This window comes from Pseudomonas sp. TTU2014-080ASC, from assembly GCF_001446935.1.
In the GTDB taxonomy this organism is placed as follows: Bacteria; Pseudomonadota; Gammaproteobacteria; order Pseudomonadales; family Pseudomonadaceae; genus Aquipseudomonas.
Map to the genome: position 1 here is coordinate 230,687 of NZ_LKKK01000011.1, position 55,383 is coordinate 286,069.

59 protein-coding genes and 1 tRNA gene (1 of these 60 running past the window's edge) are annotated in these 55,383 nt (G+C 56.4%); 30 read left to right on the forward strand and 30 right to left on the reverse strand.

From position 1 onward, the window contains the following. The 3 genes from gbpA to AO726_RS11430 all read right to left on the reverse strand — a co-directional run. Window positions 1-1,533, reverse strand: the 5' portion of a protein-coding gene (gene gbpA / locus AO726_RS11420; RefSeq protein ID WP_058068202.1) for an N-acetylglucosamine-binding protein GbpA. It extends 12 nt beyond the left edge of the window; 1,533 of the gene's 1,545 nt are visible here — the first part of the coding sequence; its start codon is at window positions 1,531-1,533; its stop codon lies beyond the left edge, outside the window. Between the two features lie 156 nt (window positions 1,534-1,689). Beyond that, window positions 1,690-5,271 carry an ATP-binding protein gene (locus tag AO726_RS11425; protein ID WP_058068203.1) on the reverse strand — a complete coding sequence of 1,194 codons (3,582 nt, stop codon included), beginning with the start codon at window positions 5,269-5,271 and terminating at the stop codon, window positions 1,690-1,692. Window positions 5,272-5,297: 26 nt separating this feature from the next. After that, window positions 5,298-5,939 (reverse strand): response regulator transcription factor, encoded by a 642-nt coding sequence (locus tag AO726_RS11430; RefSeq protein ID WP_058068204.1) that lies wholly within the window; start codon window positions 5,937-5,939, stop codon window positions 5,298-5,300. An 886-nt stretch (window positions 5,940-6,825) separates the two neighbouring features. On the opposite strand from AO726_RS11430, the gene AO726_RS11435 reads away from it, so the two are divergent. After that, window positions 6,826-7,029, forward strand: coding sequence for a hypothetical protein (locus AO726_RS11435; protein ID WP_058068205.1), 204 nt, complete (start codon window positions 6,826-6,828; stop codon window positions 7,027-7,029). Between the two features lie 218 nt (window positions 7,030-7,247). Then, window positions 7,248-7,703, forward strand: coding sequence for a hypothetical protein (locus AO726_RS11440; RefSeq protein ID WP_058068206.1), 456 nt, complete (start codon window positions 7,248-7,250; stop codon window positions 7,701-7,703). Between the two features lie 64 nt (window positions 7,704-7,767). Here AO726_RS11440 and AO726_RS11445 read toward each other — a convergent pair whose 3' ends face one another. Next, window positions 7,768-8,331, reverse strand: a complete 564-nt coding sequence (locus AO726_RS11445; protein ID WP_058068207.1) for a hypothetical protein — start codon at window positions 8,329-8,331, stop codon at window positions 7,768-7,770. Window positions 8,332-8,364: 33 nt separating this feature from the next. Continuing rightward, window positions 8,365-8,502: a hypothetical protein gene (locus tag AO726_RS21530; RefSeq protein WP_342633121.1), complete on the reverse strand. Its 138-nt coding sequence runs from the start codon at window positions 8,500-8,502 to the stop codon at window positions 8,365-8,367. Window positions 8,503-8,752: 250 nt separating this feature from the next. Here AO726_RS21530 and AO726_RS11455 point away from each other — a divergent pair, with 250 nt between their 5' ends. The 7 genes from AO726_RS11455 to AO726_RS11480 all read left to right on the forward strand — a co-directional run bounded on the left by AO726_RS11455 (window position 8,753) and on the right by AO726_RS11480 (window position 12,479). Then, the gene (locus tag AO726_RS11455) at window positions 8,753-8,971 is read left to right on the forward strand and encodes a hypothetical protein (protein ID WP_058068209.1); all 219 of its coding nucleotides are present in this window, start codon (window positions 8,753-8,755) and stop codon (window positions 8,969-8,971) included. After that, a complete protein-coding gene (locus AO726_RS20965; RefSeq protein ID WP_082629123.1) occupies window positions 8,968-9,144 on the forward strand; it encodes an Arc family DNA-binding protein in 177 nt (58 codons plus the stop codon). The genes AO726_RS11455 and AO726_RS20965 overlap by 4 nt, the downstream gene beginning before the upstream one ends. Beyond that, window positions 9,128-9,343, forward strand: coding sequence for a hypothetical protein (locus AO726_RS11460; protein WP_058068210.1), 216 nt, complete (start codon window positions 9,128-9,130; stop codon window positions 9,341-9,343). The genes AO726_RS20965 and AO726_RS11460 overlap by 17 nt, the downstream gene beginning before the upstream one ends. Continuing rightward, window positions 9,336-9,725 carry a hypothetical protein gene (locus AO726_RS21250; protein WP_058068211.1) on the forward strand — a complete coding sequence of 130 codons (390 nt, stop codon included), beginning with the start codon at window positions 9,336-9,338 and terminating at the stop codon, window positions 9,723-9,725. Before AO726_RS11460 ends, AO726_RS21250 begins: the two co-directional genes overlap by 8 nt. Before the next feature lie 12 nt (window positions 9,726-9,737). Then, complete coding sequence (locus AO726_RS21295) at window positions 9,738-10,109, forward strand: hypothetical protein (RefSeq protein ID WP_058068212.1); 372 nt, start codon at window positions 9,738-9,740, stop codon at window positions 10,107-10,109. Window positions 10,110-10,176: 67 nt separating this feature from the next. Further along, a complete protein-coding gene (locus AO726_RS11475) occupies window positions 10,177-11,466 on the forward strand; it encodes a hypothetical protein (RefSeq protein WP_058068213.1) in 1,290 nt (429 codons plus the stop codon). Then, window positions 11,466-12,479, forward strand: coding sequence for a phage integrase (locus tag AO726_RS11480; protein WP_058068214.1), 1,014 nt, complete (start codon window positions 11,466-11,468; stop codon window positions 12,477-12,479). The genes AO726_RS11475 and AO726_RS11480 overlap by 1 nt, the downstream gene beginning before the upstream one ends. Window positions 12,480-12,526: 47 nt before the next feature. On the opposite strand, the gene AO726_RS11485 is transcribed toward AO726_RS11480, so the two are convergent. From AO726_RS11485 to AO726_RS20980, 3 genes are all read right to left on the reverse strand, one after another. Then, window positions 12,527-12,600, reverse strand: a tRNA-Gly gene (locus AO726_RS11485). Between the two features lie 101 nt (window positions 12,601-12,701). Then, window positions 12,702-13,394, reverse strand: coding sequence for a pseudouridine synthase (locus tag AO726_RS11490; RefSeq protein WP_058068215.1), 693 nt, complete (start codon window positions 13,392-13,394; stop codon window positions 12,702-12,704). 2 nt (window positions 13,395-13,396) lie between these two features. Next, window positions 13,397-13,618, reverse strand: coding sequence for a cysteine-rich CWC family protein (locus tag AO726_RS20980; protein WP_241492100.1), 222 nt, complete (start codon window positions 13,616-13,618; stop codon window positions 13,397-13,399). A 273-nt stretch (window positions 13,619-13,891) separates the two neighbouring features. On the opposite strand from AO726_RS20980, the gene AO726_RS11495 reads away from it, so the two are divergent. Further along, on the forward strand, window positions 13,892-14,296 hold the full coding sequence (locus AO726_RS11495; RefSeq protein WP_058068216.1) for a hypothetical protein: 405 nt from the start codon (window positions 13,892-13,894) through the stop codon (window positions 14,294-14,296). Here AO726_RS11495 and AO726_RS11500 read toward each other — a convergent pair. Continuing rightward, on the reverse strand, window positions 14,271-15,194 hold the full coding sequence (locus AO726_RS11500) for a LysR family transcriptional regulator (RefSeq protein ID WP_058068217.1): 924 nt from the start codon (window positions 15,192-15,194) through the stop codon (window positions 14,271-14,273). The two genes, AO726_RS11495 and AO726_RS11500, sit on opposite strands and share 26 nt — an antisense overlap. A gap of 103 nt (window positions 15,195-15,297) precedes the next feature. Between AO726_RS11500 and AO726_RS11505 the strand changes: the two genes are divergently transcribed. Continuing rightward, window positions 15,298-17,076 carry an alkyl/aryl-sulfatase gene (locus AO726_RS11505; protein ID WP_241492101.1) on the forward strand — a complete coding sequence of 593 codons (1,779 nt, stop codon included), beginning with the start codon at window positions 15,298-15,300 and terminating at the stop codon, window positions 17,074-17,076. Between the two features lie 80 nt (window positions 17,077-17,156). Here AO726_RS11505 and AO726_RS11510 read toward each other — a convergent pair whose 3' ends face one another. From AO726_RS11510 to AO726_RS11540, 7 genes are all read right to left on the reverse strand, one after another. Beyond that, a complete protein-coding gene (locus AO726_RS11510) occupies window positions 17,157-17,483 on the reverse strand; it encodes a hypothetical protein (protein ID WP_058068219.1) in 327 nt (108 codons plus the stop codon). A 190-nt stretch (window positions 17,484-17,673) separates the two neighbouring features. After that, window positions 17,674-18,558 (reverse strand): 3-hydroxyisobutyrate dehydrogenase, encoded by an 885-nt coding sequence (gene mmsB / locus AO726_RS11515; RefSeq protein ID WP_058068220.1) that lies wholly within the window; start codon window positions 18,556-18,558, stop codon window positions 17,674-17,676. Between the two features lie 27 nt (window positions 18,559-18,585). Next, entirely contained in the window at window positions 18,586-19,689 is a 1,104-nt protein-coding gene (locus AO726_RS11520; protein ID WP_058068221.1) for an enoyl-CoA hydratase/isomerase family protein, read from the reverse strand. Window positions 19,690-19,702: 13 nt separating this feature from the next. Further along, window positions 19,703-20,521 (reverse strand): enoyl-CoA hydratase, encoded by an 819-nt coding sequence (locus tag AO726_RS11525; protein WP_058068222.1) that lies wholly within the window; start codon window positions 20,519-20,521, stop codon window positions 19,703-19,705. A 56-nt stretch (window positions 20,522-20,577) separates the two neighbouring features. Further along, window positions 20,578-21,741: an isobutyryl-CoA dehydrogenase gene (locus AO726_RS11530; RefSeq protein ID WP_058068223.1), complete on the reverse strand. Its 1,164-nt coding sequence runs from the start codon at window positions 21,739-21,741 to the stop codon at window positions 20,578-20,580. A gap of 6 nt (window positions 21,742-21,747) precedes the next feature. After that, a complete protein-coding gene (locus AO726_RS11535) occupies window positions 21,748-22,995 on the reverse strand; it encodes an ABC transporter substrate-binding protein (RefSeq protein WP_058068224.1) in 1,248 nt (415 codons plus the stop codon). Window positions 22,996-23,113: 118 nt separating this feature from the next. Further along, a complete protein-coding gene (locus AO726_RS11540) occupies window positions 23,114-24,607 on the reverse strand; it encodes a CoA-acylating methylmalonate-semialdehyde dehydrogenase (protein WP_058068225.1) in 1,494 nt (497 codons plus the stop codon). A gap of 134 nt (window positions 24,608-24,741) precedes the next feature. Here AO726_RS11540 and AO726_RS11545 point away from each other — a divergent pair, with 134 nt between their 5' ends. Further along, on the forward strand, window positions 24,742-25,623 hold the full coding sequence (locus AO726_RS11545; protein ID WP_058068817.1) for an AraC family transcriptional regulator: 882 nt from the start codon (window positions 24,742-24,744) through the stop codon (window positions 25,621-25,623). 56 nt (window positions 25,624-25,679) lie between these two features. After that, window positions 25,680-26,372, forward strand: a complete 693-nt coding sequence (gene ung / locus AO726_RS11550; protein WP_058068226.1) for a uracil-DNA glycosylase — start codon at window positions 25,680-25,682, stop codon at window positions 26,370-26,372. A 115-nt stretch (window positions 26,373-26,487) separates the two neighbouring features. Here ung and AO726_RS11555 read toward each other — a convergent pair whose 3' ends face one another. The 5 genes from AO726_RS11555 to AO726_RS11575 form a co-directional block, all read right to left on the reverse strand. Next, window positions 26,488-27,534 (reverse strand): AbrB family transcriptional regulator, encoded by a 1,047-nt coding sequence (locus tag AO726_RS11555; RefSeq protein ID WP_058068227.1) that lies wholly within the window; start codon window positions 27,532-27,534, stop codon window positions 26,488-26,490. Beyond that, the gene (locus AO726_RS11560) at window positions 27,527-29,041 is read right to left on the reverse strand and encodes a tripartite tricarboxylate transporter permease (protein ID WP_058068228.1); all 1,515 of its coding nucleotides are present in this window, start codon (window positions 29,039-29,041) and stop codon (window positions 27,527-27,529) included. The genes AO726_RS11555 and AO726_RS11560 overlap by 8 nt, the downstream gene beginning before the upstream one ends. A 3-nt stretch (window positions 29,042-29,044) precedes the next feature. Next, entirely contained in the window at window positions 29,045-29,497 is a 453-nt protein-coding gene (locus tag AO726_RS11565; RefSeq protein WP_058068229.1) for a tripartite tricarboxylate transporter TctB family protein, read from the reverse strand. 87 nt (window positions 29,498-29,584) lie between these two features. Then, a complete protein-coding gene (locus AO726_RS11570; RefSeq protein ID WP_058068230.1) occupies window positions 29,585-30,565 on the reverse strand; it encodes a Bug family tripartite tricarboxylate transporter substrate binding protein in 981 nt (326 codons plus the stop codon). Between the two features lie 15 nt (window positions 30,566-30,580). Continuing rightward, window positions 30,581-31,843: an OprD family porin gene (locus tag AO726_RS11575; RefSeq protein WP_058068231.1), complete on the reverse strand. Its 1,263-nt coding sequence runs from the start codon at window positions 31,841-31,843 to the stop codon at window positions 30,581-30,583. Window positions 31,844-32,112: 269 nt separating this feature from the next. On the opposite strand from AO726_RS11575, the gene AO726_RS11580 reads away from it, so the two are divergent. Further along, complete coding sequence (locus AO726_RS11580) at window positions 32,113-32,784, forward strand: response regulator (RefSeq protein ID WP_058068232.1); 672 nt, start codon at window positions 32,113-32,115, stop codon at window positions 32,782-32,784. Further along, complete coding sequence (locus tag AO726_RS11585; RefSeq protein WP_058068233.1) at window positions 32,777-34,168, forward strand: sensor histidine kinase; 1,392 nt, start codon at window positions 32,777-32,779, stop codon at window positions 34,166-34,168. Before AO726_RS11580 ends, AO726_RS11585 begins: the two co-directional genes overlap by 8 nt. A 38-nt stretch (window positions 34,169-34,206) precedes the next feature. Here the strand turns inward: AO726_RS11585 and AO726_RS11590 are convergent, their stop codons facing one another. Continuing rightward, window positions 34,207-35,043, reverse strand: coding sequence for an HDOD domain-containing protein (locus tag AO726_RS11590; protein WP_058068234.1), 837 nt, complete (start codon window positions 35,041-35,043; stop codon window positions 34,207-34,209). 64 nt (window positions 35,044-35,107) lie between these two features. Then, window positions 35,108-36,049 carry a CAF17-like 4Fe-4S cluster assembly/insertion protein YgfZ gene (gene ygfZ / locus AO726_RS11595; RefSeq protein ID WP_058068235.1) on the reverse strand — a complete coding sequence of 314 codons (942 nt, stop codon included), beginning with the start codon at window positions 36,047-36,049 and terminating at the stop codon, window positions 35,108-35,110. Window positions 36,050-36,219: 170 nt separating this feature from the next. Between ygfZ and AO726_RS11600 the strand changes: the two genes are divergently transcribed. Next, window positions 36,220-36,474, forward strand: a complete 255-nt coding sequence (locus tag AO726_RS11600; RefSeq protein ID WP_058068236.1) for an FAD assembly factor SdhE — start codon at window positions 36,220-36,222, stop codon at window positions 36,472-36,474. Beyond that, a complete protein-coding gene (locus AO726_RS11605; protein ID WP_058068237.1) occupies window positions 36,458-36,910 on the forward strand; it encodes a protein YgfX in 453 nt (150 codons plus the stop codon). The genes AO726_RS11600 and AO726_RS11605 overlap by 17 nt, the downstream gene beginning before the upstream one ends. On the opposite strand, the gene nadB is transcribed toward AO726_RS11605, so the two are convergent. After that, window positions 36,879-38,498 (reverse strand): L-aspartate oxidase, encoded by a 1,620-nt coding sequence (gene nadB / locus AO726_RS11610; protein WP_058068238.1) that lies wholly within the window; start codon window positions 38,496-38,498, stop codon window positions 36,879-36,881. The two genes, AO726_RS11605 and nadB, sit on opposite strands and share 32 nt — an antisense overlap. Window positions 38,499-38,866: 368 nt before the next feature. Between nadB and rpoE the strand changes: the two genes are divergently transcribed. The 12 genes from rpoE to pdxJ all read left to right on the forward strand — a co-directional run bounded on the left by rpoE (window position 38,867) and on the right by pdxJ (window position 49,276). Further along, window positions 38,867-39,448 carry an RNA polymerase sigma factor RpoE gene (gene rpoE / locus AO726_RS11615; RefSeq protein ID WP_058068239.1) on the forward strand — a complete coding sequence of 194 codons (582 nt, stop codon included), beginning with the start codon at window positions 38,867-38,869 and terminating at the stop codon, window positions 39,446-39,448. Between the two features lie 31 nt (window positions 39,449-39,479). After that, on the forward strand, window positions 39,480-40,070 hold the full coding sequence (locus tag AO726_RS11620; RefSeq protein ID WP_058068240.1) for a sigma-E factor negative regulatory protein: 591 nt from the start codon (window positions 39,480-39,482) through the stop codon (window positions 40,068-40,070). Between the two features lie 8 nt (window positions 40,071-40,078). Further along, window positions 40,079-41,029: a MucB/RseB C-terminal domain-containing protein gene (locus tag AO726_RS11625; protein ID WP_058068241.1), complete on the forward strand. Its 951-nt coding sequence runs from the start codon at window positions 40,079-40,081 to the stop codon at window positions 41,027-41,029. After that, window positions 41,026-41,481 carry a SoxR reducing system RseC family protein gene (locus tag AO726_RS11630; RefSeq protein WP_058068242.1) on the forward strand — a complete coding sequence of 152 codons (456 nt, stop codon included), beginning with the start codon at window positions 41,026-41,028 and terminating at the stop codon, window positions 41,479-41,481. The genes AO726_RS11625 and AO726_RS11630 overlap by 4 nt, the downstream gene beginning before the upstream one ends. Before the next feature lie 30 nt (window positions 41,482-41,511). Further along, window positions 41,512-42,942: a DegQ family serine endoprotease gene (locus tag AO726_RS11635; RefSeq protein WP_058068243.1), complete on the forward strand. Its 1,431-nt coding sequence runs from the start codon at window positions 41,512-41,514 to the stop codon at window positions 42,940-42,942. Window positions 42,943-43,085: 143 nt separating this feature from the next. Continuing rightward, window positions 43,086-44,885: a translation elongation factor 4 gene (lepA, locus tag AO726_RS11640; RefSeq protein ID WP_058068244.1), complete on the forward strand. Its 1,800-nt coding sequence runs from the start codon at window positions 43,086-43,088 to the stop codon at window positions 44,883-44,885. 5 nt (window positions 44,886-44,890) lie between these two features. Continuing rightward, window positions 44,891-45,745: a signal peptidase I gene (gene lepB, locus AO726_RS11645; RefSeq protein ID WP_058068245.1), complete on the forward strand. Its 855-nt coding sequence runs from the start codon at window positions 44,891-44,893 to the stop codon at window positions 45,743-45,745. Window positions 45,746-45,845: 100 nt separating this feature from the next. Next, on the forward strand, window positions 45,846-46,223 hold the full coding sequence (locus tag AO726_RS11650; RefSeq protein ID WP_058068246.1) for a DUF4845 domain-containing protein: 378 nt from the start codon (window positions 45,846-45,848) through the stop codon (window positions 46,221-46,223). After that, the gene (gene rnc, locus AO726_RS11655; RefSeq protein WP_058068247.1) at window positions 46,220-46,909 is read left to right on the forward strand and encodes a ribonuclease III; all 690 of its coding nucleotides are present in this window, start codon (window positions 46,220-46,222) and stop codon (window positions 46,907-46,909) included. The genes AO726_RS11650 and rnc overlap by 4 nt, the downstream gene beginning before the upstream one ends. After that, window positions 46,902-47,804, forward strand: coding sequence for a GTPase Era (gene era / locus AO726_RS11660; protein WP_058068248.1), 903 nt, complete (start codon window positions 46,902-46,904; stop codon window positions 47,802-47,804). Before rnc ends, era begins: the two co-directional genes overlap by 8 nt. A gap of 40 nt (window positions 47,805-47,844) precedes the next feature. Continuing rightward, window positions 47,845-48,537, forward strand: coding sequence for a DNA repair protein RecO (gene recO, locus AO726_RS11665; protein WP_058068249.1), 693 nt, complete (start codon window positions 47,845-47,847; stop codon window positions 48,535-48,537). After that, window positions 48,530-49,276 carry a pyridoxine 5'-phosphate synthase gene (pdxJ, locus tag AO726_RS11670; RefSeq protein ID WP_058068250.1) on the forward strand — a complete coding sequence of 249 codons (747 nt, stop codon included), beginning with the start codon at window positions 48,530-48,532 and terminating at the stop codon, window positions 49,274-49,276. Before recO ends, pdxJ begins: the two co-directional genes overlap by 8 nt. A gap of 3 nt (window positions 49,277-49,279) precedes the next feature. On the opposite strand, the gene AO726_RS11675 is transcribed toward pdxJ, so the two are convergent. The 5 genes from AO726_RS11675 to AO726_RS11695 form a co-directional block, all read right to left on the reverse strand. Continuing rightward, on the reverse strand, window positions 49,280-50,056 hold the full coding sequence (locus tag AO726_RS11675) for a substrate-binding periplasmic protein (protein ID WP_058068251.1): 777 nt from the start codon (window positions 50,054-50,056) through the stop codon (window positions 49,280-49,282). 139 nt (window positions 50,057-50,195) lie between these two features. Then, window positions 50,196-51,164: a tRNA 5-methoxyuridine(34)/uridine 5-oxyacetic acid(34) synthase CmoB gene (cmoB, locus tag AO726_RS11680; RefSeq protein ID WP_058068252.1), complete on the reverse strand. Its 969-nt coding sequence runs from the start codon at window positions 51,162-51,164 to the stop codon at window positions 50,196-50,198. Continuing rightward, a complete protein-coding gene (cmoA, locus tag AO726_RS11685; RefSeq protein WP_058068253.1) occupies window positions 51,161-51,904 on the reverse strand; it encodes a carboxy-S-adenosyl-L-methionine synthase CmoA in 744 nt (247 codons plus the stop codon). Before cmoA ends, cmoB begins: the two co-directional genes overlap by 4 nt. A gap of 95 nt (window positions 51,905-51,999) precedes the next feature. Further along, on the reverse strand, window positions 52,000-52,650 hold the full coding sequence (locus AO726_RS11690) for a lysoplasmalogenase (protein ID WP_058068254.1): 651 nt from the start codon (window positions 52,648-52,650) through the stop codon (window positions 52,000-52,002). 120 nt (window positions 52,651-52,770) lie between these two features. Continuing rightward, window positions 52,771-53,166 carry a protease inhibitor I42 family protein gene (locus tag AO726_RS11695; protein ID WP_058068255.1) on the reverse strand — a complete coding sequence of 132 codons (396 nt, stop codon included), beginning with the start codon at window positions 53,164-53,166 and terminating at the stop codon, window positions 52,771-52,773. Between the two features lie 175 nt (window positions 53,167-53,341). Here AO726_RS11695 and AO726_RS11700 point away from each other — a divergent pair, with 175 nt between their 5' ends. Next, the gene (locus AO726_RS11700) at window positions 53,342-54,106 is read left to right on the forward strand and encodes a helix-turn-helix transcriptional regulator (RefSeq protein WP_058068256.1); all 765 of its coding nucleotides are present in this window, start codon (window positions 53,342-53,344) and stop codon (window positions 54,104-54,106) included. Window positions 54,107-54,124: 18 nt separating this feature from the next. Here AO726_RS11700 and AO726_RS11705 read toward each other — a convergent pair whose 3' ends face one another. After that, window positions 54,125-54,928 carry an HDOD domain-containing protein gene (locus AO726_RS11705; protein ID WP_241492102.1) on the reverse strand — a complete coding sequence of 268 codons (804 nt, stop codon included), beginning with the start codon at window positions 54,926-54,928 and terminating at the stop codon, window positions 54,125-54,127. Window positions 54,929-55,383: the final 455 nt, after the last annotated feature.

The following is a 55,383-nucleotide window of genomic DNA, read 5'->3' on the forward strand; positions in this document are numbered from 1 at the left end:
CCAGGCCATGTCCCAGGAGTGACCGACGCCGGGCTCGAAGGCGTTGGCGCCTTCTTTCCACTGCACGCAGTAGCCGCTGTATGGGAACGGCTTGCACTGGTAGCGTTGGCCATCTTTGGGCTGCAGAACCACGGTGCCGGCGATGTAACTGCTCAGGCCTTCCGGGAACACATGGTCGTACTCGCTAGTGCTGCCGCCGTTGCCGCCACCCGTGTTACCGCCGGTGTTGGTTTCTTCTTTCAGTTTGAAGCGCTGGCTCTGTTGCAGAACTTCGTCGTTCTTGCCAGTGGCCACGACCGTCAGGTCGAAGTCCCCGGGCTGCTGACCTTTGATGGCCATGGAGAAGTGCGGGGAGTTGCCAGCGGGTGCCTGTTGGTAAGCCACGGCTTCATTGTTCTTGTTAAACACCGTGGCTTTGATGGTGTACTCACCGCCTTTGGCAATGGCGGTGAAGTGAATGTCAGCCTGACCGTTTTTAATCAGGTACTCAGGTTGCAAGCCGCTGATGCTCAGTTCGCCCGGTTTGGCTGCTTGTTGTTTTTCAATGATCACGTTGGTGATGTTGCTGCCTTTTTTCACCACGATGTCGTTAATGCCGTAGTTCGGCACAACCTGATCCTGGCTGTTGACCAGACCCATCAGGTAGCCCTTGTTGGCAGCATTGACCTTCCTGGCCAGCTCAAAGGGCCAGATGTCAGCCTTGGCCAGATCAGCGTTACTGATGTCTAGGGTGATCTGCTTGGTCTGGTCTTCGTTTTTGGCGTTGAATACGCGGGTTTTGACCTTATCGCCGATGCTCAGGGCTTCCGGTTGGACACTGCCGACGTTGGTCCAGGTAGAGGGCGCTACGCTGTCATTTTTGATGTCCAGATCGATCACTTGATAGAAAGTGGCATCGGTGTCGTGGACTTTCCAGGTGGCCAGCAGGACATGGTAGCCGCTGCGATCAGCCGGGATATTCAGTTTGTGGTGTGTTCTCTGGCCGGATTCAACCGGAGCGTTCAGAGACGGCCACGGCTCATCCAGAAGAGGTTTGAGCTCGAAGGAGTCACGGGTCAGCGGCTGGTTCGGGTTCCAGTCTTTCTTGGTGATATAGAACTGCCAGTAGCGTGTGGAGTGTGCGGCGCGATACAGCCAGGTGATGTCCAGTGGGCCTGGTTTGACTACGTTCTTGGCCCAGCGCGTTGCGGTTTGCTCATTCAGGGCGGAGAACTGAGGCAGACCGCCCGCAGGGATGGTGCCATCTGCCGGGCCGCACTTGGTGAAGTCGCCAGTGCAGGCCTGGCTGTTGCTTGGGAAGTGGGACAGTGAGCCATCCGGGCGACCGATGTATTCCACGCTCTGCGGCTCGTACTCGACCGGGCCGCAATTTGTGTTCGCCTGGCCACCTTCAGAGTGGCACATGAATGAGCGGGATTTTGGTGATTCGACAAAACCGTGGGCGCTGGCTTGCTGACAGGTCAGTGCGGCAGCGCTAATGGCCAGAACCATCGGCAGTTTCAGAAATGACTTGGCGTGGGTTGCGTTAAGCATTTAATAGGCCTTGAAGTGTGTTGTTTGAGACACACCCCGAAAGCATTGGGTAGAAGGGATTCGAGCACCTGCCCGATGCTTTCGGGGAACACTGCCAAGGCTACGGATCACATCAGAATCGCCCCATTGGACGAGTACGAGAGTTGGTGCAGGGCATCAACCGAAAAGGCCAGCAAGCTCCTTTTCTGCTTCGGTCAGCAGACGCTGCAACACATCTGTCAGCCTGGCTTGTGCCTGGTCAATCGCCTCAGGTGCCTGTTCCCGGCTTTGCTCAAGGGCATGGCAGGCCGCAGCCAGCTCGAAGGAATCGATCATGCAGGCCAGGCCGGACAGACGATGGCTCACATCCTTGATCGACTTCGGCATGCGGGCCAGGTCCTGAGTCTGTAAGGCCTGCCAGTCTGCGCGAAGATTACTGACCACCTCGCTGAGGACGCGTTGGCGCAGCGCTGGGCAATCGGGCTGTGTTTCAAGAATGTGATCGAGGTTGTAAAGACGCTCTTCAGGCTCATCAGCGGCCAGCCTGTTTAGAGCTTCATGCAGGCGGGCCAGGGTAACGGGCTTGATCATCAGATCGTCCATACCGGCCTCGTGGCACAGCTCCATTTCGTTGCTCAGGGCACTGGCGGTGTAGCCGATGATCAAGCGCGGCTCTGTGCCGGTACTGCGCTCCCGTTCGCGCACGGCGCGGGTCAGGGCATAGCCGTCCATACCGGGCATGTTGCAGTCACTGATCAGCACGTTGTAGTTGTCTTCCTGCAACGCTTGCAGGGCCTGTTGACCGCTGATGACGTGGCGGGAACGGTGGCCCAAACGGGTCAGTTGCAGGCTCAGCACCAAGCCATTGGTAGACACGTCATCCACCACCAGCACATTGAGCGTACGCGTACGCGACAGCTCAGTCGCTGCCTGCGCACAGCCAGGCTCCGTGGTGAGCTGCCAGTTCAGCGGCAGTTCCACATGCACGTTACAGCCTGCGCCGGGAGCACTCTCCAGCCAGATGCGCCCGCCCATAAGCTCTGTCAGTTGTTTGCAGATGGTCAGCCCCAGCCCGGAACCGCCGTAGCAATGCACGGTTTGCGCAGTGGCCTGACGATAAGGCTCGAAAATCTGTGGCTGTAAATCCGGCGGAATACCGATACCGCTATCACAGATGCTCAGGCGCAGCAGGCTGGAGCCTTCGGCGAGCGTGGTTTCCTGCACCTGCAACTGCACAAAGCCGTGCTCGGTAAAACGCAGGGCATTGTTCAGCAGGTTGTGGATGATCTGTTGCAGACGCAGCGCATCGACCCAATAAAAGCGCTGCGTATCGGCTTGGAAATCCAGGCTCAGCTCCAGCTGTTTTTCCAGCGCCTGTGCACTGAAAAGCCCCAGGCTGTTGCGCAGCAGCACCTCAAGGGCGGTGAGCTGTGGGGCGAGCTGCATTTGCCCGCTCTCGATTTTGTCCAGATCAAGAATATTGCCGATCAGATTGATCATCGCGGTTGCGGACTGCTGAGCAATACGCAGGTTGCTCGAAGTGTTTTTGCGGTCACTGGTCTCCAGCTCCAGTAGCCCCACCAGCGCGTTGAGTGGGGTGCGCAGCTCGTGGCTCATTGCAGCCAGGAACTCGCTCTTGGCGGCACTGGCCGCCTGGGCTTCCAGCTTGGCCTCGCGCAGTTCGATCTCCAGCTGTTTACGCTCGGTAATATCCAGCCAACCGCCGAGAGAGCCCTGCAACTTGCCGCGTGCGTTGTAAAAGGGCACCAGCCACAGATACAGATAATGCTCTTCGCCACGAATGGTCAGGCTGGTGTCGAGAAAACGCGGTTGGTGGTCGATCAACAGCTGCTGGTGTTCGCTTTCCAGGGTGTTTGCCATTGCGCTGGGCATGCAGCTTTGCTCGCTGGGCAGAAAGCCCTCGGCGATTTCCTGGGAGATCGAGAAAAACTCCTCGTAAGCCCGGTTGCAGGCGTTCAGGCGGCCATACAGGTCACTGACATACAGCGGCGTGGGCAGGCCGTTGAACAGGGAAAACTGAAAGGCCAGTTTGTCCTGCAACAGGTTCTGCGCAGCGACGCGCTTACGCACCTGAATCTGCAAACGCCAGTTCCACAACATCGACAAGGCAAACACCAGCAGCACCGCAAGGCCAACCTGCCAGGCCTTCTCCGCGATCCACTTCCACAGCGTATTGCCGGGATTTTCGGCGATCACCTGAATATCGCTCTGCGGGTTACGCGACATGGCATCCAGCAGCTTATTGATGATGCTCCGCAGCTCCTTGGACTGGGGCGCGACCACAAAGCGGTGGGGCGTTGGTGAGGCTTTGATCGACAGGCCATATTGCAGGCCGGTCTCCGGTTGCTTATCGCTGGAAGAGGTACTGACCAGCGTGGCATCGACCTGGCGATTGAGGATCAGGTTGACCGAGTGGCGGAAGTTTTCCGTACCGATCAGGCGGATGCCGGGATAGCGCTGGCGCAGTTGCTGATACAACGGATGATCGCGGGACAGCGCCAACCTGCGGCCCTCCATCGCCTCCAGTGAACTGGGTGAGCTATCACCTTCGCGGATCAGAAAGGTCCAGCTGCGAGTGCCGTAGGCCATGGTAAACAGCCCGTCCTTGTCACTGATGCCCTGAGTGCGGCTGATCAGATCGGCTGAGCCGTTGTTCAGGCGTATCAAGTCTTCTTCGGCGGACTGGCTGGCCACAATGTTGATCTTCAGCCCATACATCTTCTCCAGCAGTTCCAGCAACCTGATGCTCAACCCGTCCCAATAAGGCTTGCCCTGAGTGCGGTACAGATAGGCCGGCGTATCCGTCGCCAGCACAGTGATCTGCGGGTGCTGCTGCAACCACTTTTGTTCGGCCGGATTGAGAAAGTACGCATCGGCATACAGGTAGGGATACTGGCCATGGCTGGCCTGGTTATTGATCCGGTTCTTTTCACTGTCTGGCATCCGCCGCAGAGCGTGGTTAATCAGCGCCAGCAGCGTTGTTTCGTTATCGCGCACGGCAAAGGAAAAACCGGTTGCAGGCAACAGCGCAGCGAATTTGTTCTGCAGCATCAGATCGGTGCGTTCATGCAAATACAGATTGGCGCGAAACTGATCGGCGATAAACGCATCCGCTTTGCCGCTTGCCAGCAGCTCAAATGCCAGGGCAGTGTCGCTGACCAAGCTGACTCTGGCCTTGGGATAAGCCGTTTGCACACTCTGCGCAGACAGGTATTCATCCAGCGCCAGAATCTGCATATCGCTGAGGTCCAGCGGCTGCGACTGATCGTCTACACGTCCGATCACAATAGGTCGGGTCGGCAAGTAAGGTTCCGACAGCCTCAGTTGCGGATTCTGTTTTTCAAAGCCGGTGGCGCGGGTCAGCAGGTCGACTTTATTGGCGATCAGCGCATCAACGCCGGCCTGCGGCGAAGCCACCTCAACGAACTCAAGGTTCAGATCAAGGTAGCGGCTGATTTGCTTCAGGTAATCGTCAGAGATGCTATTCAGCACCCGGTTTTCGGCGCGTTCCTGCTCCCGCCCCGAAGGTTGGATACGGGCCACCCGCAGCGTCTGGCTGGGCAGGCTGTTGCGCATGTTCAGCAGATGGTTAAGCGAAGGCAAAGGCGCGGGTACCTGAGACGCCGCATCGGAATTAGCTTGGCTCAGCGGTGCCAGACCGATGAGCAAAAGCAGCGCAAACACCCGCGCAAAGCAGGCCATTCCCCGGCGCATAAACGGGGCTGAGGTACACAGCATCATTGGCTCCGGGAGGAGGATAGCGGTCAGGACAACCCGTGTTCCTGAATGTAGAGAAACAGGCTGGCCGAAGTGTCCAGCCCGAGCTTGCGCATGGCGCTGCTCTTTTGCGTGCTGATAGTCTGCTTACTGCGGCACAGATACTGAGCAATGTTATTTACGCTCATGCCGCTGCCATACAAACGCAGCACCTCAATCTCACGCGGCGTCAACTGCTCCGGCTCCATCAGGGGCTTGCCATGGTTCGCCTGAGTGGTGTTCAGCAGGGTTCGCAGCGACGGCGAAACAAACGGCGAGCGGCTGTTGGCCGTGACGGCCTTCGGCAAGTCATTCAACAGCCCACGCTTACTCACCAAGCCCTGAATCCCTAACTTGAGCACAGTGTTTAGCAGCGCCGGGTTATCCAGCATGGTGATCACCACAATCCCCATCTGCGGATACTGCGTGCGCAAGCGGCGGATCAAACGGATACCGTCCACCTGCTCACTGCCAGGCATCATCAAATCAGTCAGCAACACTTCACACGGCTTCGCCTGCAAATTGGCCAGCAACTCATCCACGCTGAACGCCTTGGCCGCGATCTGAATATCCGGCTGACTATCCAACAGCGTCTGGATTCCGATCAGCGTAAGAGGGTGGTCATCGGCAAGCTGAACATTGATCGGCATGGGCTTTAAATACTCTTTTCGGGCAATAAGAGGCCCCAACACCAGACTTTCACCTAGAGAGAAAGTGAGCGTTGACTACCGGGCAAACGAAATGGGCGGGCAGGATAGCATTACGGAATCAATTCAGAAGATTCGCGCAGAGATTTGGGAATTTTCGTACAGATGTTAGGTGTTTTGGGTTGGGAGGTTGGTGCTCGGCTGAGTATGGGAGCACTAGATTCAGAGCGTTGTTATGCGGTCAGTGGTTTGTGCGCGATGCTAAGTGATCTCTATTTCAACACAACGGCGTACGCCAGAAACAAAAAAGCCCCGACGGCGCTAGCACGGTCGGGGCTTTTTGATTTTGCGATCTGGAGCGGGTGATGGGAATCGAACCCACTTAGCCGATTGGCAATGTCCTGTAATGCCCGGCATTGTCAGCCTTCGGTCGTAGCCTGTGCCGCATTTTTCCGCCATTCCTTGCAGTCTTTTCGACACTTTTTCGACACACCCATTTGTATTCCTTGCATCGTATCAGTGCCTTTGTGTATACCCATACGGTTTGCAATTACTGCGTGAGATGCGAAAAGTAGAAAACTGTGTCATTGCCTATGGTTAACTTTTGAGTGCAGTCGCGGCTATATCTATTACTATGCTTATGCTTACTGAACGGTGGTCGAAGGCCGTAAAAAGATCAAGAAAAATTTATAATAGCTCGTCAGCTTTTATGGGGGTTGATGGAGTATATAGCTGGCTTGATCAGTGGTATAACTCGGGCTGGTTTTTTTGTAAAATTTTATCTTCGTATCAAGTTAGGCATCTAACTAATGATTTGGTCAGTTAGCTTCGGTCGTTGGGATGGATAATGTTGTCACTTGATTAAATTTCATTTTCTAGGAGAGGTTACGTGGATATCAATGAATTTAAGCAGCTCCGTGACGAGTTCAAAAAACCAGTGGATTTTAAAACGTTAGTTGATAATGGAGCGCTCATTCAGAAAGGCCAATCCTACTATATCGGGAAAATGAATCTAATTCCTGAATATGTCACAAAGAAGATAAAGTCGCTTGAGAAAAATAGGTATGGTTTGAAGGTTACCTTTTATAAGTAATTAAGTTTAAGGTCGGTGGGGCTCTGCGTATAAAAGTAGCTCAGTGTTAATAATGCTTAAAAGGTTAAACTCTTGTGAAAATAAATCATCGAAGAATTATTAGTAATGCATTTGTGAAATAAAGCTGAGTCTAGTTGGAGCTTTATACGCCTAGGTGGCTGGCAGAGATTTGCGCGTTATCCGTTTACTGGACTTGCGCTAAGATATAGGATGGCACTATGAAAGGGCATGGCATTAAGATTTTGAAAATGCTTGAAAGACATGGAGAGCTGACGCTTGAGGAAATATCAAAATTCGTTCCAAAGAAATATTGCGATCATCGTGATTTTTATATTTTTGCTTCGCTAGTTTCTAATCGGATGATTGATGATGATCTTCTGAAGAATGAAAATCCAAATCCAAATAAATACAAAGAGCAAATTTTGGCCAGAAAATTCTTTGCTTGTAGCAGCGCTGAACAGCATGCTGAGTACGGTGCATTATCATGGAGTAGCCATGGATGCTCGTTAAAGGATCAAAAATTCTCACTTACGGGCAGTGGAAGTCTCTATCTTTCGGAACTCCGAGCAAAGCGTACTGAGCGAATTTTTGTTCTATTTTCTGGGATTTTTGTGGGTGTAGTGGTCGCTTTTATGAGCACAAATTTTCAGGCCTTTGTTAAGGCTTGTTCCTAACAAATTGCTCAACTATCACTTACTTAAATTAATCAATTGGTAGTGGTTATAATGCGGGGCGCAACTATTTTCTATTCTCGATCCCAATCTCAAACCTGCAGTTTCTTTGCTCAATACTTCCTTCGCGCCACATCCAGGAACATGCTTGGTCTCTAACTTTTGGTTTTTCTTTTATGGTTATGACTTTCAGTCCGCCTGAAGACTTTTCCGTCTGAACCGGCTGCTCGCTTACCTTGAGGCTAAGTACGTTGTCTGCGCCTCTTGGTATGTAGTTCTGATCGTTGAATACGGTTTGTTTGATGACGGTGTTTTCAACGCTGACCGGTGCTTGAGCGGGTTGCCGTTGAAGTTGGGCGTCTAGCCTTGCTTGTTCTTCGACGATTCTGTCCCAGTCTTTAGCGGGTAGTTTTTCTGAGCGGGTGATTTCCGCTATTGGGGCTGGTTTGGCGGGAGAGGGCTTCTCAGCCAAGTTTTGTACGGTGCCTTTCAGGAAGGCTGAGCCTGCTAGGTGAAGCAAGCCCAGGGTGATGCAGGTGCCGACGATGCCGGGGATGATCCACGCTTTGCCTCTTCCTTTGTTAGCGCGAGTCTGGAGGTAGCTTGGGGCGTCGTTCCAATCAGCCTGCATTTATCTGTTCCTTATCTATCTTGTACTGAGCGATTACTCGCTAGCTTTCGGATTAGCTTCGTCGTAGTCCGGGCTAGTCTGGCCAATCTCGGGGGCAATCTGACCTCCTGCTAGCCACATGGTGTACTGCGGAAAGAGCTTCAGTAGTTCCTCGATCTCTTCTGTACTCATCCTGATCGACTTGTAGCGCACGGTTTGCCAGCGCACGAGTCCGATCTGAGTTTCTCTGATAAGCCTTTCAAACCCAGCTTTGTCGATGAGCGTTCTAGCTCTGTCGCGTATTGATTCCATTTTGATCTAAATAATTGCACTGCAATTATTGCAGTGAGCCCAAAGTGAGGGCATAGTGGAATTCAGTTGTTGCACTGCAATAGTTGCAGTGATCAGTTTGCCTAGAAACCGACATAGTGGATTAAAGCTAATGAATACGGAAGACCTGGATCCCCAAGCGCTTAATGGCGCGCCACCACTTATGCCATGGCGCAAGTTTGCCGACTGGATCGGTATGGGCGAAGAGCCAATTGTGGTGCGTACCTGGCTGGATCGCGGCTACCTGCCCGCCAAAAAAGTTGGCAAGCGCACCATGGTTAATGTGGCGCTGCTCCAAGCTCAGCTTATGGAACAGGACTGGACGCTATGAGCCGCACCTATCCGCAATTCAAATTACGCCTGCCCGCTGAGCTGCGTGCCCAGGTCGAGCAGGGCGCTAAAACTTCACGCCGTTCGCTTAATTCGGAAATTGTGTTTCGCCTCGAAAGCAGCTTCACGGCTCAAGCCCAGCACAAGGATGCGTGCCATGAAAATCAGCAATAACAGCCTCGACCTATGCAGCGTAAAAACCTTCGCCGAGCTAAGCGGTGTATCCGTCGAGGAGGTGGTTGATTGGGTGGATAACGGCACGGTGCCGGGCATGAAGCTAGCAGGTATGCGCATGGTCAATCTGGCCCGCCTGTGTGCGGATTTGGACAAGGGTAAACGTAGCTTCAATAAGGGGGATTACAGCCATGTCTAGCGATTTCACTGTCGTGGATGCGTCAGTTGCCATGGACTACGTGGGCAAGACGGTGCTGGTTGAGCAGGTCTGGGCGGGTGATCCTGAGCCGCTTTGGTCCGTAATACAGATTGTGGGGGTGGTGCTGCCTTATCAGGGCACCTATCCGCATGGCCACTTTCTGGTCGCGCCACAAGGCAGAAACGACAAATACCCTGATGAAGTCTTCTTCTCCGATATCCGAACCATTCGGGTGATGCGGCACCGCGACCGGCAGGGTTCCGGCAACGTACTGGACCGCATCGCCCACCCCAATCTGAATGGGTCAAGGGCCGCGCTCCCGGCTCGTCGTAACAGCCTTTTTGTTACGTCGAACGGAAGCACGGGCGCAGCGCACCCTTGAGCCAATCACGCTATGTACAGCCTGAATACGGGAGTGTGGGGCGGCTTTACCGGCCCGCGCTCCCGAGCCCTCGGCGGCAAGAGCGGGATGACAAGGGCAGAGCCCTTGGTGTGTTTCAGCCCGCCCAATACTGATATCGCCGGTATAACGCTGCTGTGTGCCTGCCTTGTGTTGTGGTGTGCGCTGGTCAGCAGCCTGCCGCCTATGTCCCAGCCTTCATTTATGGGTTTCGATCAGGACGATAAAACCTGCTCCAAGCCGTTTGATCCGACCCTGCTTACTGCTACCGCTCAAGCCAATGCGCGGTGCACCTCGGCGCGCCTGATTCACGTGTGGCGGCACGCCGGACGTGAACCCGACGCGGCGAGTGCGCCTACGCGCTGACGTCCCTGTAGCACGTCAGGTAGAGAGACGAAAACGTAAGCAATATTCAGCATTAAAGGAATGAATCATGACTAAGACAGTTAAACCAAAAGACTCCCTGCGGTTGGACATGGAAGCAAACGAAGACCCGAAAGGCCGTTTGTTCTTTGAGCCGGGTTCAGCGCGTGTCGTCGACCTGTCCAAGGTGAACCTTTTGCACTGCGGCGTGGATACGGTGCGCCAGTTGTACCGTGGGCTGATCCGCCCTGAAATCATGGTGCTGTTTGATAAGCCTGGTGTCTTGGTGGATTTTGCCGGGCAGCGCTGGCATGCAGGGCGCGTGGGCAAGGATTCGGGCTACCAGTACAAGCTGCAAAACGCTGATCTGGGCATCATCCTGCTGATCAAGAACTTCAACGCCAAGCTGGAGAACATCGGCCCACATCTGAAAATTGAAGTGTCACCGCACGCGATTGATGCGCTGTCGCCTGCACGCCTGCAAGAACACCTCGATCACTACGCTGCAGCCGTTCTGACCCACGTTGAGCGCAACCAGTGTGCGGTGCATCTGGCGTTAGACCTGCAAGGCTGGACACCACCGGCTGACCTGACGGCTCGTATGCATTGCCGGGCGCGGACAGTGCGGGATATCTCCGGGATCAGTGAGGTGCAGTGGACGATGGAGGCGGCTACCTACGGTAAGGGGCAATCCTTCCTGTTCGGCTCTGCGGGTGGCGTCCAGCTGGCTATCTACAACAAGACGCTACAGGCTCGCGCTACGGACAAGCTGGACTATTGGGAAAGCGTGTGGCGTCGCCGTGACAGCTTCGATGTGAATGACCCGTGCAATTACGATCAGGCCAAGGATGTGTGGCGTATTGAGCTGCGCTATCACCATTGTGTTGTTCAGCAATTCGCCTGCGGTTCAGTTGATCTGCACACCGGCGAGGCAATCGAAACGGACAGCTTTGCCGCCTTTGCTCCACACCTCGACGGCTTGTGGGAATACGGTTTGCGCCAGTTCAAGTACCTGTCGCGCCCAGGCTATTTTGAGCCGATCTGGACGCTGATTCGTCAGGACGCCCGCGTTGATCTGCCGGTTGACTCACTGCTGGAGAAGACGGAGTACAAGCGCCATTACAAAACGTCCCGTGGCTTTACGGGCAAGAATGTGGAGCTGTTCCTGGGCAACTTCGTCAGCTTGATTGCGCGGGAGAGAGTGGGCGCAAAAAAGGCGTTTGAAACCCTTAAGCAGTGGGACTGTTGGCCGGTGATTCGCGAACACTACGCCGCTAAAGAAATGAGTGAGCGTGACCTGTATCTGCATATCAAGAATCTGCTGGAAGAACGGCAGGTCAGGTGGGGCAGGGCCGTTTAATGGCGATTGTTCAGCAGCCCAATGGACGTTGGAAAGCCGATATTGAGCCGATCAAGGGCAAGCGCTTCCGCAAGACCTTCAAAACCAAAGGTGAGGCCCAGCGCTTTGAGGCGTCATGCCGGACAAAGTTGATTGAAACGCCGGATTGGTCGCCTAAGCCTAAAGACCGTCGGCGCCTATCTGAGCTTGCTGAGCTGTATCACGTTTTGCACGGGCACTCGCTGGCTGATTCTGTCCGCCTGAAACAGGTGCTGGCTCAGTTGGTGCGGGATTTGGGCAATCCGGTGGCGGTGGTTTTTACGGCTGATCAGTTCTGCAAACTGCGGGGTGATTATCTGGCTGCGGGTGTGCATGGCAAAACGCTGAATAACCGCCTGGGTTATCTCAAGTCGATGTTCAATGAGCTGAATCGCCTGGGTGCAATCGACTATCCGAACCCGTTGGCTAAGGTCAGACCACTACGGCTCCAGGAGCGCCCGCTGTCGTATTTGACACATGACCAAATTGCAGAGCTGCTGGCGGCTTTTGACAGTTACCCGGACTGTGAGCACTTGGCCCTGATTGCCCGTGTGTGTCTGGCTACTGGTGCGCGTTGGGGAGAGGCTCAGGGGCTTACGCCTGATCGGGTGAAAAACGGTGCGGTGGTGTTTGCTAATACCAAGTCGAAGCGCACGCGCAGTATTCCGATCCATCCAGAATTGGAAAAAGCGTTGCTGGGTTACTTCAAGCGGAATGGCTTGTTCCCAAACTGCATCCGGCATTTCAGCCGTGTACTGAACACCACTTCAATTCGTCTGCCTGCTGGCCAAGCTACCCATGTGTTGCGGCATACCTTTGCCAGTCACTTCGTTATGGCTGGGGGCAATATTCTGGCTTTGCAAAAAGTGCTTGGGCACTCGTCCGTCACTATGACCATGCGTTATGCCCATCTGGCACCTGAGCATTTGAAGGAAGCGCTGCGGCTGAATCCGATTTTCGACACTTTTTCGACACCTACAGGTGCCGGAAACTAAAAAGCCCCGAAAACTTGTTTGTTTTCAGGGCTTTAGAGATTTGATTCTGGAGCGGGTGATGGGAATCGAACCCACGGCTCTAGCTTGGGAAGCTAGGGTATTACCATTATACGACACCCGCAGAGGGTGCCCTTTATACCGGAAGTCGTTGCCAAAAAGAAGCCCCGGCGTTTTTTGTCTGATCGGCGTCACAGTCTTAAGGCGTTGATTTATCAGCTGGTTTTAGCAGCTGGCGATTTCGGCTGCGGTGAGCGGGCGGTATTGGCCGGGGGCGAGGTTTAGGTCTAGCTGGATTGTGCCCATGCTCAGGCGGTGCAGGCCGATGACTTTGTTCTGGAAGTGGCCGAACATGCGTTTGACCTGATGGTAGCGGCCTTCGTGCAGGGTGAGCAGGGCTTGATGGCTGCTAAGGATTTCCAGTTCGGCGGGCAGGGTGGTGAGGTCTTCGTAGGCGAAGTACAGGCCTTGGGCGAAGACTTCTACATATTCCGCTGTGATGGGTTGTTCGGTGTCGACGCGGTAGACCTTGCCCAACCGGCTGCGCGGTTCGGTGAGGCGGCGAGACCATTGGCCGTCGTTGGTGATGATCAGTAAGCCGCTGGTGTTGAGGTCGAGCCGGCCAGCCAAATGCAGGTCGTGTTTATCCGGCTCATCCAGCAAATCCAGAACGGTGCGGTGCTCGGGGTGTTCGGTGGCGCTGACCACGCCGGCCGGTTTGTGCAGCATAAAGTAGCGGGCGGGTTTGCCGGCTTGCAGTACGGCGCCGTCCAACTCAACGCGGTTGAACTGGCTGATGCTGTACAGGCCATCGCTGACGGTTTCACCGTCGACCTGCACGCGCCCTTCGAGCAATAACTGGCGGACTTTTTTGCGATTGAGGTGAGGTTGGCTGCTGAGCAGGCGATCCAGGCGCATGGCTATTGGCTGTCGCTTTCAGCGGCTTTTTGCCCACGTGCGCAGGCGGGGCAGAGGCAGCTTGGTTCTGCGAGGTCGTCGGTCTGCTCGGGTAAGTGTTGTGGGTCGATGATCAGGTCAAAACACCAGCAATGGCTGACAGGAGCATCTACGCCTGCTTGGGCGCATTGGTTGCTTTTGCCGCAGCTCGGGCAGATGGCCGGGTTGTTGGACTGTTTGGACACGATGGCATTCGGATGTTGCTGAGGATGGCGCGGATTGTAGCGTGCCAGGGTTTTTCTAGGAGGGGCTTTAGCCCTGAATTTCGGCGGAGCAGGTTATGTGGTGGGCCTTCAAGGCTGAAGCCGTTCCACGGGGGCGGCCTTAAGCGCCTACCGATCGCTGGAATTTTTGTGTGTTGCGTCGCACTTATTTGTGGAACGTATGTCTTAGTACTTGGGCGTTAGTCCCGGTTCCGACATAAGTCGGTGCCATCTCAGCGGTCTTAGGAGGCCGCCATGCGCTATTACCTGTTTTTGCCGATGTTGCTGGTGGGTTCTTTGACTGGCTGTGCTGTGTATGGCGGTGGCTATGGCCATTCCGGCTATGACTACGATCGTTCGTACCGTTCAGGTTATGAGGTGCGCAAATACCCGGTTTATGCGCTGCCACCACGTCATCAGTCGCGTTATTACGACTCCCGCCATAACGATTATCGCCAGCCGCCACGGCGTTATGCGCCACCGCCGCCGCCCCACAATGCCTATCGTCCACCGGTGCAGCGGGGGTGGGAGACTCCACGTCACCAGAACCCAGCGTGGGGCAACAGGTACGATCAGCGCAATATGCACCGCCCACCACCTCCGCCGCAGCGTCATGACAATCGTCGCGGTGAGATCAGGGGCTGGGAAAGCCGTCGCTAACAGCCTCGAAGAGCTGGTCATCCTGCAGGATTTCTGTGCGGATGGCCTGCGCTGCCGGTGACAGGCTGCGTCCGGCCCGGCTGATCAGGGCATAGGCTGAATAGCCCATCATTACTGCCGGCAACGGCAGGCAGGCGAGGCGGCCGGCCTGAACGTCTGCCGCGACCACATCCCACGGGGCCAAGCTCAGTACATCGCTGCTGGCAACCAGGGTTTTCAGCACCATAAAGTTGTCGCATTGAATGCTCAGGGGCTCTTCACGGACGCTTATCGCTTGCAGGGCTTTGCGCACCTCCTGCGGCAGTTGTGTGCTGGCCATGGGGTATTCGAACAGGTCAGCCAGGCCCGGTTTGGCGACCTGCAGCAAGGGGTGTTCCGGGCGGCAGAAAATCACGCCTTGATAAGGTCGCAGCGGTTCCACTTTCAATTGCGGGTCGTCCAGCAGTTCGCGGCTGTCTGCGACAAACAGTTCCAGCGCGTCGTCCAAAAGCAGGTCGCGCAACTCCAGCCAGTTATTGATTTGTAGCTTGATGCGCACCCTCGGGTAGCGCTTGGCCATGCGCCCTATGGCATTGGGGATCAGCCGCGCTGCCGGGTAAGGCCCGGAGCCCAGACGTAGCTCGCCAGCTTCGAGGTTGTCGAGCTGGCTGACAGCGTTCTTTAACTCGCGGCTGCCTGCGAGCAGGCGCTGAGCATGTTCCAGCACCAGTTCTCCGTGGGTGGTCAGGGCGATGCCCCGGCTGTGCCGGTCCAGCAGGCGACAGTCCAGCTGCGCTTCCAGTGCCTGGATGCTACGGCTCAGGGCGGGTTGGCTGAGGTGCACGGCATCGGCGGCGCGGGCAAAGTTGCCGTGTTCGGCAAGGGCGACAAAGTGGCGAAGCTGGCGAAGATCACTCATGAGTTTTATGCATCACTCTTTGATTTGGAATGCATTGGAATTATTGGTACGGAATGATCAGTCTGCCAAGGTCTAATAAATAGAGTGAGCAGCGATGATTTCCATGAGCCGATTGGCCATTGCCGTATTGAGTTTCAGCTGCGCTTTGGGCGCACACGCCGCTCTGCCAGCTGAGCAGATCAAACCCTCCGTTCACCCTGAACTAGCCGCCCACAGCAAACTGTTTGCCCCGGACGTTTATAAGGTGGCGGATAACGTGTACTCCGCTGTGGGCTGGCAGTTGGGCAACGTGGTGATGATCGAAGCGCCGGAAGGCCTGATCATCGTTGATACCGGCGAGTCGCTCAGCGAGTCGCGCAAGATCATGGCGGAGTTTCGCAAGATCACGGATAAGCCGGTCAAGGCGGTGATCTACACCCACTTTCACCCGGACCATATCAACGGCGTGAAGGCGTTTGTCAGCGAAGAACAGGTGAAGAACGGCGAAGTGGAGATCATCGCCCACGACACGTTGCTGCAGAACGTGGTGGCGCAGGGCGCGCTGGTGGGCCCGATTCTGTCAGTGCGATCCGGTTACAGCTTTGGCGTGGCCTTGCCTGGGCCAGATCATGAGCAGATGAATTCGGGCATCGGCCCGCTGGGCAAGGCCGAGGCGTCGAGTTTTATCGCGCCGACCCGCACCTTCAGCGACCGGCTGGATACCAACATTGCCGGGCTTGATCTGCAGTTTTTGCATGTGCCCAGCGAAGCGCCGGACGAGATCGTCGTGTACCTGCCGGGCAACCGGGTGCTGGTCAGCGCCGAGGTGATTCAGGGGCCGACACTGCCAAACATTCACACTCTGCGCGGCACGCGTTTCCGCGATCCGGTGTTGTGGGTAGAGAGCATCGACAAATTGCGCGACTTCAAAGCGGAGTACATGGTACCGCTGCACGGCCGGCCGGTGTCTGGCGAGGAAAATGTGGAGGAAGTGCTGCGCATGGTGCGCGACGGCATCGCCTATATCCACGACCAGACCGTGCGCTGGATGAACAAGGGCCTGACCCCGGATGAGCTGGTGGAGAAGGTCAAACTGCCGCCGCATCTGGCCGGCTATACGCCGTATCTGCGCGAGTATTACGGCACGGTGAAGCACAGCGTGCGGCAGATTTATAACGGCTATCTGGGCTGGTTCCAGGGCGATCCGGTGGCGCTTGATCCGCTGCCGCCGAAAGATAAAGCCGAGCGCCTGACAGCGCTGATGGGCGGGCGCGAGAAGGTCATGCTGGCGGCCGGGGAGAGCTACCTAAAAGGTGAGTATCAGTGGGCGGCGGAGCTGGCCAGTTACCTGATCCAGATTGATCCGCAGGACAAAATGGCCCGCGATATTAAGGCGCGTAGCTTCCGTAAGCTGGGCTACGCCAACATGAATATCAACTGGCGCAACTGGTACCTGATGAGCGCTATGGAGTTGGAGGGCAAGCTTGAAGGTGATGACGTGAAGAAGATGTCTGCCGATATGCGCAGCGCCTTCCTCTCACCGGACATGCTGCGCAATTTCCCGGCTGAGGTGTTTTTGCAGAATTGGATCACCAGGGTTGATCCGGACAAAGCCAATAAAGTGCATATGAGCCTGGGCTTCAGCTTCCCGGATATCAATGAGGAATGGACGCTGGAAGTACGCCGTGGGGTGGCTCAACTGCATAAGGGCATTACTGATGGCACCACGCTCAGGTTGACCTTGGATAAGGCCTATCTGGATACCGTGATGAGTGGTGAGAACGGTTTGCTCAAAGGCGCGCTGTTGGGGGATGTGAAGATCGGCGGCAACCTGCTGGATTTGAAAACCTTCCTCGGCTGCTTTGATTTCAGTGAAGACGCGATTGCGCTGACGGTGCGCTAATTCACGGTTGAAACCGCTCCTACAGTGAATGGCCTGTGGGAGCGGCTTTAGCCGCGAAGCAGACGACGCTTGAGGTTGGCTTAGATCAGCCCGGCGTCTTCTTCGTTGATCAGGCGGTTCAGGCCGCCGAGTACGTCCCGCGCCTTGCTTCGGCCGATCAGCTTGCTCTGCGCGGCTTCTGGCAGGTCGGTGATGCTGACCACGCCTTTGCGGATCAATACGTCGATCAAGTCTTCCAGTACCCGGATCATATCCAGGTCACTTTGTTTTAGTTGCAGCAGGCTGTGCTGGGCGTACCAGGCTTGTGCTTCCGGGCTGTCGACTGCCAGCTCGCCGTTCATTCCAGCGAAAGGGGCTGTTTCTACCTGTTGGAGTGTGCCTTGTTCGTCGCGCTTTACGTACAGCATTAATCCGCTCCTTTTTATTCTGGACGGCCAGACGGGCTATTAAGCGGCCTTGTTCTGGTACTAAATTGCAGGATTGCGTGAGTGTGTTTGCCCGGAGCGAGAAGCGCAATACACCTGACGGCTAAAAACAGAGGGATTGTGAAGAAAAGCAGCGCCCCGAGTGGCTCAGGACGCTGTGAATTTGCGGGTTTCAGTCAACAAACAATTGCTGCACGACAGAGAAGTCCTGCTTGCCTTTGCCCTGTTTCAGCAGCAGGCGGTACAGCTGCAAGGCGAGTGCGCCCATTGGCGTACTGCTGCCGCTGGCTTGTGCGGCCTCCTGGGCCAGGCCTAAATCTTTGGCCATCAGCTCGGCCATAAAACCGCCGCTGTAATTCTTCGAGGCCGGGGCGTTTTCCATCACGCCGGGCCAAGGGTTGTACTTTTCCAGCGTCCAGTTGCCGCCAGAGCTTTGCCGCATGATCTCGGCCAGCACAGCAGGATCAAGACCGTTGGCAACGCCCATGGCCATGGCTTCGGCAGTAGCGATCATCTGCACGGCAAGCACCTGATTGTTGCAGACCTTGGCGACCTGACCGGCACCTTCTGGGCCTGCGTGGAAGATGTTTTTGCCCATGGCTTCGAACAGCGAGCGGGCTTTTTCCAATGTGCTGGCGGCACCGCCGATCATAAAGGTCAGGGTGCCGGCCGCAGCACCGCCGGTACCGCCGGAAACAGGTGCATCCAGCAGCTCAATGCCGCGCTCGCGAGCGGCGGCATGCACGCGGCGGGCAGCGTCCGGGGCGATGGTGGAGCACTCTAAAACCAGTGTTCCCGCAGGCAGTTTGCTGAGCAGGCCGTGATCGCCGAGATACAGCCCTTCAACATGGCGGCTAGCGGGCAGCATGCTGATCACGGCGCGGGCACCTTGGGCAGCGTCCTCGGCACTGCTGGCAGCGGTTGCGCCTTCAGCGGCCAGTTGCTCGACGGCGTTTTGTTGCAGGTCAAAGGCTTTAACTGCAAAACCAGCCTTGAGCAGGTTACGGGCCATGGGCAGGCCCATGTGGCCGAGGCCGATAAAGGCGATGTGGGTCATTATTATTCTCCTGCCGGTTGCGGTGGTTTACAGGTCCGCCAGTGGATGGGGACCGTCCCAGACGGGTTGGAAGTGCGCTTCGATTACGCCGCTGGCGATGTTGGCGACATCCGGCCAGTGCCAGTGCGGTGTCTGGTCTTTGTCGATCAGGCGGGCACGTACGCCTTCCGGGAACTCCGGGTGGCGGCAGCAGTTCAGGCTCATGGCGTATTCCATGCGGAACACGTCGGCGAGCGACAGGTGCCGGGCGCGTTTGATCTGTTCCCAAACCAGATGTGCTGTCAGCGGTGAGCCGCCTGCAAGGGTTTTGGCGGCGCGTGCGAGCAGGGCGTCTTCGTCGTCTTTCAAGTCTGTCAGCGCCTGCCAGCAGTGGACCAGATCCGGCTGATCGAGCAATGCGTCGATGCGTTCGCGGCGTGGCAGCCACTGGGCGTCCGGCAACGCTGGGCGGGCATCATTTTCAAGGGCTTTGAGCAGGCTGTGCAGCTGCGCTTGCGGGTTATCGCGCCAGTTCAGCTGAGTCAGGCCGTCGATCAGGTCGTCTTGCTGAGTATCGAGCAGCACGCGGTCGGCCAGGTTCAAATCCAGCGCGTCGCGAGCATTGATGGTGCTGGCAGTCAGGCCGAGGAACAGGCCGAGCTTGCCTGGCAGGCGGGCGAGGAACCAGCTGCCGCCCACATCCGGGTACAGGCCGATGTTTACCTCCGGCATGCCGAGGCGGCTGCCCGGCGTGACGATGCGGATGCCCGCGCCTTGCATCAGGCCCATGCCGCCGCCCAGCACGTGACCGTGGGCCCAGCAGATCAGTGGTTTTGGGTAGGTGTGGATGCGGTAGTCGAGGCGGTATTCGTCCTCGAAAAAGCGCCGCGCCAGTGGCGGAACTTCGCCGGGGTGCTCGCGGCACTGCTGCACCAGTTGCACCACGTCGCCGCCTGCGCAGAAGGCCTTGGGGCCGTTGCCACGCAGCAGCACACAGGCGATATTCGGGTCGTTAGCCCACGTGTCGAGCTGCGCGCTCAGTGCCTCAATCATCGGCATCGACAGGGCGTTCAGGCTCTTTTCTGCATCCAGTGTGGCAATGCCGATGGATTGGCCGTGCTGGGCTGAGCAGGTTTCGAATTGCACATTCATAACGGGCTTCCGCTTATTTGTTGTTCCACTTGGCGTCGCGTTTTTCCAGAAACGCGTTTACGCCTTCGCGGGTGTCGGAGTAGTCGAAGAGGTCGACAAAGCGTTCGCGCTCTTCGCTCAGCCAGGTATTCGGGCCGCGCTCGCGGGCACCTTGAATCAGTGGCTTGATGGTGCGCACGGCAACCGGGCTTTGCCGCGCCACTTTGGCCGCCAGCAGTAAGGCGTGGTTGCGTGCTTCGCCGGTCTCGACCACTTGCTCAACCAAGCCAATACGCAGGGCTGTGTTGGCATCGACACGTTCGCCGCAGAGGATCATGCGTTTGGCCCAGCCTTCGCCCACCAGCCACGGCAGGTTCTGGGTGCCGCCCGCGCAGGGCAGTAGGCCGACGGTGGCTTCCGGCAGGGCCATTTGCGCTTGCTCCTCGGCAATGCGGATATCACAGGCCAGCGCGCATTCCAGACCGCCGCCCATGGCGTAGCCGTTGATGGCGGCTATGGACACGCCGCGGAAGTCGCGCAGGGCTTCGAAGGCTTCACCGAAGCGGCGGGCCATTTCCCGGGCGCGGGCTTTGTCGCCATCGGCAAACAGGTTGAGGTCGGCCCCTGCGCTGAAGAACTTGCTGCCCTGGCCGGTGATCACCAGCGCGTAGATATCGTCGTCGCGGTTGAGGTGTTCCATCAGCTGTTTGAGGCCGATCAGTGAGTCACGGTCCCAGGTGTTAGCCGGTGGGTTGTTGATGGTGATCAGCGCGGTGTGGCCGTGTTTTTCTACGGTCAGCTTGTGGGTCAGGTCGAACACGCCGGTTTTATAGGTTTCAAGTGCGGTGGACATGATGATCCTCATCAGTTGTGGCTGAACGCCCGCGTTGTGCGGGCGTGATCAAATTCTTACAGCAGGTTATCGAGCATACCGCCTTGTTCCAGCAGGCGGCGGGCGATGATGACCCGCATGATTTCGTTGGTGCCTTCGAGAATCTGGTGTACGCGGCTGTCGCGCACCCAGCGCTCCAGCGGGTAATCGTTGAGGTAGCCGTAGCCACCGTGCAATTGCAGGGCTTCGTTGCACAGGTTGAAGCAATGATCGGTGGCAAAGCGCTTGGCCATTGCACAGTAGAGGCTGGCTTCGCCGTGCTGGTGATCAAGCTTGTGTGCGGCCAGACGCACCATCTGCCGGCTTGCGGTGAGGTCGGTGAGCATGTCGGCCAGCTTGAATTGCAGAGCCTGGAAATGGCTCAGGTTTTTGCCGAACTGCTTGCGCTCTTCCACATAGCGCAGGGATTGCTCCAGTGCTGCTTGCGCTGCACCAAGGGAGCAACTGGCGATGTTGATGCGGCCGCCATCGAGGCCTTTCATGGCGTAGACGAAGCCCATGCCTTCCGGGCCGATACGGTTGCTGGCCGGGATACGCACGCCTTCAAAGCTGATGGTGCGCGTGGGCTGTGCGCGCCAGCCCATCTTCAGTTCGTTGCGGCCGTATTTCACGCCTTCGGTATTGCCGGGCACGAGGAAGCAGGAAATGCCTTTGGCACCTTCCTCGCCGGTGCGCGCCATGACGATCAGCACATCGGTGCTACCTGCGCCGGAGATAAAGCACTTGCTGCCGTCGATGATGTAGTCGTCACCGTCGCGCTTGGCGCGGGTGCGCAGGTGGGCGGCGTCGGAGCCAGCATCGGGCTCGGTGAGGCAGTACGAGGCCAGCAGTTCACCGCTGACCAGGCGCGGCAGCCAGGCATCTTTCAGGGCTTGATCGCCGAACGACGCAAGCATCCACGAGGCCATGTTGTGGATGGTGAGGAAGGCTGTAGTGGCGATACAGCCTGCGGACAGTTGCTCGAAAATCAGTGATGCGCTCAGTCTGGACAGTCCCAGCCCGCCGTCTTCTTCCTTGATGTACAGGGCCAGGTAGCCCTGTTCGGCGGCACGTTTGATCACATCCACCGGGAAGTGGTGGTCGCGGTCCCAGTCGGCGGCGTGCGGAGCCAGCTCATGGCTGGCAAAGGCGCGGGCGCTTTCGACTAGCAGGCGTTGCTCATCACTGAGTTCGTAGTCCATAAATCCTCACTGTAGGGTCAGGGGTTGCCCAGCGGCTGTTCGCTCTGCCCGCCAGTCTTCAAGGCTGGGCACTGCTTGCGACTGGTCAAGCCGGTCGACGATATTGAAGAAGTCTTGCTTGAAGGGATCAAGCATCACTTCGTTGCGACTTTTGACCTGCACAACGTACACGGTCTGCGCGTTTTGGTGATCAAAGGCACGCCATGTCTGGCGGTCTTTGAGCAGGGTGTAACTGTGGTTTTCCAGTGCTGCAATTAACGCTTCGCTGTCCAGGCTTCGGCTGCGCTGCACGGCATCCGCCCATTGGTAGACGATGCTGTAGGCCGAGGCGGCGGAGCTGGACGGGTACATCTCGTAGCGTTGGGCGAAGTTTTTCACGAAGTCTTTGCCTGCGGCCGAGTCTTCCAGCTCCGGTACGCGCCAGGTCCAGGGCTCGGTGCCGAGTACGCCTTCCATAATGCCGGGGCCTGCCTGTTCAACAACGTGCTGAGTCAGGTTGGGAGCGACGATTTGCATGCGTTTTGTCAGGCCTAGTTTGTCGGCGAGGCGCATGGCGCGTACCAGGTCTTCGCCAAACAGCACAAGGACAAGCACCTGGGCATTGCTGCTGGCAGCTTGCTCCAGTGCCTGTTGGTAGTCCTTTTGCCGGGCGTCCGGGAAGGGCACTTTGACGCCGGGATGTTTGCTGCTGTCGAGACTGCCGGTGTTCTGGCGCAGCGAGCTTTCGGTGGTGTTGCCCCAGGTGTAATCGGCAGTGATGTAGAAGAAGTTCTGTTCAGGCAGATGCTTGTTCAGATAAAGGCCAAGCGCGCGGGCGCTCATCCATGCGTTATTGCATTCGCGGAACATATAGCGATGGCCATCTTTGCCGGTGGTGTCATTGGAGTAGGTGAGGGTGCCGAAGTAGAGCAGGCTGTGTTGCGCCGCTTGCTTACTGGCGGCAATGGCTACCGCGCTGGAGGCACCGCCAAAGAGCATCTTGGCACCGCTGGCAGCCAGCAGATCGACGTTGCGCACGGCTTTTTCCGGGCGTGAGGCTGTGTCTTTAGTGGCAAGTGCCAACGGGCGGCCGAGCACGCCGCCGCGTTGGTTTAACTCATCTATGGCCAGCAAGGCACCGCGCATCTGGGCCAATCCTTCTTCTTTGTAATGACCGGTGCGCGGGTAGTTGAGGCCGAGGATAATCGGTTCAGCGGCCTGCGCTACAGCAGTCATTCCGGCCCACAGGGCCAGGGTGGCAGTGAGTTTCTTCATGATGTCCCCTTATTATTGTTGTGTCAGAGACACTTTGATGCTCTGACATTTCAGGGGGCATTCTCTTTTGGTCTAAGGCTGGGTTAACTGCTTTGGGTCAACCTCGCCTTTGCTTGCTTCACTTGAGTTGGATTGTCAGGTTGGGGCCGTTCAGTTCGTCTTCATCGAACCAGCGGCTGGTGACTGTTTTGGTCTCGGTGAAGAAACGCACGCCCTGTTTGCCGTAGGCGTGCAGGTCTCCGTAGAACGAGCCTTTCCAACCGGTGAAGGAGAAGAACGGTAGCGGCACTGGCACCGGTACGTTGATGCCGACCTGGCCGACTTCCACCGCGTGCTGGTAATGCCGCGCCGCCGCGCCGGAGCGGGTAAAAATAGAGGTTCCATTGCCGTACGGGCTGGCGTTGACCAGTTCGATTGCCTGCTCCAGTGTCTCCACCTCCATGCACACCAGCACAGGGCCGAAGATTTCTTCGCGGTACAGGGCCATGTTTGAGGTCACGCCACGGAACAGGGTGGGGCCAACCCAGTTGCCGTTGGGGAAACCCTCGACCGCGCAATGGCTGCCATCCAGCAGGCACTCGGCGCCTTCGGCTTTGCCTTCTGCAATCAGGCGCAGCACGCGTTGCTTAGCTTGCTGGCTGATCAGCGGGCCATAGGCAGAGTGGCCATCGCGCCAGTAGCCAGGCTGCAAATCTTCCATCTGCTGCTTGAGTTCGCCGATCCATTGGTTGGCGTCGCCGACGAACACCGCCACGCTGATCGCCATGCAGCGCTGCCCGGCAGCACCGCAACTGGCACCTACCAGGTTGCTCAGCACTTGCTGTTTGTTGGCGTCGGGCATGATCACCATATGGTTCTTCGCTCCGGCGAAGGCTTGCACGCGCTTCATGTGGGCGCTGCCGGTGCGGTAAATGTGTTGGCCAACTGGCACCGAGCCGACGAAGGAAATGGCGCGCACATCCGGGTGGGTGAGCAGGCTGTCGACTACTTCGCGGCCGCCGTGCAGCACTTGCAGGATGCCTTTAGGTGCACCGGCTTCGATAAACAGTTCGGCCAGGCGGTTGGGTGTCAGCGGGTCTTGTTCGGAGGGCTTGAGGATAAAGCTGTTACCGGCGGCGATGGCCAGCGGGAACATCCACAGAGGAATCATCGCTGGGAAGTTGAACGGGGTGATGCCGACGCAGACGCCCAGCGGCTGAATCCAGCTGGCGGTGTCGATATTGCGGGCGACGTTCTCCATGGTTTCGCCCATCATCAGGCTGGCGATATTGCAGGCCTGCTCGACCACCTCGATCCCACGCCAGACGTCGCCTTTGGCGTCAGCGAGCGTTTTGCCGGTCTCGCTGGCGAGCAGTTCGGCCAACTCGTCGTGGTGTTCTTTGAGCAGGTGCTGGTAGCGCAGCATCAACCGGGCCCGGTCTGAAACCGGCACTTCACGCCAGCTGACGAAAGCCTCTTTGGCACTGGCGATGGCGGCTTCGATTTCTTCGGCCGTGGCCTTGGGAGCCAAGGCAAGGACTTCCTGAGTTGCCGGGTCGGTCACTTCAATAAATTCCCGGCTGCGGCTTTCGCGCCACTCACCGTCGATCAGTTGCGCAATGACTCTGCTCATCCTTGCCTCCTGCGAATCTCAATGGATTCGGTTGTTGTTTTGTCCGTTTATAGGCGGCTTTGCTGCGTTTGTGGATTGACGATCTTGGGCGCGGGATGGACTATCTTGTTTTTCGTGCTCTGAAGATGCTTGCCATGCTTGATCAGGTCGAAACATCCAACTGGCCACTTCCGGCCAACGGCGTGCGCTTCATCACACCACCCAGATTGCGCCGTTATTTGGCCCGTCACAGCTTGACAAGTGGCTGTTATCCGCAGGCTTTGGGGTTTTACCCGCAGGCGTTGGGGCACCACATGCAGCGCCTCCAGCCGGAGGATCACTTGCTCATATACTGCCGTTCAGGGCAGGGCTGGCTGGATATAGGGGATGGACGATTAGCAGTAAACGGAGGTGACTTGCTGATCCTGCCCAAAGGCGTTGCCCACGCTTATGGTGCGCAAGTGAGCCGCCCATGGACGATTTACTGGGTGCACTTTGACGGTGAACGGGTGGCGGACTATCTCAAGCCGCTCGGGCGTGGGCCGGTTTTGCATGTTGGGGTGCAGCCGCGCCTGCTGGCGGAATTTGATGCGCTATTGGGGCTGCGTAAACAGGGGCTGAGTGTTCCGCACTTTATCCATGCGGCGCATCAGTTACAGGCGCTGCTGACCTGGTTGGCGATTTTGCCTGCGCGCACCACGCTGAAGTCCGGCCGGGTGCTGGATGTGGACGCAGTGCATGCGGTGATGCGCGCCCATCTGCATGATTCGCTGAATCTTGATGAGCTGGCAGCACAGTTCAAGCTGTCGCGCTTCCATTTTGCCAAGACCTACCGTGCCCTCACTGGGCAGGCACCGATTCAGGATTTTATCCAACTGAAAATGGCTCACGCCTGTCGCTTGCTCGACGAAGGCAGCCAAAGCATCCGCCAGGTCGCGGAGCAGTTGGGCTACGAGGATGTGTATTACTTCTCCCGCTTGTTCCGCAAAGTAGTGGGCATGGCACCCAGTCACTACCGAGCCCTGCATCAGGGTTGACTTGGGGCGGGGCGGGCTCTAGGTTGCCGCTTTTGTTTTTACAGGCAGGAGCCGCCATGAGCGCTGCAGATAAAGTCAAACTCGAAGCCGGTTGGAAACAGGCTTTGCAGGAAGAATTCGACAAACCCTACATGCGTGAGCTGGGGGAGTTTCTGCGGGCGGAAAAGGCGGCAGGCAAGGTCATCTATCCGCCGGGACCGCTGATTTTCAATGCACTGAACTCGACGCCGCTGGATCAGGTGAAAGTGGTGATCATCGGTCAGGACCCATACCACGGTCCGGGCCAGGCCCATGGCTTGTGCTTTTCGGTACAGCCGGGAGTAAAGACGCCGCCTTCACTGGTGAATATCTATAAAGAACTCAAGCGTGACCTGAATATCGACATTCCGTCCCACGGCTGTTTGCAACATTGGGCTGATCAGGGCGTGCTGCTGCTCAACACCTCGCTGACGGTGGAGCAAGCCATGGCCGGCTCCCACGCTGCGCGCGGCTGGCAGCCATTTACCGATAAGGTGATTGAAGTGGTCAGCGCTCATCAGCCGCATCTGGTCTTTCTGCTGTGGGGCTCTCATGCCCAAAGCAAGGAGAAGTTGATCGACACCACCAAGCACCTGGCGTTGAAGTCCGTGCACCCGTCGCCACTCTCCGCGCACCGTGGCTTTATCGGCAATGGCCATTTCAGCCGCTGCAATAAATTCCTTGAGCAGAACGGTATGCAGCCGATTGACTGGCGCTTGCCGGAGCTTTGAGTGTGAGTCTGGTGGGTAAGCCTGCGGCCTTACCCACCCACGGAACATGCGCTGTGTAGGGTGAATAAGCCTGCGCAGCCGGTTATCCACCATGGATTATCGGTGCCCGCAGAGCCTAGGGTTTGTCACCCTTACGCAGCCACAGATTGAACACCGGCCTTGCCAGGAACAGCTGCAAAAACAAACGCAAAATCTGCAAGGCTGAGACCATCGCCACTGACAGGTGTAAGGCTTCAGCTGTCAGGCTCAGCTCAGTAATGCCGCCGGGCATCAGGCCCAGCATCAGCGAGACTGACTCAACGCCACTGACCCAGCCCAACCCGAGCCCCAGCAGAGCAGCGCCTGCCATGGCCAGCAAGCTGAACACGAAGATGCGCGTCATAAAGGCCGGAGCCGTGCGGAAGAACTCGCGGCTGAAGTGGCAGCCCAGCGCACAGCCAATCAGCCATTGCCCGACATGCCCGAGCCACGAAGGCAGCCCCAGATGCAGGTTAAACACCACGCTGGCGGTTGCACTGACAATGATGGGGCCAAGCATCCACGGGCTGGGTTGCTGCAACAGACGCCAGACTCTGGCCAGCACAGCACCGGCGAAGAGCAAACCAAGCAGCCACGGCCAATTCACCTCGGCAGGTTGAGGCGGCTGTACTGCGGGCAACGACCAGGTAAACAGTGCCGGAATCAGCAGTACCACCATCAGAAGACGCAGGCTGTGGGCAGCTGCGATGCGGGCGGGATCGGCGTCGTAGCCCCGAGCCATGTTGACCATTTCCGTCGCGCCACCGGGCATGCTGGCGAAGAACGCGGTGGCTTTGTCAACGCCGCTGCGGCGCAGAATGACGATGCCGATCAGGCTTAACGCCAGTGTGCCGAGCGATCCGATAATGATTAGAGGCAGGTGGTCGATCACCTGCTGGAATACTTCGTAAGTAAAATGCAGGCCGATGCTGGTTGAAACCAGCCACTGCCCGGTTTGCCGGCCACCGGGAACTTCGCGGATGGCCGGGCCGAAGCTGCGGAAGAGGATCACGGCCAGCAGCGAGCCGATAATCCAAGGCAACGGCCAGCCAATCAGGCTGGCCAGATAGCCGCCCAGCGCACCCACAACCGGCGTCATCCACCAGTTGCGGATGTGCTTGGGGTTTTCTTGTGCCTCAGGCATTACTCAGGCTGCTTTTCAGTTGGCTGCGTTTACGCCAGTTGCGCCAGAACGGTAATGCAATCATCACTGCAATCAGAGTCCACACGCCCCAGGTAATCGGGCTGGCAAAGAGGATGCCCAGTTCACCGTTGGAGATGGACAGAGCGCGACGCAGATTTTGCTCCATCAGCCCCCCCAGGATAAAGCCCAACAGCACGGCCGAGAGCGGAAAATCCATCTTGCGCAGGATGTACCCGGCAATGCCGATACCGACCATCAGGAACAGGTCGAAGGTGGTGGCATGCACCGCGTAAACGCCAATCGAGGTGATGATCGCAATCGCCGGAACCAGCGCCCAATACGGCACAGCCAGAATCTTGGTGAAGATCTTGATCATCGGGATGTTCATCACGATCAGCATGAGGTTGGCCACGAACAGCGAGGCGATCAGCCCCCAGACGATGTCCGGCTGATTTTGGAACAGCAGCGGGCCGGGCGTGATGTTGTACAGCGTCAGCGCGCCGAGCATCACCGCAGTGGTGCCTGAGCCCGGTACACCCAGGGTCAGCATCGGCACCATGGAGCCGCAGGCCGAAGCGCTGTTGGCGGTTTCCGGGGCGGCCAGACCGCGCAGGTCGCCGTCACCAAATCTGTTGTCTTTAACGGCAAGACGCTTCTCCGACATATAAGCCACAGCGCTGGCCAGGGTTGCACCGGCACCCGGCAGGATGCCGAAGATAAAGCCGAGGCTGCCGCTGCGCAGGTTGGTCAGCAGGACCGATGCACCTTCCTTGAGGTTGAACAGCATGCGCCCTTTGGCTTCGATGGCTTTCTGGCCGTGGTGAGTACGTTCCAGTAGCACCAGAATCTCGCTGACCGAGAACAGGCCGAGCACCAGTACGACGAACTGAATACCGTCAGACAGGCCCAGGCTGCCGAAGGTGAAACGGTACACGCCGCTGTTGGAGTCGATCCCCACACAGGACAGGAACAGGCCGATACAGGCGGCAATCGCCGTCTTCATCGGCTTGTTCCCGGCCATACCTGCCAGACAGACGATGGCAAACACCATCAGCACGAAATACTCAGCCGGGCCGAACGCTACTGCCCATTTTGCCAGCAGAGGGGCAAAGATCACCACGCCGCAGGTGGCAATCAATCCGCCGACAAACGAGCTCCAGGCCGAGATCGACAGGGCGATCCCAGCCTTGCCCTGGCGGGCCAGCGGGTAGCCGTCCAGCGTGGTCATTACGGCAGAAGCTTCGCCGGGGATGTTCAGCAGAATCGAGGAAATTCGCCCACCGTACTCGCAGCCCAGGTATACCGCTGCCAGCAGAATCAGCGCGGTTTCTGGTGGTAGGCCGAGGGCAAAGGCAATCGGGATCAGCAGGGCCACGCCGTTGATCGGGCCCAGGCCGGGCAACAGGCCCACGACGGTGCCGATCAGTGTGCCGCACAGGGCGGTAAGCAGGTTGTACGGGCTCAGGGCTACACCGAAACCCTGGCCGAGATAACTTAAGGTATCCATCTCTTAATTCTCCAGCACTTCAAGCAGGCCAAGAGGCAGCGGTACATCGAGGACTTTGTCGAACAGTAGGTACAGCCCAACTGACAGCAGCAGCCCAGCGATCACGCAGGCTGTCCACCGTCCGCCGTACAGACGCGACATGGCGACACCAAACAGCGCGCTGGAAATCACAAACCCCAAGGTTTCAAAGAGCGCTGCATACAGCACCATGATCAGGATGCAGGTGCCGATCTTGAGCAGAACGTGGCGGGTCAGCGGGCCTTCTTCTCCCTGTTCGAGTCCGCCGCCTTTGATCAGTAGATAGATGGAGCCGAGCCCTGTCAGCGTCAGCAAGAGCAGGGGATAGGCACGTGGACCGACCGGCTCATATGAAAAGGGTGCGTGATAGGCCCAGGCGGTTATACCCAGACCCAGGCAGGCCAGCAGCAGAACCAGTCCGAATATGCGTTGAGACATTGTGAAAGCCCTCTTGCAGGCAGCAGCAGGCCCATTCCCCATGTTGCACGGGGAAGGCCCAGAGCAGGTGTTGGCAGGTCTGCCGGGTTACTGGATCAGGCCGAAATCCTGGGCCAGTCTTTTGTATTCGGCGACTTGGTTTTTCACGTAACTGTCCAGCTCTTCGCCGGTCATGGCGAAGGGGTACAGCTCGCGCTCGGTGCGCAACGTGGCGAAGTCCTCAGAAGCCAGTAGCTGGTCGAAGGAGGTCTTCCACCAGGCATATGCCTCATCACTGACCTTAGGCCCGAGGTAGAAGCCGCGAATAACCGGCCAGACCACATCAAAGCCCTGTTCCTTCGCAGTCGGAATATCGGCCACAACTGCGCCGGGCAGGCGCTCTTCCGACATCACTGCAAGAATGCGCATGTCGCCGCTGGCGATATGCGGGACCGAGTCGGAAATATCCGTACTGGCCACCTGAATGTGTCCGCCGAGCAGTGCCGTGGCCAATTCGCCACCGCCCTCCATTGCGACGTAGCGCAACTCACGCGGATTGATACCCGCGGCTCGGGCGATCAGCGCGGTTTGCATCCAGTCTTGGCTGCCAATTGTGCCGCCGGAGCCGATCACCACTTTGCCTGGATTGGCTTTGATAGCCTCCACCAGGTCCTTCAGGTTTTTGTACGGCGAGTCGCTGCGCACTGCGATTGCCCCATAGCTGCTGCCAATCGCGGCGATCCACTTGACGGCACTTTCATCGAAGCGGCCAAACTTGCCTTGGGCGAGGTTAAGCAGTGATCCGCTGGAGAAGGCTGTGATGGTGCCCGCGTCAGAAGGGCGCTGCGCGACCACCGCGTTGTAAGCCACTGCACCGACACCGCCGGGCATGTAGGTTACGCGCATTGGTGTTTTCAGCAGTTTTTCCTGTACCAGAGCGCTTTGCGCTAGCTTGCAGGTCAGGTCAAAGCCACCGCCCGGCGCTGCCGGAGCAATGCATTCAGGGCGTTTGGGTGCATCAGCCAGCAGCGGAGTGGCAAAGGCCAGGCAGGTGGCTGCAAGGGCGATGTGGGTCATTGTTGTTTTCATGGGAGCTCCTTGGCCTTACCAGATTTGCAGGGTGTAGCCGACGATTACGCGGTTTTCATCCGCATCACGGGCAAAGTCCGAGCGGAACGTAGCGTTGCGCAGGCGTACAAACACATCCTTGAGTGGACCACTCTGTACCACGTATTTGATTTCCGAATCACGCTCCCACTCGCTGCCGCGTTTGCTGCTTCCGGCTATCTGTGCGTTGTCGCCGGAAATGTAGCGGGTCATAAAGCTCAGGCCGGGGATGCCGAACTTGGCCAGATCCAGATCATAGCGTGCTTGCCATGAGCGCTCGTCTGCGTTGGCGAAGTCGTTAATTTGTACGAAGTTGATCAGGAACGGATCACTGCCGTCGAGGTAAGCAAATCCTGTGTCGCCGCCCATGACCTGATAGCCGAGGCCAAATTTATGGCCGTTCAGCGAGTAGGAGAACAGTGCGCCAAAGGCACGGTTATCGACTTTACCGCCGCGTGCTGCTCCGGTGTCCTTGCTCAGGGCCAGGCGGATATCGGCAGACAGTGCACCTTTGCCCAGCGGCTGGGTGCCGACGAAGTCAAAGTAATGCTGGCGGTAGATGTCATCCAACTCGGCAGCGTGGTAGCGGCCTGTCATTTTGTCGGAGAAGGCGTATTCAACACCGATCAGGTCCATGTGGTCGGCTTGTGCGCCACCGAGAAAACGGCTGTTCTTGCTGTTAAGTACCAGCTTTTCCGAGTTGGTGGAGGCCCGGTCCACTGCTTTGGTCAGACGTCCGCCGAGCAGCTTGAAATCTTCAATGTCGCTGGAACTCAGCAGCCCACCTTCAAATACCTGCGGCAGCAGGCGGCTCTGACTGGACTTGGCCACTGGCAGCTCGAGAATGTGCGAGCCGTAACGGAATTCTGTCTTGGAGACTTTGATTTTGCCGGTCAGGCCGAGGTGCCCGAACTGATCCGGTGCGCCGCCGTCATCCTGTGTGGGGAGCAAATCCGTACCCGATCTGCCACGACCTGAATCGAGTTTGATGCCAAGCAGGCCAAGTGCATCGACACCCACACCAACAGTGCCTTCGGTATAACCGGACTGAACATCAAAGACGAAGCCTTGGCCCCATTCTTCACGTTTGTTCTGGCCAGAACCTTCCCGAAAATCCCGGTTCAGGTAAATGTTGTTGGTGGTCAGGGAGGCTTTGCTGTCTTCGATAAAGGCGGCGAAGGTAGCGGGGGAAACTGAGGCAGCTATCCCAAGGGCTAGCAGGGATGCAGGTGCGCGAACATGTAAGGATGCAATGTGCATTCAGTAGTCTCCATTCTTATTTTTGTATCGACCCTCTGCGCGGGCAGAGCGTCCTAGGGTGGAGGTTCCATCCACCTTTGGTGATCCTAGGAGCCGAACCTTTCATCAGCCTTTCACTATCCTGCCATTTAGATCTGATTCACCTGCGGCAGTTAATCCTCGAGGTTGTTCACAATTTTCAGTAGCTCTGTAAACTTGCCTCCCCCGGCTAGGCACGTCGGAGCTACAACTGATAGTAAGGACAGGCGCAGCAATGACAGGAGGTGGCCGTGCGTATTCTGCTGGTAGAGGACCATGTGCAGTTGGCAGAGAGCGTGGCTCAGGCGCTCAAGAACGCTGGCTGGACGGTGGATATTCTGCACGACGGTATTGCTGCGGATCTGGCGCTGAGTAGCGAAGACTACGCTCTGGCCATTCTTGATGTGGGCTTACCCCGGCTTGATGGCTTTCAACTGCTGGCGCGCCTGCGTGAGCGCGGCAAGAACCTGCCGGTACTGATGCTGACTGCACGGGCTGAAGTCAAAGACCGCGTGCATGGTCTCAATCTCGGTGCCGACGATTATCTGGCCAAACCCTTTGAACTGTCCGAGCTGGAAGCACGGGTCAAAGCGCTTTTGCGCCGCTCGCTGATGGGCGGTGAGCGGCAGCAGCGCTGCGGTGATTTGGTCTACGACCTGGATACCCGTCGTTTTTCATTAGCCGGTGAACTGCTCGTCCTGACCTCCCGCGAGCAGGAGGTGCTGGAAGTGATGATCGCCCGGCCGGGGCGGGTGATGAGTAAGGAGCAGCTTGCAGCCCAAGTGTTTGGGCTGGATGAGGAAGTGAGCACCGATGCGATCGAAATCTACATTCATCGCCTGCGCAAGAAGCTGGAGGGCGGCCAGGTGCGCATCGTCACCTTCCGTGGTTTGGGCTATCTGTTAGAAGCGACCGATGATTAAGAGTGGCAGTCTGCGCGGGCGGCTGCTGCGCCGTCTGGCCTTCCTGTTGGCCATTATTCTTTTAATCAGTAGTTTTACCGCGTACTGGAGTGCCCGGCGGGCTGCCGATACAGCCTATGACCGGACCCTGCTGGCATCGGCGCGGGCTGTTGTCGCTGGGCTGTATTCCGAAGATGGCCACTTAAGCGCCAACATTCCTTACATTGCGCTGGACAGCTTTGCTTATGACAGCGAAGGCCGTATCTATTATCAGGTGATTGATCCTGCCGGAGTTGTGGTCTCCGGTTATGACAACTTGCCAGGCCCGCCCGCCACTGCCGAATTAACCCGCGATTACCCGGCGCTGGCACGCTTTTATGATGCCGAATACCTGAATCAGGGCGTTCGGGTTGTCAGCTTGATGCAACCAGTGAGCGAGCCTGACCTGCGTGGTATGGCAGAAATCCGTGTGGCGGAAACCCAAGGTGCGAGGGAGCGGCTGGCCCGGGAACTGCTGATGGGGACGCTTCTGCGCATGGGCATACTGTCAGTCACTGCTTTGCTGCTGGTATGGCTGGCTGTGAGTGTGGCATTGCGTCCGCTGGATACGCTGCGAGCCAGACTGGCAGTGCGTAACAGTGACGAGCTCAAACCGCTGCCATTGGAGGGGATGCCACGGGAGTTGCGCCCGTTGATCAATACGCTTAACCAGTTTAATGCGCGCCTGCGTAATCTTTTTGAGCGACAGTCTCAGTTTATTGCCGATGCGTCACACGAGTTGCGCACCCCTCTGGCAACGCTCAAGGCGAGGGTTGAATTGGGCTTGCGTTCGTCCGCGCCGGAAGTCTGGCAGGGCACGCTGGAGGCCACCGTACAAAGCACGGATAAACTGACACATCTGGCCAATCAATTGCTTTCGCTGGCCAGGATTGAGAGTGGTGCGAGGGCTATCCTCGAAGGTGGCGCGCAGCGTCTGGACTTGAGTGAGTTGGCCCGGGAGTTGGGAATGGCTATGGCACCACTGGCGCATGCCAAAGGTGTCGCGCTGGCGCTGGAGGCAGAAGCACCGGTGTGGGTCATGGGTGAGCCTACGCTGCTCAATGAGTTGCTCTCCAATTTGCTGGACAACGCATTGGCGCATACTCAGGTGAATGGCAACGTGATCCTGCGGGTATTGCCGCAGGGCATTCTGGAAGTGGAAGACGATGGCCCGGGGATTCCCGTGCACGAGTACCAACGGGTCTTCGCTCGCTTTTACCGCACCACAAACCGAGGCAAAGGAGCGGGGCTGGGCTTGGCTATCGTGGGTGAAATCTGTCGGGCCCATCAGGCGCGCATCAGCTTGCACCAGGCCGTATCAGGTGGCTTGTTAGTGAGGGTTGAGTTTGCTCTGGCTGAGCAGTGAAATCTCAGGGCCTGAGCGGCCCTGAGTGGTGCTGAAGATTACTGCAGCATGGCCATGGCAGCTTCCATGGCGGCAGATAGGTCTTCGTCGTCGTTTATGTTCTGGCTTGGGTCCAGACCCAGCTTACGGAAAGAGGCGATGCTGCTCCAATCCAGCTTGGTGTAAGGGTGCTCTGTGCCCAAATAGCTCTGTAGCGTGGCGACCTGGACGATATCAATGTAGTCCGCTTTGGCGCTGTCGCGGCTGAAGTCGAGGAAGTTAGCCGGCACGGCCGCGATCATTTCCGGGAAGTCCCAGGCGCGCAAAATTCTCTCGCCAATTTGCGGATGGATCTGCTCGATCACATGGTTGAGGCTGATTGAATCGGCCAGCAACTCACTGTGTTCTTCAGCATAAGTAAGGATTGGCAGTACCCCGATCAGGTGCACCAAACCTGCCAAGGTAGCCTGGTCGGCCGGCAGGCGCGTGTAGTTTTTGCACAGCACATGGCAAATACCGGCAATTTCGGTGCTCTTGTTCCACACTTCACGCAGCTTGCGGTCAACGACATCGGTGGTGGCTTGGAACATCTGCTCCATTGCCAAGCCGGTTGCCAGGTTGCAGGTGTAGTTAATTCCTAAACGACTCACCGCCATTTGTAGGTCGGTGATTTCCTTATTAGTGCGCAACAGCGGGCTGTTTACGACTTTGATGATGCGCGCGGTCAGGGCAGCATCGTTACCAATGACTTTGCACAGCTGCGGCACTCCGACGTTTGGGTCTTCTGCAGCCTCGCGAACGCGAAGGGCAACCTCAGGCAGTGTCGGCAACACCAGCTCATCGCGCTCCAGAGCCTGGATCAGATCCTGTTGGACTTTTTCAGATAGCGTGCTCATTCAGGTACTTCTCTTAACCGTCATGCGGTGTCGGGGCGCGGTGGCAGAACCGCAGATTTTTGTTTTATCGCTGAATTTCTCGGTCTGAATCGAGGGTGTATGGTAAATCCAGCAGTTTTACGGGATGACCTTCAGTCGAATTCAAAGTGATACGTCCGTCTTGAACCGCATCTTCTTGCAGTACGGCCAGAAGCTCAATGCCTGATTCACTATTGGCCGCCAGAACCACTTCGCCAACGCTGGAGTTGTGTACCGGTGAAAACAGTTCAGCACCGGGTTGCGGCAGTTCAGTGGCACTCATTTCAAGGCGTTGCAAGCGGCGCTTTAGTTTTCCCAAGTACTGCATGCGCGCCACGATCTCTTGCCCTGTATAGCAGCCTTTTTTGAAACTGACGCCGCCGACGGCCTGCAGATTGATCATCTGCGGGATAAACAGCTCGCGCGTATTGCCGGTGACTTGTCCAATACCAGCCCGGATTTGAGCCAATAGCCATTGATTCAGTGGCACTTCCTCAAGATTTGCCCGCAGGCGTGCAAGAACGCTGTCGGCTTGTTCCGCAGATACCCACAACTCAGCACGGCCGCCTGGCAGACGCACGGCAAGGAGGTCGGCCTGTTGAACCACTGCGTCAGTCTCCGGTGCGAGGGGCAGGCCTAACTCAGCCAGTAGAGCGTCCGCTGCGGCAATCCCAAAACGGACCCACTCAGCGCTGGCATCACTCAGTGTGACTTTGCTGAATACAGCATATTTCTTCAGATCAGCCAGTTGGCTTTCAACAAGCTCGCTGGCCAAGGCCAGGAGATAACCATCGCTCTGGCGAACGATTCGGAAGCTGGAAAGCATGCGGCCTTTAGGAGTACAGCGCGCGCCCAGACTGCTCTGGGAGGCACTCAGGTAGTCAATGTTGCAGGTGATCTGACCTTGGAGGAATTTGCCGGCATCAGGGCCGCGCACGGCAAGAACACCCTCGTGAGTGAGGGGGCAAAAAAATGCAGAATTGGCCATTTGAATAGGGCATCGCTTGGAAAAAAGTTAGGTTGCTCATCATAGAACGAGCCCTTCGTCTTGTCAGCGCTTGCAGATTTTTCCTGCCAGCAGTTCGATGCCGGCTCCCTGGCGGTCAACAGCGGGGGCATTTCACCGTATACTGCGCGTCTTGTTTAAGGAGCCTGTACATGGTTGATTCGGTAGAACTCAAGCGCCTTTACTGGCACAGCCGCCGCGGCATGCTGGAGCTGGATGTGCTGTTGGTGCCATTTGTTGAGGATGTTTACTCGACGCTTGATGAAGACGATCAGGCGCGTTTCCGCAAACTGCTCGAATGTGAAGATCAGGACATGTTCGGCTGGTTTATGCAGCGGGGCGAGCCTGAGGATGCTGATCTGAAGCGGATCGTGCGGATGATTCTGGATCGTGTCCAGCCACAGTGAGCACTTCGAATGTCGGTGGCTGGCATCGCGCTGGCTGCTGATCGCTTATGCGGGCTTACAGGCGGTCGCAGCGGCTTGTCTGTTCCAGCTGAGTCTGCCTGTTGCGGTGGTTGTGGCACTGTGCATGCTGTGTCTTGCGCATGCCAGCTGGGTATTGCCTAGACATATCCTGCTTAGCCACGAGGCTGCCTATTGCGGGCTGCGCTGGACTGATAAAGGCTGGTGGGTCTACAACCATAGTGAAGGGTGGCAACCCATCGAATTACACCCGGACAGCCTGGCGTTGCCGCTCATCGTTCTTCTGCGTTTTCGTCTGACAGGGCAGCGGAGGGTGCGTGCCCTGTGTGTGCCCCGTGACAGCCTGCCGCGACGGCTGCATCGCCAGTTGCGGGTCAGGCTGAAGTTCAGTCGATATAGGTGGGCGGCTGCAGAATAGTATCCACCGCCTCAGGCAGCTGTTCGGGGTAGTCGAGGGTGTAATGCAGGCCTCGGCTCTCTTTACGCTGCATGGCTGAGCGGATCATCAGTTCGGCGACCAGAGCCAGATTACGCAGCTCAATCAGATCGCGGCTGACTTTGTAGTTGCTATAGAACTCATCAATCTCATCAAGCAGCAAGCGCACCCGGTGCTCGGCCCGCTGTAGGCGTTTGCTGGTGCGGACAATGCCGACGTAATCCCACATAAAGCGCCGTAACTCGTCCCAGTTGTGGGCGATGATCACATCTTCGTCGGAATCCGTTACCTGGCTGGCGTCCCAGCAGGGCAACTGCGAGGGCGGGCTGACGCTGTCCAGTTGGGCGATGATGTCGGCAGCGGCGGAGCGTCCATACACAAAACACTCGAGCAGCGAGTTACTGGCCATGCGGTTTGCACCGTGCAGGCCAGTAAAGCTTGTTTCACCAATGGCATACAGTCCCGGAATATCAGTACGCCCAGATTGATCTACAACTACCCCACCGCAGGTGTAGTGGGCAGCAGGTACGACCGGTATGGGTTCGCGGGTGATGTCGATGCCGAACGTCAGGCAGCGTTCGTAGACGGTTGGAAAGTGCGACTTAATAAAGTCGGCAGGTTTGTGGCTGATATCCAAATAGACACAGTCGATACCTAGCCGCTTCATCTCATGGTCAATGGCGCGGGCCACAATGTCCCGGGGGGCCAATTCAGCGCGCTCATCAAAGCGCGGCATAAACCGCTCGCCGTTGGGCAGTTTGAGCAGTGCGCCTTCGCCACGCAGGGCTTCGGTGATCAGAAAGCTTTTCGCCTGCGGGTGATAGAGGCAGGTCGGGTGAAATTGGTTGAACTCTAGGTTGCCGACGCGACAGCCCGCTCGCCACGCCATGGCAATACCGTCACCGCAGGCGCTGTCCTGGTTGCTGGTGTAGAGATACACCTTAGCTGCACCGCCGGTGGCCAGCACGACAAAGCGTGCACTGTAGGTGTCGACCTCACCGCTGTTGCGGTTAAGGACGTAGGCGCCCAGGCAGCGCTGGCCCGGTTTGCCGATCTTGCGTTCGGTTATCAGGTCAACGGCTACTCGCTGTTCCTGTAACTCAATGTTGCTGCGCTTGCGGGCTTGATTCAGCAGGGTATTGAATATGGCAGCGCCGGTAGCGTCGGCAGCATGGATGATTCGGCGGTGGCTGTGCCCCCCTTCGCGGGTCAGGTGAAATTCGAAACCGCCGTCTTCCTTTTTATGAGGTTCGTCGTCGCGGGTGAATGGAACACCTTGGTCGATCAGCCACTGAATCGCCTCGCGGCTATGCTCAACCGTAAAGCGCACCGCGTCTTCACGGCAAAGTCCTCCACCCGCGACCAAGGTGTCGGCAACGTGCGATTCAACGGTGTCGGTGGTGTCCAGAACAGCGGCTACACCGCCCTGAGCCCAGTAAGTGGAACCGTTCGACAGATTGCCTTTGCTAAGCACGGCAATGCATAAATGACCGGGTAAGGTGAGGGCCAGTGTCAGTCCGGCGGCACCGCTGCCGATGACCAGTACGTCATAGTGGAAGTGTTGGTTCATGTCTGAATTCCCGCAATGTGCGCCGCTAGTATATAGAGGGGGCGACCGGCACAATAGCGGAGAGTGGTTGAGTATTGTAGTAGGGAACTTATAGGCTGTTTTTTGCTCTATTAGTGGTTGTTTAGAGCTAAAGGGCCTATTGGCGATTTTTTTATAACGCAAGTAGGGCTGCGCAATCGGCTTTGTGAGTGTTCCAGATTTATTGAAGCAGTCTATACGCCTTGTGCATCGTTTTCCTGACAAAGCGTCATCAGATTTGCAGGAAGGTTGTTTGAGGGAGAGAACTTTTGCGAAATGCCCAAGTCTATTCAGGCAGATCGATGCAAGGGTTGGTGTTACGCTCCTTTGGACTTAATTAAGGAGATTTCATGCTAACCCAGGAAGAAGATCAGCAGCTGGTCGAGCGCGTTCAGCGTGGCGATAAGCGCGCATTTGATCTGTTGGTGATGAAGTATCAGCACAAGATTCTCGGGTTGATTGTGCGTTTTGTACATGACAGCCATGAGGCTCAAGACGTTGCGCAGGAAGCCTTCGTCAAGGCGTACCGGGCATTAGGTAATTTTAGGGGTGATAGCGCCTTTTATACTTGGCTGTACCGGATTGCCATCAATACGGCAAAGAACTATCTGGTTTCGAGAGGACGCCGTCCGCCAGATAGTGATGTCAGTGCAGAGGATGCTGAATTTTATGATGGTGATCATGCCCTTAAGGACATTGAATCGCCTGAGCGCGCATTGCTGCGCGATGAAATTGAGGCAACTGTGCATCGCAGTATTGAGCAGTTACCTGAGGACCTGCGCACCGCATTAACGCTGCGTGAGTTTGATGGTCTTAGTTACGAGGATATAGCCAGTGTTATGCAATGTCCTGTTGGCACCGTGCGCTCGCGCATTTTCCGGGCACGGGAAGCCATAGATAGATCCTTGCAACCATTGTTGCAGGAAGCCTGAGACAGCGGCGAAAGCCTAGAGAGGAACCGCAATGAGTCGTCAAACCATGCAGGAATCGCTGTCCGCGGTGATGGATAACCAAGCGGATGAATTAGAGTTGAGGCGTGTATTGGCCGCTAGTGAGGACCCGGAAGTCCGAGCTACGTGGGCCCGCTTTCAGCTCGCCCGGGCAGCTATGCATAGGGAGCTTGTTGAGCCACGGTTGGATCTCGTGTCTGCAGTTTCAGCGGCGATTGCCGATGAGCCTGTGCCTAAAATGGCTTCGACCCAGAAGTCTGCACGACTGCGTAACGTAGGTCGATGGGCAGTTGCAGCGTCTGTGACAGTGGCTGTTCTGGCGGGTGTGCGACTGTACAATCAAAATGATATTGCAGGTGCGGTGATGGCGCAGCAAACTGTTGCTCCTATGACCCTGTCTCAAACTAATAACTTGGCTATGCTGGCTGCTTTTAGCAGCTCCGATGACTCCGGCGCGCCGGCTATAAGCGGTGCCAATGAAGAGCATGCTAAGTGGCACGAGCAGCGTTTGCCGATCTACCTGCGTCAGCATGCTCGGCAGGCCGCTGGGGCTAATGATGGGGCATTACCTTTCGCACGTTCTGCGAGTCTGGAAGGCCGTTAAGGGGGCGCATGCGCTTTATTCCTTACAGCGTTGCATTGCTTTTAAGTGGCTGCCTGGCCCAGGCGGCCACTGCAGCAGACGGACAGGATTTGTTACAGCGCCTGGCTGAAGCGCAACGCACACAGAGTTTTCAGGGCACGTTTGTTTACGACAGTAATGGCGTATTTTCTACTCACGGAATCTGGAACCTTGTTGATCAAGGCGGCCAAGTCCATTTGCGCCTGCTGCAGCTTGATGGCACTGAGCAGGAAGTGTTGAGTGTTGATGGGCGTGTTGAGTGTGCCACTGGTGGTCTGGCTGATCATTTGACTAAAAGTCAGTTGTGGTCGGGGCATGAACTGGACGTCAAGCGTCTGAGTGAGTGGTATGAATTTGTTGTACTGGGTGATTCACGGGTTGCGGGACGATCGACTTCGGTTCTGGCTCTGATTCCACGAGACAAAAACCGCTACGGCTTCAAGCTTCATCTGGATCGGCAGACTGGCTTGCCTCTGAAATCGTTGCTGGTAGACGATACCGGGCAGTTGCTAGAGCGTTTTCAATTTACTCGTCTACGTCTTGAAACCCCAACCGAGGAGCTCTTGCAGCCTGGGCCTGGGTGTCGTCCTCTGACCGAGGTTAATGTGCGGGCCGATAATGTGCAGCCTTGGCGCTCCGATTGGCTACCGCCTGGTTTTACCTTGAGTTCGGCTTCGGGTCATTGCGGCTCTAGTGCCGCCGATCCCGTCTCCTGTCAGGTGTATGGCGATGGGTTGTCCAGTTTCTCCGTATTTATGGAGCCCTTGAAAGGCGCTTCGGCTGGAGATCTGCGTACGCGGTTAGGGCCTACGTCTGCTGTATCGCGCCGAATCAAAACCGAAGACGGAGATGTGATGGTCACAGTGGTGGGGGAAATTCCTTTATCAGTGGCTGCGCGAGTTGCTTCATCCATGCATCTGCCTGAAGGGATTGCTCAGTGATTGAGGAGTCAGCGCGGGTCATTGCCCTCGAGAAAGGGGCCGTTTGGGTTGAAACCCAGCGGAAAAGTACTTGTGCTAGCTGTGCGGTTAAGACTGGCTGTGGCCAGGGGGTTGTACAGCAGTTGGGGTTTCGTGAACGCAGTGCTCGGCTTAGGGTCTTGTCCGATCTGGATTTGCAAGTGGGGGATTCCGTTGTAATCGGTGTTCAGGAGGAGTTGCTGGTTCGGGGCTCTTTAATGGTTTATTTGCTGCCGCTGCTGGGCCTGTTTGCTGCAGGTTTAGTGGCGGAACAAATGGCCTTAGCTGAACACTGGGTTATTTTCAGTGCGCTTTTGGGATTTGTAGTAGCTGGCAGTCTGGTGCGTTGGCAGAACCGCAATCTGGCCAATGACGCCTCTATGCAGCCTGTGGTGTTGCGTGCACTGCTTGCAGCGGACGCAACAAAATATTAAGACTTTTGCCTGCGTAATTAGGGGAGATGTATGTCTAGGTCTAGTCTGAAGTCTTGCTTTGCTGGGCTATTCGCGGTGTTGCTGTATGGGCAGGCTATGCTCGCTCACGCTAACTTGCCTGACTTTACTGGGCTGGTCGAACAGGCTTCGCCTGCTGTGGTGAATATCAGTACGCGACAAAAAGCGCCTGAGCGTGTGGCTGGGGCCCAGATGGAAATGCCAGATCTGGAAGGTCTGCCACCGATTTTTCGCGAGTTTTTCGAGCGCAGTGTGCCGCAGCAGCCCAGAGCTCCTGGGAGAGGGCGTGAGCCTGAAGCCCGTTCACTGGGGTCCGGATTCATCATTTCTGATGATGGCTATGTGCTAACCAATAATCATGTTGTTGCTGACGCCGAAGAGATTATTGTGCGTCTCTCTGATCGCAGTGAGCTTGAGGCCAAACTCATCGGGGCAGACCCTCGTAGCGATGTGGCGTTACTGAAGGTTGACGGTAAGGGGTTGCCAACCGTCAAGATCGGAAAGTCTGACAACCTGAAAGTAGGTGAGTGGGTGTTGGCTATTGGCTCGCCATTTGGTTTCGACCACTCGGTGACCGCGGGTATTGTGAGCGCCAAGGGGCGTACCCTGCCGAACGAGAGTTATGTTCCATTCATTCAGACTGACGTGGCTATCAATCCAGGTAACTCAGGTGGTCCGCTGTTTAACCTGTCTGGCGAGGTTGTGGGTATCAACTCGCAGATTTTTACTCGTTCTGGCGGTTTTATGGGGCTCTCCTTTGCGATCCCTATGAGTGTCGCAATGGATGTGGCTAATCAGCTTAAGTCTGACGGTAAGGTCAGCCGTGGCTGGTTGGGTGTAGTGATTCAAGAGGTCAACAAGGATCTCGCTGAGTCCTTTGGGCTGGACAAGCCAGCTGGTGCGCTAGTTGTACAGGTGCTGGATAGCGGACCGGCTGCCAAAGGCGGCCTGCAGGTAGGTGACGTTATTCTTAGTCTGAATGGTCAGCCCATTGTTATGTCGGGTGACTTGCCTCACTTGGTTGGTTCTATGAAACCGGGGGCAACGGCTGAGCTAAATGTCGTGCGTGAGGGGGCTCGTAAAACTCTCAAATTGTCAGTCGGTGCGCTGCCGGAAGACGGTGATGCGCTTGCTAGTGCTGGTCAGTCCGGTGTTGAGCGGAGCAGCAATCGCCTGGGGGTGAAAGTGGCTGAGTTGACCGATGAACAGAAGAAAAGCCTCGACCTGAAAGGGGGAGTGGTTATTTCCGAGGTTCAGAATGGTCCTGCTGCATTGATCGGCCTGCGTCCGGGGGATGTGGTTACGCATTTGAACAACCAAGCTATCAATTCTGCCAAGACCTTCACTGAAGTGGCTCAGGCGCTGCCGAAGAACCGTTCAGTTTCTATGCGGGTCTTGCGTCAGGGGCGTGCAAGCTTTATTACTTTCAAGTTGGCTGAGTAAGCCAGAGTGATGAAAAAGGGCGACTGAGGTCGCCCTTTTTTTGGCGCTGAATTTAACCTGTGGTGACGTGGCTGAGGCGTTTCGGGTAAACTTCGCGGCTATTTTGGCGGACTGCCGCCTGTAACCTTTTCGAGTGTTGACCCGTGAGTGATTTGAGTCATATCCGCAACTTCTCCATCATCGCCCACATCGACCACGGTAAGTCGACCCTGGCTGACCGTTTTATTCAGATGTGTGGTGGTCTTGCTGATCGCGAGATGGAGGCCCAGGTTCTGGACTCCATGGACCTCGAACGCGAGCGTGGAATTACCATCAAGGCCCACAGCGTTACTCTGTATTACAAGGCTAAAGACGGTAAAACCTATCAGCTGAATTTCATTGATACCCCCGGTCACGTTGACTTCACCTACGAAGTCAGCCGTTCCTTGGCGGCTTGTGAAGGCGCATTACTAGTGGTTGATGCGGGCCAGGGTGTTGAAGCCCAGTCTGTGGCCAACTGCTACACAGCGATCGAGCAAGGCCTTGAGGTTATGCCGGTGCTGAACAAAATCGACCTGCCACAGGCCGAGCCGGATCGCGTTAAAGATGAAATCGAGAAGATTATCGGGATTGACGCCACTGATGCTGTGACATGCAGTGCTAAGACCGGTCTGGGGGTCGATGAAGTACTGGAGCGTCTGGTGCACACCATTCCGGCTCCCGTAGGTGAAATTGATGCGCCGCTGCAGGCGCTGATCATCGACTCTTGGTTCGACAATTACCTGGGCGTGGTCTCATTGGTGCGAGTGCGTCAGGGTCGGATCAAAAAAGGTGACAAGGTGCTGGTCAAATCCACCGGTAAGGTGCATTTGGTCGACAGTGTGGGCGTGTTTACACCTAAGCACACCGCTACCGCTGACCTGAAGGCGGGTGAAGTAGGCTTTATTATCGCCGGTATCAAGGACATTCACGGTGCGCCAGTGGGCGATACCCTGACCCTCAGTTCAACCCCTGAGGTTGAAGTGCTGCCGGGTTTCCAGCGGATCCAACCACAGGTTTATGCCGGTCTGTTCCCGGTCAGCTCTGATGATTTTGAGGACTTCCGCGAAGCATTGCAGAAGCTGACGCTGAACGACTCCTCTCTCCAATACACCCCGGAAAGCTCTGACGCGCTGGGCTTCGGTTTCCGCTGTGGCTTCCTGGGCATGCTCCACATGGAAATTATCCAGGAGCGTCTGGAGCGAGAGTACGATCTTGACCTGATCACTACAGCTCCAACTGTAATTTACGAACTGGAACTGAAGACTGGCGAGACGATTTACGTCGATAACCCATCGAAGTTGCCGGATATCTCTTCTGTACTGGATATGCGTGAACCGATCGTCCGCGCCACTATTCTTGTTCCGCAGGAACACTTAGGTAACGTTATTACCCTGTGTATTGAAAAACGCGGTGTTCAGCGTGATATGCAGTTCCTCGGTTCCCAGGTTCAGGTCACTTATGATCTGCCAATGAACGAGGTGGTTCTGGACTTCTTTGATCGACTTAAATCGACCAGTCGTGGCTATGCTTCGCTGGATTACCATTTCGACCGCTACCAATCAGCTAATCTGGTGAAGCTGGATGTTCTGATCAACGGTGACAAGGTTGATGCGTTGGCTTTGATTGTTCACCGTGATAACGCGCACTACAAAGGGCGTGCGTTGACGGAGAAAATGAAGGATCTGATTCCGCGTCAGATGTTTGATGTGGCAATTCAGGCAGCTATTGGTGGTCAGATTATTGCTCGTACTACGGTCAAAGCTTTGCGCAAGAACGTATTGGCCAAGTGCTATGGCGGTGACGTAAGCCGTAAGCGCAAGCTGCTGGAAAAGCAGAAGGCTGGTAAGAAACGGATGAAGCAGGTCGGTAACGTGGAAATTCCACAAGAAGCCTTCCTTGCTGTATTGAGGTTGGAAAACTAGGTCCTATGTCATTCAATTTCCCGCTGTTGCTGGTTATCGCTGTCGCCGTATGTGGTGCTCTGGCACTGTTTGATCTGGTTTTTCTGGCACCGCGCCGCCGAGCCGCTATTGCGGCCTATAACGGTCAGGTGACTGAACCGGATGATCAGGTATTGCAGCGTCTGAACAAGGAGCCTTTGCTGGTTGAGTACGGGAAATCATTTTTTCCTGTGCTGGCCATTGTTCTGGTTCTGCGCTCATTTCTGGTTGAGCCGTTTCAGATTCCGTCCGGTTCCATGAAGCCAACGCTTGAGGTCGGTGACTTTATCCTCGTCAACAAGTTTGCATATGGGATTCGTCTGCCAGTGGTGGATACCAAGGTGATTGAGGTCGGCGACCCTCAGCGGGGTGATGTGATGGTGTTCCGCTACCCGAGTGATCCAAATATCAATTACATCAAGCGAGTGGTGGGGCTGGCAGGCGACCGCATTGCCTACAGCAGCGACAAGCGCCTGACTGTTAACGGGCAATTGGTTGCTGAAACGCTAATTGGCGACGAGCCGGGCAGTCTGGGCAGTGCTGTGCTGTTTAAGGAAAAGCTGGGCGAGGTGGAGCATGAAATCCGTAAGGAAATGAAACGCTACCGCATTGAGCCGGGTCGTGAGTGGGTTGTACCGCAGGGTTATTACTTCATGATGGGGGATAACCGTGACAACTCTAACGATAGCCGCTACTGGAATGATCCCAACATTCCAGCTCCGCTGCATGGCATGGTGCCTGACCAGAATATTGTCGGTAAGGCTTTTGCCATCTGGATGAGTTGGCCGGATCCTAAGTCCAGTAACTTGCCTAACTTCTCCCGGGTAGGTTTGATTCACTAACCTTTGGGTTGAACAAGATGCTGCTTCGGCAGCATCTTTTATTGCGCAAATACCTGTCTAAGCCATCAAGGCACTCAATAAATCTAAAGGTGGGGGCACTATGAAGTCTGCACATACGCAACGGGGCATGTCTTTTATTAGCTGGCTGGTGGTGTTGGGCTTTTTGGCCTTTATGGCCAGTGCAGTGTTCAAAGTTCTGCCGCATTACTTCGACTATATGTCGATGGAAAAAATCATCACAGCCCCTGATACCGATAAGGCCCTGGAAATCAGGACGGTCGGTGAGTTCTACGCTCATATCACTAAAGGTATGCAGGTAAACAATATCCGTGACCTGAATGCGCAGGATGTTGTGAAGATCAAAATCGAGAACAATCAGTTCTTGGTTAACCTTAAGTATGAGAAGCGCGAGTCGCTGATTGAGAACATCAGTCTGGTTGTGAGCTTTGATAAAGAATTTCGTGTGGGGATGCCGTGAGTGTTTCTTTAGGCCGACTTGAGCGTCGGCTTGGCTATACCTTTAAGGACCAGGACCTGATGGTGCTGGCCTTGACCCATCGCAGCTTCGCTGGGCGCAACAATGAGCGCCTGGAGTTTCTCGGTGATGCAATTTTGAATTTTGTGGCGGGTGAAGTGCTGTTTCAGCGTTTCCCGATGGCTCGAGAGGGCCAGCTGTCCCGGCTACGCGCGCGTCTGGTAAAAGGGGAAACCCTGGCCATTCTGGCTCGCGGTTTTGATTTGGGCGACTATCTGCGCCTGGGCTCCGGCGAACTTAAGAGTGGTGGTTTTCGCCGGGAGTCTATCCTTGCAGATGCTCTGGAAGCGTTGATCGGTGCAATCTACCTAGATGCAGGTATGGAGGCCGCCCGCGAACGGATTCTGGCTTGGCTGGAAGGCGAACTGGAAGGTCTGACATTGGTGGACACCAACAAGGACCCAAAAACCCGTCTGCAGGAGTTCCTGCAATCCCGTGGTTGTGAACTGCCCCGATACGAGGTGGTAGATATTCAGGGTGAGCCGCACTGCCGTACATTCGTTGTTGAGTGTCTGGTTACTTTATTGAATGAGAAAACTACAGGGCAGGGCGGCAGTCGGCGGATTGCCGAACAAGTCGCCGCAGCGGCAGCGCTGATTGCTCTGGGTGTGGAGAATGGCAATGACTGATACACCTGTTACACGCTGTGGCTATGTCGCCATCGTCGGCCGGCCAAACGTGGGCAAGTCGACGTTGCTCAACCACATTCTCGGACAGAAGCTGGCAATCACGTCCCGCAAGCCGCAGACCACGCGACACAATATGCTCGGTATTAAAACCGAAGGTGAAGTGCAGGCGATTTACGTGGACACGCCTGGCCTGCACAAGAACAACGATAAAGCGCTTAACCGCTACATGAACAAGAACGCTGCCTCGGCTCTAAAAGATGTCGATGTGGTGGTGTTTGTGGTGGACCGCACTCGCTGGACTGATGAAGACCAAATGGTCCTTGAGCGCGTGCAGTACGTGCAGGGACCGGTGATTCTGGCGATCAACAAAACTGATCGGCTGGATGACAAGGCTGAGCTGATTCCGCATCTGAAGTGGCTGGCCGAGCAGTTGCCCAACGCTGAAATTGTGCCGGTTTCGGCTCAGCAAGGGCACAACCTGGATACGCTGGAAAAGCTGGTTGGCGAGCGTCTGCCAGAAGGGATTCATTTTTTCCCTGAAGATCAGATCACTGACCGTTCAGGACGTTTCTTTGCTGCTGAACTGGTGCGCGAAAAGATCATGCGACAGTTGGGGGCGGAACTGCCTTACCAGATCACTGTTGAGATTGAGGAGTTTAAGCGCGAAGGGCGCATTCTGCACATTCATGCTCTGATTCTGGTTGAGCGTGAGGGTCAGAAGAAAATCATCATTGGTGACAAGGGCGAGCGCATTAAGCGTATCGGCCAGGAAGCCCGCAAAGACATGGAGTCGATGTTCGATACCAAGGTCATGCTTAACTTGTGGGTTAAGGTCAAAGGTGGCTGGTCTGATGATGAGCGCGCGCTGCGTTCGTTGGGCTTTGACAATATCTGATCCATTGCGGCTTTGAACGCTGCTTTGCCGAGAACGCCTTATGCTGGGTCAACCTGCTTATGTTCTGCATTCCCGGGCTTACCGGGAGAGCAGCGCGCTGGTTGACTTCCTGACGCCTCAGGGGCGCTTAAGAGCCGTCTTGCGGGCGGCCAGAGGCAAGAAGGGCAGTCTGGCCCGCCCGTTTATCCCGCTTGAGGCAGAGTTTCGTGGGCACAGCGAGCTGAAAAGTGTTTCGCGCCTTGAGTCTGCCGGCATTCCCAACCTGCTCTCCGGTGAGGCACTGTTCAGTGGCATCTACCTCAACGAGCTGTTGATTCGCCTGCTGCCAGCTGAAGACCCGCATCCGGTTCTGTTTGAGACCTATGCGCTGACGGTGGCGGCTCTGGCTCAGGGGCGGCCGCTGGAGCCCTTGCTCCGAGCATTCGAATGGCGTTTGCTGGATGAGCTGGGCTATGGTTTTGCCCTCGATACTGACAGCGAAGGTGCACCTGTTGTGCCTGCCGGTATCTATCGTCTGGACAATGAAACTGGGCTGGTGCCTGTGGGGCAGCTGCAGCCCGGCGTTTTTCAAGGTGCTGACTTGCTGGCCATGGCCGAGGCTGACTGGAGCGCAGTGGGTGCGCTGGCAGCAGCTAAGCGCTTGATGCGTCAGGCGTTAGCACCTCATCTGGGCGGCAAACCTCTGGTTAGCCGCGAACTTTTCATGACGCTCAAGGAGCCAAGTCGTGACTGATGCAAATCGTATTCTTCTGGGGGTTAACATTGATCACGTGGCGACTCTGCGTCAGGCCCGTGGTACGCGTTACCCTGATCCGGTCAAGGCAGCGCTGGATGCCGAGGAAGCGGGAGCTGACGGTATTACCATTCATTTGCGTGAAGACCGTAGGCATATTCAGGAGCGCGATGTGCGCGTGCTCAAAGAGGTCATGCAGACGCGCATGAACTTTGAGATGGGCGTTACGGATTTCATGCTGGATTTCGCCGAGCAGATTCGCCCAGAGCATATCTGTCTGGTGCCCGAAACCCGCCAGGAGTTGACCACTGAAGGTGGGTTGGATGTGGCTGGGCAAGAGGAGCGCATCCGTGCTGCTGTTGAGCGTCTGAGTCGAATTGGTTGTGAGGTGTCGCTGTTTATTGACGCTGAAGAGCGTCAGATTGCAGCTGCCAAACGTGTTGGGGCGCCAGCTATTGAGCTGCATACAGGGCGTTATGCCGATGCTTTAACTTCCCACGATCAAGCGCTGGAGCTGGCTCGGATTGCGCAAGGTGTTGAGCTGGGGGTGGAGCACGGTTTGATCGTGAATGCGGGGCATGGCCTGCATTATCACAATGCTGAAGCGGTTGCGGCGATTGCCGGGATTAATGAGTTGAACATTGGTCATGCGATTGTTGCGCATGCGCTGTTTGTTGGCTTTAAGCAAGCCGTAGCGGAGATGAAGGCGCTGATTGTTGCGGCGGCTGAGCGCCGTTAACAGTCAGTCGTAGAGCGTGAGGTCGCGTAGGCCTGGCTCTGTTTCACCGGGCAGCCAGCGCTGATAGATGCGACTGAAGCTGCCGTCCAACTTCATGTCATCAAGCGCTGTCTGCCAGCGCTTGATCTCATCATCCGGCGTGCCTTTCCAGAAACTGATATAGCCGTAGGCGGACCTGTAGGGGTACACCACGCGTACATCCTCTTTGCGTAGATTTCCTACAAGCGCTGCGGCTTCACCTTTGGCGTAGAAGCTGAGATTGTCGGTCAGGATCAACGGCACCCGGCCCAGCCTGAGCAACTGGAACATTTGCCTTGGGTCGGTCACGCCCAGCAGGTTTTGCATGCCCTTCGCGTGCAGTTCCTGGTAGGTAAACCAATCCCTGGGGACGGCGATGCTTTTTACAGAGGCCAGTTCCCGAGCGTTACTAACCTGAATTCTCGATTCTTTCAGGGCGTAGAAGCTGTCATTGGACAAGGTGATTGGGCCGACCCATTTGAACAGAGGATTGCGCTCTTCGGTTCGCATCGTCACAAAGGCGGCTGTATTAGGGGTGTGCCGTGCAGAGTGGTAAGCACGAGCCCAGGGTACGACCTGTATGCTGGCTGTGACGTCCAGTCGCTGTAGGAGTTCTTTGACTACATCCACGGCCAGGCCCCGCGCCTGACCTTTGTGGGAGTAGCTCAGCGGAGCATATTCCTCGGTGTAGAGTTGAAGTGCGTGTACAGCAGATGCCAATAACCAGAGTGCTATAAGAGCTACAGGCTGTAGTGCCTTCATGCAGCGGCTTCCTGACTGAGCGTTGCGGGTACGGCTTGGGGAGTTGCGGATTATGCTAGGCGGGGGATTATCGGATGATTGATTCCGGTCAGCTATCCCAAGGGTGCATAAGTTGTCAGGTCAAAAAATGAGCGTTAGCTCATGGTTTGCGGGCCAGTATCACGGCTCGTGTCGGGGCTGGTAGTCCTTCAACTGTCCGGGTGTGATCTGTCGGGTCAAGGAAGTCCGGTAGTGACTGGAAACGCATCCACTCGGTTGCACGTTGCTCTTGAACAGACGTTGTGCTGACGTCTACACAGCGTACGTCTACATAGCCAGCCCGGCGCAGCCAGAGTTCCAGGGCGGGCACAGACGGCAGGAACCATACGTTGCGCATTTGCGCGTAGCGGTCTTCCGGTACCAGAACCTGTTGGGCATCACCTTCGACAACCAGCGTCTCCATGACCAGCTCGCCACCTTTGACCAAGCAGTCTTTGAGTTCGATGAGGTGATCGATTGGCGAGCGCCGGTGATACAGAACGCCCATCGAAAACACGCAGTCAAAGCCTTGCAGCTTGCCTGGTAACTCCTCGAAGGCCAGGGGCAGGTGCCAGGCCGGAAGATCGGGCAGGTAATGCTTCATGCTTAAAAACTGGCAGAGGAACAGCCAGTTGGGATCAATGCCGACCACGCTCCTGGCGCCTGCGCCGAGCATGCGCCACATGTAGTAGCCATTGCCGCAGCCCACATCCAGTATGCGTTTGTTCTTTAGATTGAGGTGAGGGGCCACCCGTTGCCACTTCCAGTCTGAACGCCACTCGGTATCAACGTGCACGTCAAATAAGTGAAACGGACCTTTACGCCATGGAATCAGGCCTTGCAGAGCGCTTTTTAAGGCGCTACGAGTTTGGTCGTCGCAGGGGCCGTTGAAGCTAAAGGCGTTAACTAGCTCAAGCTGCTCGACGCTGAGCGCCGGTAATGCCTGCACCGCGCCATACCAGCGGGCGAGGTCACCGTGGCCGACAGCTAGTTTTTGGTCGATCTGTGCGGGCAAATCGGCTGCCCAGTCTTGCAAGGGCGTGCCTGCCAGCTCAGCTTGCAGTGCATCGAGGTCGAAACGGTTGATCATGGGAGGGCAATCAGGGAGGCAAAATTAAGGCATTGGAACCACGGCACAACTTGGCTGAAGCCAGCGGTGAGTAAGCGCTCGCGGTGTTGTTCGAGGCTGTCGGGCAACATGACTTTCTCGATGGCGCTGCGTTTCTGGGCGATTTCCAGTTCGCTGTAGCCGTTGGCGCGTTTGAAAGCGATATGCAGATCAGTCAACAGCTCGTGCTGGGCGGGATCTTCAAAGCGCAGTTTTTCCGAGAGAATCAGCGCGCCGCCGGGAAGCAGCGCCTTGCGGATTTTGCTGAGAAGCTCGGCACGGTGTTCCGGCTGGATGAACTGCAGGGTGAAGTTCATGGCAATCAGTGAGGCGGGCTGGAGGTCCAGGTTAAGGATGTCGGCTTCGAGCACCTCAACGGGCAGCAGCTCCTGAAACATCGAGTCCTGTGCGTGCAGGTATTCGCGGCAGCGCTCGACCATGGCGCTGGAGTTATCGACGGCAATCACTTTGCAGTCGGCAATCTGCACATGGCGACGCAGCGCCTGTGTCACTGCACCGAGTGAGCTGCCCAGGTCGTACAGTACACTGTGCGGCTGAGCAAATTGACCTGCTAGTACGCCGATATTCTCAACGATGGTCGGGTAGCCTGGCACAGAGCGTTTGATCATGTCCGGGAACACGCGCACCACGTCCTCGTTGAACACGAAATCCGGCACCTGATCCAGGGGGGTAGCAAATAGGCGGTCGGGTTGTCTGGTCACGATGGGCTACGCATGGTTCGGGAAAGCCGACCATTTTAGCCAACAACGGCTCCAAGCCCAATCGTGATTGTAAAAATGGCCGCAAATAGCGTGTTTTACGCGCTATCGGAGTCTGCGGTCCGATCAAATGCCGAGGCGGCGATGCCCCATTGCCCCAGCCAGTAGCTGGAAATAATGGTCAAGGTCGAAGCATCGAAGGGCTGCACGAAGCGATTGATGCCAATCATGCTGTCCGACAGGACGAACAGTGAACCGCCGATGGCTGCCAGCCAAGCTGACATGCGGCTGATGTTGGGTTGGCCAAGTCGGGCCAAGGCACGCCATAGCATCAGGCAGATGACCAAGGTGTAGCAGGCTACTGGAATCAGAAATGGGCCCAGTCCGCTGCTTACCAGCAGTGCAAACATGCTGCCACCGGCCAGGAGGGCGATGATCAGGGCCAGCCAGGCAGGTTGGCGGCAGTCGGACAGGTAGGCGCGCAGGTAGGCTAGATGCCCTAGTAAAAAAGCTCCCAATCCGAATACAAATAAGTCTTGCGGCCAGTCCAGCAGCAGATCGCCTGCAAGAGAGAAGAGTAGGCCGATACTGATCCAGCGCCGGTAAATGCCCGCTGGAGCCTTGCGCAGCCACACCAGCAGAAGAATCACCGGTATGCCTTTGCTGATAAAGCTCAGGCTGTGTAGGTCGTTGTACTGGGCATACAGGTAAGCGGCTGCGGCTACGAGAGCCAAAGGCAAATAGCGCATGGTCTGCGTCCTTATTATTGTCAGACGCTGACTATGCCTATTAAGCGTCTGCCCCGCCAAGCCGAGGATGCCAGTCAAAGGGACAATTTGCGTCTAGCCTTACCTCCGGGGGGCAGCTTCTCAACGAATCGACAAGCTGCAGGTGAAGGATTGTGCGGGGGCAACGTTCGGCTCCCAAGGCTGTGAGTAGGCCAGTTTCAGTTCGGCTTTACCCTCGTTGGCTACGCGAAAGCGCCAGGTGGAGAGTCCCGCGCTGCCTACCAGTCCGCTGTCTTCGGGGTTGGTATAAACCTCAGGGCCAAGCGGCTGAAGAACAGATGCGGCCGGGTCGATCAGTTTCCAGCGAAAGCCGGTAGTGGGGTTGCTCGGCAGGGTCAGGTTGAATTGCTGGCCGACATACAGGTTGAGCGGGCATTTGCTCTGCTGACTTTGGGTCAGTGTCACGGTGCTGGGTTTTTGCGCGCAGGCACTGAGCAGGGCGCAGCTGAGCGCCAGCATAAGGCGATAAGCAGGCATTGGAGGCTCCTGATTCTTGTAAGTGGTGCACAGAATATCGGTTCTGGCACTCCTGAGTAAGCTCTGAGAGGCCGATTAGTGCCCAGGTTGCACTCTGTCGTTGATCGGCACATCTGTAGTCCTTGCACAGAAACGGTTACAGTAAGCAAAAGGTTTCACTTGGTTGCACCTTTCTATGCTGACAGCCCGTTTGATGCGTCTGGATGAGCAGGCCCATGAACATACCCACGATCATCATCAGTTGGTGATGTCTTTGGCTGGGCGTGCGGCCTTTGAGGTGAACGGTCGAGGCGGTGAGGTCAGTCGTATGCAGGCGTGCTTGGTGCCGGGCGATGCCGGGCATCAGTTTGCCGGGCTGGGTGACAACCGCATGCTCATCATCGATTTGACCGGGCAGGGTGTTTTTGCGGATGACGCTCAGCTACTGTCCAGGCTGTTTGAAGTGCCACGCTATCCGCAGCTGGATGCTGATTTTCAGAGCCTGTTGAACTACGCCGGCGCGGAATTGCAGCGCTATGGTTCGGACCCTGTATTCACCCGTGACCTGGGCAGTCTACTGTTGCGTGCGCTGTATCTGCGTCTGTTTGGTGAGCAGCACGCACCCCGGGTTAGTGGCCTGAATATTGATCACATCGACAGCTACATTGCCAAGCATCTGTACCGGCGCATCAGTGTGGCAGAGCTGGCCCATATTGCTTGCTTGAGTCCGAGTCATTTCCATGCGTTGTTTAAAGACAGTGTGGGCATGACGCCTCATCAATATCTGCTCAGTGCGCGTCTTAATCGTGCCAGCCGGTTATTGCGCGAAAGTAGCCTGCCGCTGATTCGGATTGCCGAAGAGTGTGGTTTCTCCAGCCAAAGTGCCCTGACAACTGCGATGCGGCGCTATTTGGGACTGACCCCAAAGCGCCTGCGAGATGGTGCCCGCAGTACCGATTGATAAGCATCGCGAGTGGTTTCAGCGTAGGGTCTGGGCGAGCACTTCGATCTCGTATTGATGCTGATTAAGCAGTGCCAGGCTGCCGTTTTCATCGATTTCATTCAGCGGCGGCAGCAACTTTTGCCAGGCACTGAGCGCCTGCAGAGGCGGGAGGTCGGCGCCTGGGTCCTGAGCCAGTCGGTTGTGGTAAAGGGCTAGGTTGACCAAGTCAATCAGTTGCAATTGTGGACTGGTGCTGTACTGCCAATTACCGGCCTCGCGGATAACCTCAATGTATTCCTCATCAATCGCCCATTTTTTTAGGACGATAACCCCCAGGGATTTGCCGAACTCACGGCACAGGCTGATATAGAGCTCCCGGGAGGGGATTTCATCGGCGCTCTTGAAACCGGACAAAATGGTCAGTGCGCCTACTTCGCTGAGAAGGCTGGCGAGTAGGGCATGCTCGGCACTGATGCGGCCGAGCAGGCGCGCCAGAATTGCACTGCAGCTGGCTTTGTTGACTAGGCGTTCCCAAGCCTCAAGGAACAGGTTTTTATGGGCAGCGCTGTGCAGGGTGAACAGGCTTTTCACGCTGTGCAGCATGGTGATGCGGCCCACTTCACGCAGGCCTAGCAGGGTGATTACATCATTGAGTGACTTGGGCGGTTGAGCCTGGCGGTATAACGGGCTGGAAGCGTGCTTCATTAATAAGGCGCTGAGCGCCGGGTCACGGCTGATAAGGCGAACTAGGGTTGAGTTAGACGTGCTGTCATCACTTAAGGCTCGACGAATTTCGAGCGTAATGTTAGGCAGACTGGGGAGTTGCTCCTGGTCCTGCATCAGCTGTGTGACCAGTTGACGGTATATTGAGTAATGCGATTGTTCGGCCTGCAATGCACGTCCCTCGTGTGAATATGCACATTAGTCTAGGCTGTTTGGGATAGTGGGTGTAAAGCCTCTGGTTCAATAGAGTCATAGTAGTGCCGCTCGCCGGAATAAGACTTTTTACTAGTCTCTAGGGCGCGTGATTGGAGGCTTCTGTAAAAAAACAGGAGATTTTTGCAAGAATAACGTAGCTCTGAGCCACTAAATTCCGTCTCTTGTTTTTGCAATAAAACGCATGACGCTGGGCTTTTAGCCTTACGGCTTGCAATTATTACGCTACACCTAATACAGGGAATTACTGCCGGTATCAGGGGCAAAATGGTGTTTCCATCCTGGTAGCGGTATGGAGTCAGGGTTATTCAATAATCCTGTCTGGCAGGGCTGAGTCCCATATAGCTAAGGACAGTGCC

Bases quoted from the DNA above. Each gene is read 5' to 3' on its own strand.
- AO726_RS11425 (WP_058068203.1), bottom strand. From the start codon at position 5,271: ATGCTGTGTACCTCAGCCCCGTTTATGCGCCGGGGAATGGCCTGCTTT.
- AO726_RS11430 (WP_058068204.1), bottom strand. From the start codon at position 5,939: ATGCCGATCAATGTTCAGCTTGCCGATGACCACCCTCTTACGCTGATC.
- AO726_RS11440 (WP_058068206.1), top strand. From the start codon at position 7,248: ATGAAAGGGCATGGCATTAAGATTTTGAAAATGCTTGAAAGACATGGA.
- AO726_RS11445 (WP_058068207.1), bottom strand. From the start codon at position 8,331: ATGCAGGCTGATTGGAACGACGCCCCAAGCTACCTCCAGACTCGCGCT.
- AO726_RS21530 (WP_342633121.1), bottom strand. From the start codon at position 8,502: ATGAGTACAGAAGAGATCGAGGAACTACTGAAGCTCTTTCCGCAGTAC.
- AO726_RS11455 (WP_058068209.1), top strand. From the start codon at position 8,753: ATGAATACGGAAGACCTGGATCCCCAAGCGCTTAATGGCGCGCCACCA.
- AO726_RS20965 (WP_082629123.1), top strand. From the start codon at position 8,968: ATGAGCCGCACCTATCCGCAATTCAAATTACGCCTGCCCGCTGAGCTG.
- AO726_RS11460 (WP_058068210.1), top strand. From the start codon at position 9,128: ATGAAAATCAGCAATAACAGCCTCGACCTATGCAGCGTAAAAACCTTC.
- AO726_RS21250 (WP_058068211.1), top strand. From the start codon at position 9,336: ATGTCTAGCGATTTCACTGTCGTGGATGCGTCAGTTGCCATGGACTAC.
- AO726_RS21295 (WP_058068212.1), top strand. From the start codon at position 9,738: ATGTACAGCCTGAATACGGGAGTGTGGGGCGGCTTTACCGGCCCGCGC.
- AO726_RS11475 (WP_058068213.1), top strand. From the start codon at position 10,177: ATGACTAAGACAGTTAAACCAAAAGACTCCCTGCGGTTGGACATGGAA.
- AO726_RS11480 (WP_058068214.1), top strand. From the start codon at position 11,466: ATGGCGATTGTTCAGCAGCCCAATGGACGTTGGAAAGCCGATATTGAG.
- AO726_RS11490 (WP_058068215.1), bottom strand. From the start codon at position 13,394: ATGCGCCTGGATCGCCTGCTCAGCAGCCAACCTCACCTCAATCGCAAA.
- AO726_RS11495 (WP_058068216.1), top strand. From the start codon at position 13,892: ATGCGCTATTACCTGTTTTTGCCGATGTTGCTGGTGGGTTCTTTGACT.
- AO726_RS11500 (WP_058068217.1), bottom strand. From the start codon at position 15,194: ATGAGTGATCTTCGCCAGCTTCGCCACTTTGTCGCCCTTGCCGAACAC.
- AO726_RS11505 (WP_241492101.1), top strand. From the start codon at position 15,298: ATGAGCCGATTGGCCATTGCCGTATTGAGTTTCAGCTGCGCTTTGGGC.
- AO726_RS11510 (WP_058068219.1), bottom strand. From the start codon at position 17,483: ATGCTGTACGTAAAGCGCGACGAACAAGGCACACTCCAACAGGTAGAA.
- mmsB (WP_058068220.1), bottom strand. From the start codon at position 18,558: ATGACCCACATCGCCTTTATCGGCCTCGGCCACATGGGCCTGCCCATG.
- AO726_RS11520 (WP_058068221.1), bottom strand. From the start codon at position 19,689: ATGAATGTGCAATTCGAAACCTGCTCAGCCCAGCACGGCCAATCCATC.
- AO726_RS11525 (WP_058068222.1), bottom strand. From the start codon at position 20,521: ATGTCCACCGCACTTGAAACCTATAAAACCGGCGTGTTCGACCTGACC.
- AO726_RS11530 (WP_058068223.1), bottom strand. From the start codon at position 21,741: ATGGACTACGAACTCAGTGATGAGCAACGCCTGCTAGTCGAAAGCGCC.
- AO726_RS11535 (WP_058068224.1), bottom strand. From the start codon at position 22,995: ATGAAGAAACTCACTGCCACCCTGGCCCTGTGGGCCGGAATGACTGCT.
- AO726_RS11540 (WP_058068225.1), bottom strand. From the start codon at position 24,607: ATGAGCAGAGTCATTGCGCAACTGATCGACGGTGAGTGGCGCGAAAGC.
- AO726_RS11545 (WP_058068817.1), top strand. From the start codon at position 24,742: ATGCTTGATCAGGTCGAAACATCCAACTGGCCACTTCCGGCCAACGGC.
- ung (WP_058068226.1), top strand. From the start codon at position 25,680: ATGAGCGCTGCAGATAAAGTCAAACTCGAAGCCGGTTGGAAACAGGCT.
- AO726_RS11555 (WP_058068227.1), bottom strand. From the start codon at position 27,534: ATGCCTGAGGCACAAGAAAACCCCAAGCACATCCGCAACTGGTGGATG.
- AO726_RS11560 (WP_058068228.1), bottom strand. From the start codon at position 29,041: ATGGATACCTTAAGTTATCTCGGCCAGGGTTTCGGTGTAGCCCTGAGC.
- AO726_RS11565 (WP_058068229.1), bottom strand. From the start codon at position 29,497: ATGTCTCAACGCATATTCGGACTGGTTCTGCTGCTGGCCTGCCTGGGT.
- AO726_RS11570 (WP_058068230.1), bottom strand. From the start codon at position 30,565: ATGAAAACAACAATGACCCACATCGCCCTTGCAGCCACCTGCCTGGCC.
- AO726_RS11575 (WP_058068231.1), bottom strand. From the start codon at position 31,843: ATGCACATTGCATCCTTACATGTTCGCGCACCTGCATCCCTGCTAGCC.
- AO726_RS11585 (WP_058068233.1), top strand. From the start codon at position 32,777: ATGATTAAGAGTGGCAGTCTGCGCGGGCGGCTGCTGCGCCGTCTGGCC.
- AO726_RS11590 (WP_058068234.1), bottom strand. From the start codon at position 35,043: ATGAGCACGCTATCTGAAAAAGTCCAACAGGATCTGATCCAGGCTCTG.
- ygfZ (WP_058068235.1), bottom strand. From the start codon at position 36,049: ATGGCCAATTCTGCATTTTTTTGCCCCCTCACTCACGAGGGTGTTCTT.
- AO726_RS11600 (WP_058068236.1), top strand. From the start codon at position 36,220: ATGGTTGATTCGGTAGAACTCAAGCGCCTTTACTGGCACAGCCGCCGC.
- nadB (WP_058068238.1), bottom strand. From the start codon at position 38,498: ATGAACCAACACTTCCACTATGACGTACTGGTCATCGGCAGCGGTGCC.
- rpoE (WP_058068239.1), top strand. From the start codon at position 38,867: ATGCTAACCCAGGAAGAAGATCAGCAGCTGGTCGAGCGCGTTCAGCGT.
- AO726_RS11620 (WP_058068240.1), top strand. From the start codon at position 39,480: ATGAGTCGTCAAACCATGCAGGAATCGCTGTCCGCGGTGATGGATAAC.
- AO726_RS11625 (WP_058068241.1), top strand. From the start codon at position 40,079: ATGCGCTTTATTCCTTACAGCGTTGCATTGCTTTTAAGTGGCTGCCTG.
- AO726_RS11635 (WP_058068243.1), top strand. From the start codon at position 41,512: ATGTCTAGGTCTAGTCTGAAGTCTTGCTTTGCTGGGCTATTCGCGGTG.
- lepB (WP_058068245.1), top strand. From the start codon at position 44,891: ATGTCATTCAATTTCCCGCTGTTGCTGGTTATCGCTGTCGCCGTATGT.
- AO726_RS11650 (WP_058068246.1), top strand. From the start codon at position 45,846: ATGAAGTCTGCACATACGCAACGGGGCATGTCTTTTATTAGCTGGCTG.
- era (WP_058068248.1), top strand. From the start codon at position 46,902: ATGACTGATACACCTGTTACACGCTGTGGCTATGTCGCCATCGTCGGC.
- recO (WP_058068249.1), top strand. From the start codon at position 47,845: ATGCTGGGTCAACCTGCTTATGTTCTGCATTCCCGGGCTTACCGGGAG.
- AO726_RS11675 (WP_058068251.1), bottom strand. From the start codon at position 50,056: ATGAAGGCACTACAGCCTGTAGCTCTTATAGCACTCTGGTTATTGGCA.
- cmoB (WP_058068252.1), bottom strand. From the start codon at position 51,164: ATGATCAACCGTTTCGACCTCGATGCACTGCAAGCTGAGCTGGCAGGC.
- AO726_RS11690 (WP_058068254.1), bottom strand. From the start codon at position 52,650: ATGCGCTATTTGCCTTTGGCTCTCGTAGCCGCAGCCGCTTACCTGTAT.
- AO726_RS11695 (WP_058068255.1), bottom strand. From the start codon at position 53,166: ATGCCTGCTTATCGCCTTATGCTGGCGCTCAGCTGCGCCCTGCTCAGT.
- AO726_RS11700 (WP_058068256.1), top strand. From the start codon at position 53,342: ATGCTGACAGCCCGTTTGATGCGTCTGGATGAGCAGGCCCATGAACAT.
- AO726_RS11705 (WP_241492102.1), bottom strand. From the start codon at position 54,928: ATGCAGGACCAGGAGCAACTCCCCAGTCTGCCTAACATTACGCTCGAA.